Below are 57,671 nucleotides of genomic sequence, written 5' to 3'. Positions count from 1 at the left end.
TCCACAGCGGCGATCTTGGTGTTATGGACGAAGAAGGTTATATTACAATTATTGATCGCAAAAAAGATATGATCAACACAGGCGGTGTTAATGTATCAAGCCGCGAAGTCGAAGAAACTGTTTATCAGATCGACGGTGTAGCTGAAGTGGCAGTCATTGGCATTCCTGATGCTTATTGGATTGAAGCTGTTACTGCCATCATTGTACCGAGAGCAGACACAAAGCTGACTAAAGAAGCGGTCGTGACATTTTGCCGAGAAAGGCTGTCCGCGTTTAAAGTTCCTAAATATGTTGATTTCACGGATGAAATGCCGAAGAATCCAAGCGGCAAAGTACTGAAACGGACTTTGCGTGATAAGTATGAGGGACTCGCTGAGGCATAATGGTTTTGAAGAGCAAAGTGGCTCAGCTAATCCTCATACATAAAACACTTTAAATTCAGAAATACTAACTTCTGGAGGTGTTTTTATGTCTGAGAAAAAAGATAACTGGAGTAGGAAACGAGTTAAGTCAAGCGTTAACAAACAGGGTTTGAGTGAAGACACGGCAGACCAGCAACCGGATAGTCAGCTTGAACAGCGTGCCAAAAAGAAAAACACAGAAATTTGACGTTGTATATATGAAATGATCAGGGTGAGAATAATCGATAACACGTTGTACTATCTGCGTGAGGCACAGGCAAACCACCATGATCATGTTATGGTGAAGCAAATTACGGGCGAGCTTGAACTGCCTTTTTGACGATTAGCTGATACCTGCATCAACATTCAGGTGAAATTTGCCATTGATTTTAACCGTTCTAAGGGTTAATATATAAATACAGGCTGCAATGTTCGTATTTAAATAAGTTTTAACCTCTAACAGATGAATAGGGAGTTTTATATCGGGACTCAAATGTCGTGCCTCCATTGCGTGGAAGACAGGAAGGTTCCTGCAAACACCCACTTGGTGAAGTGGTGGTTTTAAAACTTTTTATTTAAAAAAATACGGCAATTGTGGCTGCAAACCATTAACGTAACAAGTCGGTTTCCAATAGGAATCCGGCTTTTTTTGTAACGTCAACACCAAAATCTATGGTTGAATTGAATGAATATAGTAGTAAAACTAGCTAGCGGAGGAAAAACACGCAGACTCCTGTGGGAATGCGCAGTGTGAAGACCCCGCAGAAAAAGCGACCTTCTTTTTCGAGGAGGCTGAAGACAAGCCCACGGAAAGCGACGAGCCAACACTCCACCGAATTTGCTGCGAGTTGCGAGGAGTGCCACACCACTGAATCACTTGCAACACGACGAGCACCTAAGTGTTTTTCCAAAGCGACTGCTTACGTCAAAATGATATCTGATTTGTCAACCATAGATTTTGGTGAACAGCCTTTTTGTAATGTCAGAAAGTATTCATTTTGGATGACCTTATAGGAAGCCTCGGTATTCACTTTAAACCAAATAAATTCCCAAGACAAGATTAATCTGTGTGTGATGTGTTATACAATATACAACGTTTTACGGGGAAAAAACAGATTATTAGCCACTGCTTTATTTACCACGATGTTATGGAATTTTTTCGCAATATCATCTATAATTTGTATATCAAGGAGGTGGCGCTGCGCTATGAAAACAAGCCGGTTTATGAGATTTATTGGCGGGCGGGATTTGCTTTTCGGTCTTATCCTGTTAATTTTGGTTGGAATCACCATTCTTATCTATACAAAGGTATCGTTCATTTTTGACCCGATTGTGATCATACTATCAACGGTATTGCCACCGATTATCCTGGCTTTCATTGCTTATTATTTATTGAACCCGATTGTTGACCTGTTGGAACGTGTACATATTAATCGTATATGGGGCATTATTATCATTATCCTTGGCATCAGTGGTTTGCTGACCGGTTTGATTTTGCTTATGGCGCCCGCCATTGAGACGCAGGTAAAGGATTTGGCATCCCAATTTCCGACTTACCTGCAGCAAATGGGCGAAGGGATTGATACCTGGATTCAAAATTCTTTCCTGGCGCCATATTATGAACAAGGTTATATCTGGTTCACATCCAATTTAAGTGATGTAACGAGCAGGATCACTGAGCACCTCGGCGGGGCGGTTCAAGGGGTGCAAAACGTTGCCAGCACTATCACCAGTATCGTGGTAGCGATTATTACTTTTCCATTTATATTATTCTTTTTGCTTAAAGATGGCGACCGTTTTAAACGATTTTGCCTGAAATTACTGCCACCAAAATTCAGAGATGAAGCTAATCAGATTTTGCACAATATGGATGTTCAGGTAGGCTCTTATATTCAGGGGCAGATTATTGTTGCTACCTGTATAGGTATTCTATTATACATCGGATATTTGATTATTGGACTTGACTATGCAATCACACTTGCCATTATCGCTGCTGTTACTAGCGTTGTGCCATATCTGGGACCGATCATTGCGATAACACCGGCTATTATTATCGCCATTGTTCATTCACCGATCATGCTGTTGAAATTGGGGATTGTCTGGGCCGCCGTACAGTTTTTGGAAGGGAATTTTGTCTCGCCGAATGTCATGGGAAAGACAATGCAGGTGCATCCGCTTACCATTATTATCGTATTATTGGTCGCCGGAAATCTATTCGGTGTTGTTGGTGTTATTCTCGGTATCCCGGGCTATGCGATTATGAAAGTCATTGTGGTTTTCTTGTTTCAAAAGTACAAGGCACGCTATAATCGGTATTATGGAGATGACTATGGTCCCTATGAAAAGTAATAGCAGAGCGCCCGCCAAATTATGGGCGCAAGAGCTGGATTACGGACGGGTGCATAATGGAGGATTCGTTTGTTGCAAATTGACGTTAAACATTCATTAATTGATACGGAAACGATTATACAGCTTTCAGGAGCTGATGATAGGGCAGAAGGTGTTCAATGTGATTTGCTGTCCCGTGGAAAAAATGATACATACTTCATAATGAACCAGAATGGCGAAAAATACGTTTTCAGACTTTACCGGGCCGGGTACCGTCATAAAAACGCAATTTTGTTTGAAATGGATGCACTCAATCATTTACATGAGCAGGGTTTTCGCGCATCATATCCGATAAAAAAATCCAATGGAGATTATTTGACTGAAGTGATCGCTCCGGAGGGGTTACGATATGGTGTGCTATTCACTTACTCAGAAGGGGAACGGCCGGAAATCAATGTGGAAAATTCAGAGGTCATTGGTAAAACACTTGGTCGTATGCACGCCCTGACATCCGGGTTCTCTTCAAGTCATAAACGCGGTTTTGAATTGGATACAAACCGTCTGCTCGATGAACCGGAGGCGGTTATTTCGCCGATAGTCGAGAAATATCTCGGCAGCCAAGCTATGACGATTTTACAGACCGTGGTGGAAAATACAAAAGCTGACTTGGCAGAATATAATCTGGAAACAGGATTATGTCACGGAAATTTCTATAGCCATAATATGCATGTCTATAATGGTGAAATTGATGTGTTTGATTTTGATGATTGTGCTATCGGATATCGTGCTTATGATATTGCCGTTTCATGGTGGGATTTGAAAAACAATTATAAAAATCTGGAACAAGAATGCTGGGAAGCCTTCCTTAAAGGATATTTGAGCGAACGGAATTTGTCAGAAGACGACATTCGCAGTCTTCCGCTTTTTATTACGGCAAGGCGGATATGGCTGATGGGGATGATGATAACCCATGATGATGTGTGGGGAACGAATTGGATAAACAAAAGGATAATGGCATTGTTTATCGGCCAATTAAGGACAGATCGGTTGGGAGATGAGGATTTGCGTGAACTGGATGAACATGAGCCTAAATGATAAGGAAGCCCTCCCATATAGCACTTGCTCTTCATAAGATACTTCATATATTTTCCACTTTACATTTTGGTAACATTTAACATGAATCAGGTTGAAATTGGTTTTAAACGGTAATATAGAAAGTGGGGAATTGGTTATGACAGAGCAGTTAATTTCATTTGAACCCATTCTACCGGAAACACCAAGAGTGCTTATTCTCGGATCAATGCCCAGTGGCGTTTCATTGGATAAACATGAATATTACGGGAATCCGCGCAATCATTTTTGGCGCATAATTTATGGTTTATTCAGTGAAGACCCCAATTCGCAATATGAAGACAAAATAGCCTTTATTAAAGTGCGTGTTCAAAAAGGAGGATAAAAAGGACCAAGAAGTTCGAGGCGGCGCAGTTTCGAGCAGCGGAATGTATGCTTTTAAATACATGAGCATAAGTAATGCTTCCATGAATCTGCATCGCACGTAGGAAAAGTGGTGTTCTTTTCCAAGGAGCGGAGAAACAAGCCAACGAAGAAATTCGAAGTGTCATGTTTACCGGACTTTTTGAACAACCTCTTTAATGGATTTTAGGGGTTGAACATGATACAATATGATTAAGACTAAAGTATGATTTGAGTCTATGTTAACGAATTAAAGTGCCAAAAAGTGGCTAATGTAAGAGATTATAACGGATGAAAGTATTCTTACTTGATTATTTACGAGTAGAGGCTTGATTAGCATTTCAGTGGGAGAATGAGATTCTATATTATAATGAATAACTGTTGTTAATTGTAAATAGAATAGAATTGGCTGTTTTATCAAGACCGTAAACGAGCCGCAAGCTGCAACTTGCGACTCGCGACAGTTATCTGTTGAGAATTGCGGCCTTGATCAGAGTTCTTTAAAAGTAATGCCCCCGAAATTACGAAAAAATCGGCGGTGTATTACTTTTTTTCATTTGAACCGGCAATTAACAATACGAGCGTCCCAAACATCAACATCAACTCGAGAGTCTTGTCAATTGGGATCACTTAATTCAGCCCCTTTCGCATAAGGGATATGAAGCCGCCAGTTAAAGAAACCCTTTTCTTCACTGCTCTCTTTCAAAAGCATTCTCTCAATAAGCTGTCCTCTCCATTATACTATAAACAATATGGAAAAGCTTGCCATTTTCAAAAAATAGTAAAATATTCTCATCATTTTGGCTGAGGCTTACAAAAAAGTGATATGTCAGTTTTTGTCCTGTTCAGACTTACGTTAAAATTGCACTATTAGTTGAATGGTGCCTAAGTAATGAGGACGGGTCAAAGTTATATTAGATGTTATAGTTGCTTTAAGTATGTTTAGTGCTAAAATGTTTAAATATGGATTCATAATCCCACACTTTCAGACTAATAACTATAGACACAAAGAGGTTTTTGACATGAAGAACGGCTGGAAAATTTACTCGAATGACATGAGGAATATAACACGTAATTGGGTCGCAGCTATTTTGATCGGAGGTCTGATTATACTGCCATCATTATATGCCTGGTTCAATATAAAGGCGTCATGGGATCCTTATGGTCAGACTGATCAAATTCCAATCGGTGTTGTGAATGAGGATACGGGGGCTGAGATCAGAGACGAAAAAATCAATGTTGGTAATGACCTTGTTGAAACGCTTAAAGACAATGGTTCAATGGAGTGGCATTTCACCAACCATGAAAAGGCTATGAAGAAATTGAAATATGGCGATTATTTTGCTGTGATTGTGATCCCGGACGATTTCTCTGCTAATTTGTCTACGGTTATGACAGATAATCCGACAAAAAGTAACATGGAATACTATGTTAATGAAAAGATCAATGCTATAGCACCGAAAATAACCGATAAGGGCGCCAGTACAATTGTAGAGCAGATCAGCAGCAATTTCATATCTGCAGTGAACGGCGTTATATTTGATATGTTCGATAAAATTGGTGTGGAACTTAATAAAAATCTGCCTGATATTAAAAAGTTTGAGGACTATATTTTTACGATGGAGGAAAAACTGCCAGAGGTTCATGATTTGGTTTCAAATGGCTTGCAGGATACAAAAGATGCACAGTCAATCATCAATAAAGCGCAAAACATGCTTCCAAAAGCTGAGCAGACAACCAATAACGGCCTTCAAACGATTAATGAAACAGCTGATTTAATGTCAAAAGCTGAAGATCGTTTAAATGAAATGGCCCCAAAAATTGAGGAAGATTTGAAAAAGGCACAGGGCACTGCCCAGGACATAAATCAATTGCTTAAAGATGCTCAGAATGTAAATATTGATTTCAGCAAGGGTAAAGAACTGCAGCAAAGCATTGACAGCTCACTGAATGATGCTACCAGCCGTATCAGTGAAATAGAGACGAAACTAAAACAGCTGCAAGAGATGAGCCAAGAACAGAATACCGGTGGAAGCGATCAAGGGAGTAATCAAGGGAATGAAGATGGTTCGTCCGCACAGGAAAACAATGATCAGAATAACAGCGGTAATCAAGATAAGATAATTGATGATGCCATAGAGCGATTAAACACGTTGCGTGGAGCTCTTGAGGAAGCGCAGCAGAATGGCCAAAATATCACAACGTTCATTGAGGACAAAAAGCAGGAAGTCGATTCTGTCATCACTGATTTGGAAGAGTTATCCGGCAATACAGCTAACCGAATAGGCGATTTCCTGAAAGATTATAAAGAAAATATTGAACCAACAGTCAAACAGAAAATCAACAATACTCAGCAGACTTTATCTGATGCCAAAGGGATTTTATCAGAAATTAAGTCGACCATCCCAGAGGTGAAACAGGTCTTATCAAGTACTGAAGGTGATATCGGCGAGGGACAGGATACACTGAATACAATACTTAGTGAATATCCTTACGTAAATGATAAAGTCAATGAACTCGCTGATAAGATCCGCAAAATCCAGGGTGAAACAGACATCAATGAAATCATTGAATTATTAAGGAACGATCCGGAGTCAGAAAGGAGCTTTTTTCAAGAACCGGTTAAGCTGAGTAAAAATGAAATTTTTCCAATTCCGAACTATGGTTCCGGCATGACTCCATTCTATACTGTACTGGCGATATGGGTCGGCGGTCTGTTGCTGATTTCCCTATTGGCCGCGGATGTGCATTATGGGGAAGAATTAACCGGCCGGGAGCGTTATTTAGGCAAGTTGTTTACGTTCATGACGATTGGACTACTCCAGACACTCATTGTGACGCTAGGTGATAAATTTATTGTTGGTTCTTATATGGCACATCCTGGATGGTTCGTGACATTCGGCTTGTTGATCAGTTTAATATTTATGCTAATTATTTTTACACTTGTTTCATTATTTGGCGATGTCGGAAAAGCAGCGGTTATTGTTTTGCTTGTGCTGCAAATTGCCGGTTCAGGGGGGACTTATCCGACCGTTTTGCTTCCTGAATTTTTCCAGGCAATCAACCCGTTTCTTCCATTCACATATGCTATTGATTTAATGCGTGAGGCAGTCGGGGGCATCATATGGAAATCAGCAATACACGATATGGCCATTCTGGGCTTATTTGGTTTCGGCTTTCTGTTGTTCGGTGTCCTATTTAAGAATGCAGTGAACAAACATACAGATAAGCTTATGAAAAAATCTAAGGAGGCTGGTCTGTTCCACTAATGGTTTAGGTTAATAATAGAAGTGGTGAAGTTAAGTGGGCAGCTTTTGCTGTCCGCTTTCTGTTTATAATGCCGAGATGTTCGTAAATTTCTAAGAGTTACCATTCAATAAAAGGCCCGTTTGTTCATGATTTTTTGTATAATGAAACTAGAGAAATAAGTTTGGAGAGGGGACATTACGTGAAACGCAAGACATGGCTGAAAATCGGTGTTGGGATTCTAAGTGTCCTGTTAATCATAGATATTATCGCAGCTTTTTATTTCTACAATTTAGCGATTGACCGCGGTGAAAAGGACTTTCTTCAGGGGAATGAAGACTTGGAAGTGTCTGCGGAAACGAAAGAAGTGCTGCTTGATGGTGATTGGCGTAGATGGGTTGACGAGCAGGATTTTGACGAATGGTCAATGACCTCGGAAGATGGATTGGAATTGAAGGGTTATTTTCTTGAAGCAAAAGAGTCATCCGACAAGGTCGTTGTGATGGCCCATGGCTACCTCGGCAATGCTATGGATATGGGATTGTTCGGGCAATATTATTATGAACAGAGAGGTTATAACATATTTACGGCTGATGCACGTGGTCATGGTGCTAGCGGTGGCGATTATATCGGTTTTGGCTGGCCTGACCGCAAGGATTATGTGGAGTGGATAGATCGGATTATTGAAAAATACGGCGATGATACGGAAATCATTTTACATGGTGTATCAATGGGAGCCGCAACAGTTCTGATGACAGCAGGTGAAGAGTTGCCTGATAATGTAAAGGCCGTTATAGCTGACAGCCCATACACAAGTGTGTATGATTTATTTTCATACCAGATGAATCGGATGTTCCGTTTGCCATCATTTCCGATTCTGCCAACGACCAGTGCCGTGACGAATATCCGGGCGGGTTATTCGTTGAAAGAAGCATCAGCACTTGATCAAGTTAAAAAAGCGGAAATTCCCATTTTGTACATTCGCGGTAATGCCGATACGTTTGTACCGGCTAGAATGTCACAAACATTATATGAAAATACGAAAAGTGAAGCTGAAATGATGACAGTCGATGACGCCGGTCATGGTGAACCTTATATCGTGGCGAAGGAAAAATATATTACTCAAGTTAATGCGTTTTTGGATAAACACACAGACTGGTAATGATTATAAAAAAACGGACGTCCTTATTGAAGGAAGCGTCCGTTTTTTTCAGTTGCGCAGGGATATTTGCGCATATGTTTCGGCTCATATGCTTGGGTTAGCACCCCTAAAAAACTTTTTATGCGTGTGACGATCGTTAGACACGCTGTTTAACAAGACCTGCATCCACTTCATAAGCCGTTTGCAGTTTTTGAGTTATTTTTCCCGGAAGACCATCAGCAACTTCTTTGCCGTCTACCTCAATGATTGGCATGACTTCTGATGTACTGCTTGACAGGAATAGTTCATCAGCGTCTGCAATATCTGCAGCTGAAAAAGGCTGTTCGATAAATGCGATATCCAAATCCGAAGCGAATTGTTCAATACGCATACGCACGCAACCGTGCAGAATACTGTTTGTTGCTGGGTGCGTGTATATTTTGCCGCCTTTGACAAGAAAAACATTCGATGAACTGCCTTCCGTTACCTTGCCCTCGTGCTCCAGAATAGCCTCATAGGCCTCGTTTTCCTGTGCTTCCTGTTTCGCAAGCACGTTAGGAAGCAAATTTAAACTTTTAATATAACAATTCATCCAGCGCGTATCAGGCAGTGTTATGGTAGACGCACCGTTTGCGAGATATTCCGTTTTACGCGGCATATCGCGAATATAGGCGTAAACATTTGCTGGGGTATCTGCCGGGAATGCATGCGAGCGTGGTGCGGACCCCCGTGTCGCCTGCAGGTACACAATCCCGTCAGACGTCATTTCATTCTGTATTAGCAGATCGTGCAGCAGGTTGGTTATTTCTTGTTTTGAAAATGGCAGCTCGATCCTGATTGCTTCTGCAGACCGGAATAATCGATTGACATGTTCAGAAATCAGATAGTAAGAGCCCTGGTATATACGTATCACTTCATACACACCATCGCCGAATTGCAGTCCTCTTTCTTCAAATGGGTATGTCAGACTGTCACGATTGGCGAGAGCTGATTGAGATAGTATAATAGGATAAACAGACAATTCATTCGCCTCCTTAAAATAATTTCATTTTATAATCTTGCACTCATTCTGTAAAGTGTGACAAAAATCACAGAACAATGCTTTGAATTTCCTTATACTATGGTAAGTAAATATAATTAGCAAAGGAGAAACGATAAATGGAGCCAATTTTGGAACGGTTGAGCGCACAGGATTGTGATATGCTGATAGCCGCTTCAAATGAGTTACATATACCAAAAAACTCGTTTGTCTTTAAAGAAGGGACTCCTGCTGATCATATATATTTTCTGAGCCAAGGAAAAGTCCATGTTTATAAAAAGATTCAATCTAATAAAGAACTGACCATATTCACACGTGGTGTGCATGATGGGATTGGTGAAATAGGCGTTTTTGGCGGTGTTAACTACTCGAATTCTGCAAAAGCGCTGCAGGATAGTGTCATTTATGCAATTGAACGTAAAACAATAGAAGACATTTTATCACAGAATGGCCGGTTAAGCCTTCAATTTACACGCTGGATGGCTGAGTCACTGGAATCAAGCAAAGCAAAAATCCGTGATTACATTGCGTTCGGTTCAGAGGGAGCAGTCGCTTCTGTATTTGTCAGGTACTCCAATATGCACGGTGTCGTGACCCCCAATGGCGTTCGGATTACCGAACCGGTCATGATCCAGGATATCAGCAAGCACATCGCCATTTCCAGAGAAACTGTAAGCCGAATCGTGAATAAATGGAAATCGCAGGGTATCATTGACAATGAGAATAAGTTTTTTTTGATTAAAGATATGAATTATTTTAAGAAATTGCTTGCGTGTGACCAATGCAGTGTTGAAAATTGCAGTTTGTAGCAGACTTGTATAAAAAAGGGTATAAGACATTTTTGATCAAATAGCGTCGCCCGTTCACTTAAAACCATCATTATTTTATGAAAAATGGTTGATTCGATTCAATAAGATTGCTATAATAAACAATGTTCGACAAAAACGTTACTATTTCTGCAGGGATAAGATGTGCGGGTGTAGTTTAGTGGTAAAACCTCAGCCTTCCAAGCTGATGTCGTGGGTTCGATTCCCATCACCCGCTCCATACATATGTAAGTCACAACGCAGTGTTTCGCTATCCAACGAGGCATTGCGTTTTTTCATAGTTTCCTGGCTTTCCGCTTTACTTGAATGTTGTTATGTTCACCATGTATTCTATTCATAAAAACTGAGCGGCTTATTCATGGTTGAATGTAAGTTTACCGATAAGTCTGGATAAATTCAAAATAAATTGAGGGATACGTTATGAAACAACTTTTGCAAACATTGAAACAGATTGATGGAAAAGGCTACAAGGCATATAAAAGTGTGCAAGGTCACTATCGGTTCTCCGATTTTGATTTATATATCGATTATGTTCAGGGTGATCCTTTTGCGACCCCTTCCAAAATCCGGGCGGTTATCCCGGCAAATAAACGTGCATTGGAAGCCAGCTGGCTTGAGTCGTATAGACGAAGAGTTGCTACCGAAGATGTCATTGCACGCAAGGTTGGCAATGCTATTGGGAAAGGTGATTTTTCCATTAAAGGATCCGGAAAAAGCGGCAGCATCCAATTTGACCGCCCGGGTCAGGAAGTGCTTGAACGCAGTGCTGTGCAAGCAGACTCCAAATCCATCACGATTTGTATTTCAGTCGGCTTGCCGGCGAACGGACGGAAAATTAATGGCAGGGAGGCAGAAAAGTTGTTTGCTGATGCCATACCTACCATCTTAAGAAACTCGGTGTTTTCAATAAGCGACGAAGAAATTGAAGGGACGATAAAGCTGGCTGATCAGCAGGAAGCGATCAGAGCGGAAATGCACAAAAATAATTGGATTTCGTTCGTTGCCAACGGATCTGTTCTCCCCCGTGGGAGCGGTGTCAGCAACAGGCCGCTGAAAGGCGCAGTTCCGTTTCAAAGCCCGATAGAAAATGAAGTATCTATCGAGATTCCACATCAGACTGAGCCGATTAAAGGCATGGTCATCGAAAAAGGCATAACCTTGATTGTCGGCGGAGGTTACCATGGTAAAAGCACCATACTTGAAGCGATTGAACGCGGGATTTATTGTCATACTAAAGGCGATGGACGTGAATATGTCCTCACAGATCCCGATGCTGTAAAAATCCGTGCTGAAGATGGCCGGCAAGTTACAGGCGTGAACATTTCACCGTTCATCAATAATTTGCCGCATAAACAGGATACGACATTTTTCTCTACAGAAAATGCTAGTGGCAGTACGTCACAGGCAGCCAATGTAATGGAGGCACTGGAAGCCGGAGCAGATACTCTGCTGATTGATGAGGACACAAGTGCCACTAATTTTATGATTCGTGACCAGCGTATGCAGCAGCTGGTTCATAAGGATAAAGAACCGATCACACCGTTTATAGACAAAATTAGGCAGATGCGTGATCAGCTGGACGTATCAACGTTATTGGTGATGGGCGGTTCCGGTGATTATTTTGACGTTGCCGACTCGGTCATTATGATGGAAGCTTATGTGCCCTACAATGTCACAGGTGAGGCAAGAGCAATTATATCGGAAAATCCGGTTGGCCGATTATCAGAACAAGAAAATGGGTTTGGTAGTATTAGTGCGCGGTATTTTCAACAACAATCACTGCAAACGCATAAAGGTAAAAAATCAAAAACGCAGGCGAAAGGATTAACAAAAATTTTAATGGGGCAAACGGATATTACGTTTGCAGCGACTGAGCAGCTTGTCGATCCGTCTCAGACACGGATGATTGCCGAAATTATACAATATTTGGACCGTACCAATGCACTTGGGAACAGAACACTGAATGAACTGCTCAACGACATTGAACAGCAAATGAATCAAAAAGGTCTCGCTTCGTTTACAACATTTAAAGACCAGCACCCGGGTGATATTGCGCGTCCGAGACGTTATGAGATTGCTGCTGTATTAAATAGGATGCGTACAGCAAAGGTTAAGTAAGACGAAAGGAAAAAGGGGGCAGCCCGAATGAAGGCAGAGCAGCTCAAACAGGAAATCATTGCATACAGCAAGGAAATCGACATCGATAAAATCGGGTTTGCTTCTGCTGATGTATTTGAAGGACTGAAAGAACGGCTGAAGCGCCAACAGGAACTCGGTTACCAGTCAGGTTTTGAAAAAGGATCGATTGAGGAGCGCACTGAACCTGACAGGCTTCTCCCGGAAGCTCAATCGATTATATCAATCGCTTTGGCGTACCCATCCCGTATCAAAGATGGACCGAAAAGCACGAAAGAGGAACGGCGGGGTGTCTTTTGCAGGGCTTCGTGGGGCGTGGATTACCACGATGTTTTACGGGAAAAGCTCAGTAAACTTTCGGCCTTTATCCGGGAAAGAGCACCTGAGGCGTCGACGAAAGAAATGGTTGATACAGGGGAACTGTCCGACCGAGCGGTTGCTGAACGGGCAGGAATCGGCTTCAGCGGCAAAAACACCGCGATGATTACACCTGAATTCGGGTCGTACGTTTATCTGGGGGAGATGATCACAAATCTTCCATTTATTCCGGACACCCCGCTGGAGGATGGCTGCGGGTCATGTACAAAATGTCTTGATGCCTGCCCAACCGGTGCGCTTGTTCAGGGTGGGCAGCTCAATGCTCAGCGATGCCTGGCATTTTTAACCCAAACGAAAGACTTCATGCCTGATGAATTCCGTTCGAAAATCGGTAATTTCATTTATGGATTTGATACATGTCAGGTTGTCTGTCCGTATAACAAAAAAATTGACTTTCATAATCATCCGGAATTTGAACCGGAACCTGATGTCGCCAAGCCAAAACTGAAACCACTTCTCAAGGTCTCAAACCGCGAATTCAGAAATACGTTCGGACATATTGCAGGTTCGTGGCGCGGGAAGAAACCACTACAGCGCAATGCCTTGATCGCTCTGGGTCACTATAAGGATAAAACGGCGGTTGAAGACATCATTGATGTTATGAATCATGACCCGCGGCCGGTTATTCGGGGTACGGCAGCGTGGTCGCTAGGTAAGATCAGTTCACCTGAAGCATTTTCGGCGATTGAAACAGCAATGGGAAAAGAAAGCGACGAACAAGTTTTGGCTGAAATGGAAAAAGGACTGGCGTTTAAATCGGAAGTATCCGGAACCTGAATGAAAACCACTTGAAAAGAGGCGTTGATGATGGGGTTGTATTATGGTGAAATGGAGTCTCCTTTAGGAACAATGACGATTGTCAGCGATGGCTTAAAAATTGTCAGAATTGATTTTGGATCGTTTGTTGAAATTGAAGCCAAACTGCAAAGATGGAGCAAGCGCTATTTTGAAGAGGCCGTATTCATTCAAAAACCTGAAAAAGTTTCTCAAGCTACAGAAGAATTATGTGACTATTTTCAGGAGGGACGACAGAACTTCACATTTGATTACGCATTTTATGGTACCCCTTTTCAGCAGAAGGTTTGGCAGGCGTTGAATGACATTCCATACGGTGATACAAAGACCTATAAAGATATTGCACAAGCTATCCATAACCCGAAAGCTGTTCGTGCAGTCGGCGGAGCAGTCAATAAGAATCCATTCTCAATTGTAGTTCCCTGTCACCGTGTCCTGGGGGCCAATGGCAAATTGGTAGGTTACGGAGGTGGATTGGACAAAAAAGAATTCCTTCTGATACATGAGTCTGAATAAGGTGGTTTGGACAAACATTCTCTCCATATATTGATGATGGAGGGGATTTTTTAATGAAAAAATTACAAGACAGCTGGTTTGATTTTTTTAGGTCCGGTCAACTGGAGAATAATTGGTGGCAGCGGAAGAAGGATTTATATTATGAGCGTGAGGCTGAAATCGTCAAGATAAGCGGCCAGGGAGATATCTATGAGGAGCTCAGGCATTCCGGTCAAGTGATGTATCGTTATTTGCTGCACTTATCATTCCTGGTTAAACAACATAGTCATTTTTTTAGGGAAGAACAAGTGATTCCGTTCCAATTCAGGTGGGAAAATGGGGAAATTATGGAACACCAATCAGTGACACCCCCATTTGAAATGGAGAATGAAATCTCCATCGAATCAGAGTCATTCAGGGAACTTTCAGGCGAACGATTTTCTTATGACCGACGTGCGGCCGTTCAATATGCTGAAAGATGGTGGAACAGTTACAACCCGGCATATCGACGGTTTAATGTCGATTGCACGAATTATGTTTCGCAATGTATGTATGCCGGCGGCGCCCCAATGCGGGGAGCGCCTGACAGGGCAAGCGGCTGGTGGTATCAAAATGACAACTGGAGTTTCAGTTGGGCGGTCGCCCATTCATTACGCTGGTATTTAAGCGGATCAATGTCGGGATTAAAGGGGAAGGAGATGGAACTAGCCCGGGATCTGATTCCAGGTGACATTATTTGTTATGATTTTGAAGGGGACGGTAACTGGAATCATAACACAATCGTCGTGGCAAAAGATGCCAATGATATGCCGCTGGTTAATGCTCATACTGATAACAGCCGTAATCGCTATTGGTCATATGAGGATTCCACCGCATGGACACCGGATATTCAATATAAGTTTTTCCGGATTGGCGAGTAGTGATATAATAGTGGAATTGTAAACAGCAAAAGTTAATTTAGATGAGGAGAATGGAACAGTGAGTTTGCATGTCGTCTTATATCAGCCGGAAATTCCTGCCAATACAGGTAATATTGCAAGAACGTGTCTGTCAGCGAACGCAACATTGCACTTAATTCGCCCGCTTGGGTTTTCCACTGATGATAAAATGGTTCGCCGTGCAGGGCTGGATTACTGGCCATATGTCGATGTTCGGGAATATGATGCTATTGAAGATTTATATGAGGCTTATCCGGATGGGAATTATTATTACATTGAAAATGTTGGGTCTAACTATTACAATGACTGCGATTTAGCCGATACCGATCGGGACTTGTTTTTTGTGTTTGGGCGGGAAGGCAGTGGTTTTCCGGAGGCATTTTTGAAAGGGAAGGAGGACCGGTGCTTGAGAGTTCAAATGGGAGATAGCGTTCGTTCACTTAATTTGGCAAATACGGCGGCGATTATTGTGTATGAAGCTTTAAGACAGCAAGGATTTCCGGGAATGGCATAATGTTTATAATCAATAAAAGCATCGGTTGGCTGCCGATGCTTTATTATACTTCTTAGAAAAACTCGGCATTCGCCTCGCCTTATAGCGAATGCCGAAGCTTTTCTTATAAGGTCATCCATCATTTATACTTTCTGACGTTACAAGAAACAGAAAACCAAGTCAGATTTTTCCTGGCTGACGTTTAGTGGGAAAAGCTTTTCACTTGAAAAGGATTTATTCTATTGGTCGTTCTTGGGCACTCCGGGTTTGGCGTCATAGCCCGCTGTAAAACAGGAAACCAAAAAGGTTACAGTCACAGCCAATATCAGTGCTAGCTTCATGATAATGCCTCCTTGTATCTCATATGTACTCCACCCATTTAATTATAACATGTCCTTATTATATAGGATAATACCTCTGATGTGAACCGTGAGCTCATTCTGCCGCCATCGAACATCCTTTATTCATTTCCGTTGTTTAATTAAATTGGGTACAGGGAATCAATTGAAATGATGTTGTTCAGTTCATTTCATTTCATTTTATGGTATAAATACCGGTATGGCAATGGTTCAGTATGTTCGAATCATTTCATTATTTGGATGCCGGATTCTTTGTTGTTTCGTTGTCGAAAATAGGGTATATTAGTTGATGAAACTGACGCTAAAGTTCTATAATAGCAACAGAGTGTAAAAAGCCGTTTAGCTACGGGATAAAGTTAACTTCTAATGGGGGTATGGATGTGGCACAGAATGAAGAAACCCATGAGGGATTCTGGGATAGTTTTCATGGGCCAAACATGGGTTATATTGAGGAGCAATATGAGTTATACAAAGAAGACCGGAACGCAGTTGATCCATCTTTAATAGAACTTTTTGATAAGCATGGTGCCCCTGAGTGGACAAAATCTGCAAAAAGCTCGAGTCCGGGAACAGTATCTGATCCGGTATCGTCCACTACCGATATTAAAAAACTGACCTCAGCAATGAGACTTGTTGAGGCTATTCGTCGTTTTGGACACCTCGAGGCGGATATTTACCCAGTTGGGCGCGATAAGCGCAGTACAGATATGGCCGATCCGGACACATATGGATTATCTGAGGAAGATTTGCGGAATATACCGGCCACCTTATTGTGGGAAAATGCTCCTGACAGTGTGAATGACGGATTCGAAGTGATCAGGGAACTGAAGAAATTGTATTCCGGGTCGATTACATTTGAATATGATCATGTAAATAGTGATGATGAGCGTGCTTGGTTGCTTAATTATATCGAGTCGGGTAAATACCATACAACCGGAACAGTGGAAACCAAAAAACATCTGCTAGAGCGGCTGGCTCAAGTGGAAGGATTTGAAGAATTCCTGCAAAAGACATTTGTCGGACAAAAACGATTTTCCATTGAAGGTCTTGAGTCGATGATCCCGATGCTTGATCGTGTGGTTAATAATTCAATCGAAGACAAGATTGAACACATTATGATGGGAATGGCGCACCGTGGTCGGCTGAGTGTATTGGCACATGTTCTTGGGAAGCCGTTTGACAAAATCTTTTCCGAGTTTCACCATTCGCCTGATAAAGAATTGATACCTTCCGAAGGTTCATCCGGTATTAATTCCGGATGGACAGGTGATGTTAAATATCATTTTGGCGCAACAAAGGATGTTCAAGAAGACGATGGTACCTCGACACGCATTACGCTTGCCAATAACCCATCACATCTGGAGTTTGTAAATCCGGTTGCTGAGGGTTTCGCACGTGCCGGTCAGGACAGCCGTTTCCAAAAAGGTTATCCAGAGCAGAATTTCAATAAAGCATTGCCTTTATTGATTCATGGTGATGCATCGTTCATTGGTGAAGGTGTCGTAGCAGAAACGCTTAATTTTAAGGGATTGGCGGGCTATCAGACAGGTGGAACCCTCCATATTATTGCAAATAATCTTCTTGGCTATACAACAAACCAGAAGGATGGCCGATCAACACACTATGCAAGTGATTTGGCCAAAGGATTTGAAATCCCGATTGTTCATGTGAATGCTGATGATCCGGTTGCGTGTGTTGCAGCTATGAAAATGGCGTATGAGTATCGTCAAAAATTCCATAAAGATTTCCTAATTGATTTAGTCGGTTATCGCCGTTATGGTCATAATGAAATGGATGAACCACGATCCACCCAGCCGTCTTTGTATCATGATATTGACAATCATCCTACATCAGCAGCTGTTTTTGCTGAAAGATTGCAAAACGAGGGGCTTGCTGAAGAAGATGTGTTAAAAAACATGAAAAGCCGAATCGAGACGAATTTGCGAGAAATTTATGAAAATATGAAGGAAGATGACACAGCTGAAGCGGAAATTAAAAGTATGCCGCATGCTTTAACAAATGGTCTTGACCGTTTTGATACGACTGTTCCGCTGGAAACCTTGAAAAAATTGAACAAAAACCTGCAATCCCGTCCGGAAGGGTTCACTGTTTTCCGTAAATTAAAGCGGATCCTAAGCCGGCGAGATCATGTTTTGGAAGAAGGAAATAAAGCAGATTGGGGTGCAGGCGAAGCATTGACCTATGCGTCAATTTTGAACGATGGCATTCCAATCCGATTAACCGGGCAAGATACCGAACGCGGAACATTCGCCCACAGGCATTTGGTTTTGCATGATGCTGAAACTGGTGAAACTTACTGCCCAATGCATGGACTTGAAGGTGTGGATGTATCATTTGACATTCGCAACAGTCCATTATCAGAAGTCGGTGTTTTAGGGTTTGAATATGGTTACAGTGTTCAGGCACCGAACACACTGGTTATTTGGGAAGCACAGTTTGGTGATTTCTCCAATGCTGCTCAAGTCATTTTTGACCAGTTTATTTCAGCGGCGCGGGCAAAATGGGGCGATAAGTCCAATATGGTTATGTTGCTGCCGCATGGATATGAAGGGCAAGGACCTGAACATTCCAGTGCACGGCTGGAACGTTTTCTGCAGCTGGCAGCTGAAAATAACTGGATTGTTGCCAATGTCACGTCATCGGCACAATATTTTCATCTTATTCGCCGGCAGGCAGCAATGCGCGGTAAGGAAGAAGCACGTCCGTTAATTTTGATGTCGCCTAAAAGTCTGTTGCGCAATCAACGGGTTGCCTCAAGTCCTGAGGAATTTTCAGAAGGCAGATTCGAGCCATTAAAGCAACAGCCGAACCTGAAAGTAAGCAAGAAAAACGCAAGCAGACTCCTGATTGGCAGCGGCAAAGTCATGGTAGATATTGAAGATGCCATTGAAAATTCGGGCGAAACATTTGAATGGCTGCGTGCACTCAGACTCGAACAAATCTATCCTTTTCCTAAAAAACAGCTGGAGAAGGAATTAAAAGAACTGCCAAATTTGAAGGAAATCGTTTGGGTGCAAGAAGAACCCCAGAACATGGGCAGCTGGGATTTTGTTGATGATTATTTGAGAGAATTACTAACCGGGGATCAGACACTAAGATATATCGGCCGGCCGCACCGTGCATCACCTGCAGTAGGTGAACCAAACGTCGATAAGGCAGAGCAGCGGCAAATCATTGAACAAGCAATTAACCTGTCAGAAGGAGGAGATTCCAGTGAGTGAAATTAAAGTTCCGGAACTTGCCGAGTCGATTACAGAAGGAACGATATCCGAATGGCTCGTTAAAAAAGGTGACAAAGTTGAAAAAGGCGATGCGGTTGTAGAACTGGAAACGGATAAAGTCAACGTTGAAGTCAACACCGATTATGCAGGTGTTATAACTGAAATTGTTGCCCAGGAAGGCGATGATGTGGAAGTCGGTGATGTAATCGCCACATTGGATGAGAATGGTAAGGCCGGCGGAAGTGATTCAGATGGAGGGGAAAAACAGGCACCTGCTGAATCCGAAAAATCTGAGGATGACGTACAGACATCGCCAGAGCCGGTTAAAGCAGAAAAAGAGGACAAACAGGATGATTCCTCCGATAGCAGCCAGGATGTCATTGCGTCACCTGCTGCGAGAAAACGTGCCCGTGAACTTGGTATTGACTTAAATGATGTAGACGCTCGTGATCCATTAGGTCGTATCCGCCCGGAAGATGTTGATTCTGCGGCAAAAGGTGGAAACGATCAAAAGGGCTCCAAGCCAGCTAAGAAAGAGGAGCCAAAAACATCAGAGAAGGCGGAGTTTGATAAGCCAGTTGAAAGGGTTAAGATGTCCCGCCGCCGTCAGACCATTGCCAACCGTCTTGTTGAGGTGCAGCAGGAAGCGGCTATGCTGACAACATTTAATGAAGTTGATATGTCAGCTATCATGAAGCTGCGTAATGAGCGGAAAGAGGTCTTCAAAGAAAAGCATGGTGTAAAACTAGGCTTCATGTCCTTCTTTACTAAAGCGGTTATCGGTGCGCTAAAAGAATTTCCGCTGCTGAATGCGGAAATTCAGGGTAAAGAAATTGTTAAGAAAAAGTTCTATGATATCGGTATTGCTGTTTCCACGGAGGATGGACTTGTTGTACCGGTTGTACGTGATGCAGATAAAATGGACTTTGCCGGTGTTGAAAAAGAGATTGGTAATTTAGGTGAAAAAGCAATTAATAAGGAATTGTCTCTGGACGAACTACAAGGCGGAACCTTTACCATTACAAATGGCGGAACCTTTGGTTCGATGCTGTCAACGCCTATTTTAAATTCACCACAGGTTGGTATACTTGGTATGCATAATATCCAAAAACGCCCTGTGGTTATGCCGGACGATTCAATTGAAGTCCGCCCGATGATGTATCTTGCGGTATCATATGATCATCGGATTGTTGATGGGAAGGAAGCAGTACAATTTCTTGTACGTATAAAAGAATTACTGGAAGATCCTTATGATTTACTGCTGGAAGGCTAATTGAGATAAGTAAAACCCTCGCTTTGATGGGCAGTCATGGCGGGGGTTTTTAATATGGATAGTTATTGAGAATTGCTTAATTGGTGTGATTTTGGGAGGTAGTCCAGCTTGTCACTGCTTTCTTACAACGTCAAAAAGTATAAATTATGGATGACCTTATCAGGGAAAATGTTCATACGGCCCCAAGAAAGGGTGGGACACAGCCATGTTAAAGTCCGGCTTTTCCGGGAATAACTAATATAGCTGTATGTTTAAATTTTATATTGCCAGACGTCTGACAACCTGATAAAATCAAGGTTGAAAAAAGCGCTGTTATAAGCAGTTTCAATATTTGCACATGTTCGTTTTAAATAATCACAGGGAGGTTCAACAGTGGATATACTGTTCGGTATTATAGCAATTGCTGTTGTTTTGGGGCTTGCTTATTTGATGTCCAATGATAAGAAAAATATAAACTACCGAGGGATTATAGTCATGCTGCTTGCCCAGCTTGTCATTACCTGGTTCATGTTTAATACACAAATAGGCAGTGCCGTTATCAAAGGAATTTCGGCCGGGTTTAATAAATTAATTGAATTTGGCAAGGAAGGAATCAATTTTGTTGTCGGCGGTATTCAGATTGCAGAAGGTGGGAGTGTCTTTTTCTTTAATGTTCTTCTTCTGATTATCTTTTTTGCCACACTACTCTCTGTTCTGACATACCTGCGAATTCTGCCGCCGATTATTAAATACTTGGGTGGATTATTATCTAAGGTTACCGGCTTGCCACGAGTAGAGTCGTTTAATGCGGTTAACAGTATTTTCTTCGGCCAATCCGAGGCATTGCTGGCGATTAAGACTCAATTCCATCATTTAGATAACAATCGACTGTATATCGTGAGTGCATCGGCGATGGGATCTGTATCGGCGTCAATAGTCGGAGCCTATCTGCAAATCCTTCCCCCTGAGTATGTGCTCGCAGCATTGCCGCTTAATATGTTCAGTGCGTTAATACTTGCTTCGATTATTGCACCTGTAAATATTCCGAAAGAAGAAGACCAGGTGGATGTGCAGGAGGTATCGCATGATAAGAGTATTTTTGAAGCGATGAGCAATGGGGCACTTGATGGCGGAAAAATTGCTTTGATTGTGGCCGCGATGCTGATTGCATTCATCGCCTCATTGGAATTGGTCAATTGGCTGATTCAATTGGTCTTTGCAGGTTTAACATTGCAGGATATTCTCGGGTATATCATCGCTCCGATCGGCATTTTAATGGGTATTTCACCGGGCGAAGTCATCGAAGCAGGCGGTGTTATGGGGACGAAAATCGTAACAAACGAATTTGTTGCCATGCTTGAATTTGAACAAAAGATGGGTGGATTGTCGGAAAAGACAATTGGTATTGTATCGGTGTTCCTGACAAGCTTTGCTAATTTTTCATCGATTGGAATAATCGCTGGAACTGTACAAGGGATTGACAGTAAAAAAGCTGTACAAGTATCCGGATTTGGCATGAAATTGCTTATTGGCGCCACATTTGCGTCTATCCTGTCCGCTACTATTGCAGGTTTGTTTCTATAGCCCTTTATAAAACGCCTGCATTTAGCGTTAAAGGGGAATGCTCCATACACATTGGTCTTCCTTTTTAAGTTTTTTTCCCTTAGTATGGAAGAAGTTATCAAATGCAAGAAAGATGAAAACTCTTGCTTCGTATTGAGAAGGGGTGCTTCGTTTATGAGTGCAGAGAGAATTTTATTTACAGGCGGCGGCACTGCCGGTCATGTAATTGTGAATCTGGCCCTTATACCTGTTTTTCAGAAAGCGGACTGGAAAATTGATTATATTGGTTCAAAAGATGGAATTGAAGGCAGACTGATTGAATCACTCGAGAATGTCACATATCATCCGGTTTCAACCGGTAAGCTGCGCCGGTACATATCAAAAGAAAATATTAAAGACCCATTTAAAGTGTTAAAAGGAATTATGCAGGCATGGCGTATTATTGGCAAACAAAAACCTGCGGTTGTATTCTCCAAGGGCGGTTTCGTTTCAGTTCCGGTTATAATGGCGGCAAAACTGCGCGGTGTACCGGCAGTCATTCATGAGTCCGATTTCACACCGGGACTTGCCAACAAAATTGCGATGCCGTTTGCCAAAAAAGTATTGGCAACCTTTCCTGAAACCATTGACTATCTCCCTGCAAAAAAATCTGAATATGTTGGAGCAGTCATTCGTGATGAACTGTTCGAGGGCGATAAGGAAAAAGGATTGGAATTATGTGGGTTTACCAGAGAAAAACCGGTTTTGCTCATTATGGGCGGAAGCGGTGGGGCTGAGAAAATCAACCGAGCGGTGCGCTCGAGTCTTGACCAGCTTTTATCGGAATTTCAGGTTGCCCACATATGCGGTCAGGGTAAAACGGATCCCTCGGCCGACCGTGATGGGTATGCACAGTTTGAATATGTTCATGACGCGTTAAAGGACCTGTTTGCTGCGGCCGATTTTGTGCTCTCACGGGCCGGGGCAAATGCTATTTTTGAATTTCTGGCACTTAATAAACCAATGTTGCTGGTTCCATTATCAAGGTCGGCGAGTAGGGGTGATCAGATCATAAATGCTCATTCTTTCAAAGAAAAAGGTTATGCACGTGTAATGGAAGAAGAGGACCTGACGGAGGAGTCATTGATTGAGGAACTGTTTAAACTGAAAAAGCAGGCACCTGTCATGATTGACCATATGAAAAACTATAAGAGTGACAAGGCGCGCGACCGGGTGATTGAAATAATTAAGACCACCGGCGGAAAAGCAGCTGAATAAATGGAATGAACTTTAAGGAGAAAACTGCCACCAGTTGAGGTAGTTTTCTTTTTTAATGGCTGTTCACCAAAATCTATGGTTGACAAATCAGAAGTCATTTTGACGTAAGCAGTCGCTTCGGAAAAACACGACGCTTTCCGTGGGCTTGTCCTCAGCTTTCTCGAAAAAGAAGGTCGCTTTTCTGCGGGGGCTTCACACTGCGCATTCCCACAGGAGTCTCCGTGTTTTTTCTCCGCTAGCTAGTTTTACTACCATATTCACTCATTCATTTCATAGTACTTAATGATGTCGATAAAGATCGTATTCTGGCATATATGTTCACTAACAGCACATTATCATTGGATATTTATGTTATATGGGTTTTTATCCGTTTATATGCCATTTGATAAAAAGACGCATATTCATTATGATAAAAAGGTGTTTGCAATCGAAAAAAGCCGCACGATTGCTTCTTTTGTTACCATTCCGGTCAACCCTTCAGTTTATCTTTTTCTTTGCAATATTCAAGTATGAACATCATTTAAAAGTCTTTAAAACAACATGAAAAAGGAGAAATCAAATGAAAAAACTATTAATCTTAGTATCTGTATTGCTTTTATCAGTGATTGCAGCCTGCGGAGAATCCGGTTCAGATGCCAATGAAACAGATGCAGAGGCGTCGGTTGATAAATTAGTTTTTGCTGATGCCGGGTGGAACAGTATACGGGTCCACAATTCTATTGCCAGGAAAATTATAGAAGAAGGATATGGCATTAGTACGGAAGTGACACCGGGATCGACAGCTGCAACTGTACAAGGTTTGCGGGAAGGCGATATTGATATCTATATGGAACTTTGGACGGATAATATCAAAGACGTCTATGATGAAGCAATTGAAGTGGGAGATTTTGAGAAAGTTTCAACCAACTTCGATGACAATGAACAAGGTATTTATGTTCCCACATATGTGATTGAAGGTGATGAAGAGCGCGGAATTGAGCCAATGGCTCCCGATTTAAAGACGGTTGAGGACTTGAAAAACTATCCGGAACTGTTTGAGGATCCGGCTGAACCAGGGAAAGGCCGATTGATTAACGCTCCAAGTGGGTGGTCTGTAGAAAAAGCTATCACACAGAAAATGGAAACATATGGGTTGAATGATACATTTATCAATTTCAAGCCGGGATCAGATGCTGCCATTGTGGCGTCTTTAGCTGACGCGTATGATGCAGGAGAGGCTTGGGTCGGTTACTACTGGTCACCGACTGCAGTGACGGCTAAATATGATTTAACACTGTTGGAGGAGCCGAAATATGATCCGGAAGTCTATGAAGAAACCAAAGGCACCGCATTTCCTCCAAATGATGTCGTGGTAGGTGTTCATAAGGATATACCTGATGCTGCACCGAAAGTTGTGGATTTTCTGAGCAATTATGAAACGACCAGTGCTTTAACAGAACAAGCATTGAACTATATGAACGAAAATGAGGATGCATCTGCTGAAGAGGCAGCTGAATGGTGGATGAACGAAAATGAGGATGTATGGACCAGTTGGGTTCCTGAAAAAGTGGCCAAGAAAGTCAAAAACTCAATGGAATAATCGATGAAAAGCAGCCGGCCCTCCTGGTTGGCTGCTTTGCTATTTTAAAAGAGAGGTGTTTTGCCTATGGACGTATTTCCGGATATAACATTTGAACTCGGTGATTATGTTGAAACGTTTATAAATTTCCTGGATCGAACACTGGAAGGTTTTTTTAACTTCATCTATTTATTTTCTTCTGAGATTATCAATGGAATAGAAGGACTTTTGCTGTTTCTGCCGTGGTGGCTCTTTATTTTGATTATTGTCCTGCTGGGGTGGTATTTTAAATCCATAACAGCAGGTATACTTTATGGTATTTTCATATTTCTGGTCGGAACTTTTGGTCTGTGGGAAGATTTGATGACAACTATTGCCATTGTGATGACGGCTGTCATTATTTCGCTTGCACTTGGCATACCCCTCGGTGTTTGGATGGCCTTCAGCAGAGGCTTTTCAGCAGTTATGCGGCCAATACTTGATGCAATGCAGACCATGCCGAGTTTCGTATATCTAATACCGGCTATTTTCTTCTTTGGTCTAGGTAACGTTTCGGCCATTTTTGCAACGCTCATTTATGCAATTCCTCCGGTTATCAGGCTTACAGAACTGGCTATACGCGGCGTGGATAACGAAGTGATTGAATCGGCTCAGTCCTTTGGCTCATCCAATATGCAAATGCTTTTCAAAATCCAATTACCGCAAGCACTTCCAACCATTATGGCTGGTGTAAACCAGACAACCATGATGGCGCTGGCAATGGTTGTTATTGCATCGATGGTTGGTGCTCAAGGTCTTGGAGAGCAAGTGCTTGTATCAATTAACCAAATTGACGTTGCTTTAGGGTTTGAAGCAGGGATCAGTATCGTATTCCTTGCCATAATTATTGATCGCATAACTGGCGGTGTGGCGGACAAATTCCAGAAGCATAGGAGGATAAGCTAATGGATACAAAAATAAAAATTGATCATGTCTCGAAAATTTTCGGACCCAAACCCAAGTCAGTTATCCCCAAAATAAAAAGTGGCATGAGTAAGGACGAAATATTGGCGGAAACAGGCCATACAGTTGGTGTGTATGACGCATCGATGGAGATAAAACAAGGTGAGACATTTGTGATCATGGGGCTTTCCGGCAGTGGGAAGTCCACCTTGATTCGTTGCTTTAATTTGTTGAATAAACCTACCGATGGTGCTATTTTCATAGATGGTGAAGATATCGTTCATTATAATAAGACGCAGCTTAAAAAAGTTCGTCAGGAAAAAGTGGCCATGGTATTTCAGCATTTTGGGCTATTCAACCACCGGACCATCATGGCGAACGTTGAATATGGACTGGAAGTGCGGAATGTATCTAAGGAAGAGCGCAGGGAAATTGCGCAAAAAAACATCGATATTGTCGGATTAAAAGGGTATGAGGATAAGTATCCGGATGAACTTTCCGGTGGCATGCAGCAGCGTGTCGGTCTTGCGCGGGCACTTGCCAATGACCCGGATGTCTTGTTGATGGACGAACCGTTTAGTGCCCTTGATCCGCTTATACGCCGTGAAATGCAGCTTGAACTGCTGGATATCCAGGAACGCCTGCAGAAAACGATTATTTTCATTACCCATGATGTCAATGAAGCGTTTAAGCTGGGGGACCGGGTTGCTGTTATGAAGGATGGAAAAGTCAACCAAATCGGTACTCCCGAGGAAATTATTGAAAGCCCGGCCAATGATTATATTTCTGATTTCATCAAAGATATTGACCGATCAAAAGTGTTTCAGGCTGAAAATATTATGATTAGGCCAAACGCACTTGTTTCTGTGAAAGATGGCTTAAATGTTGCTCGGAAGGAAATGGAAGAAAACGGTATTTCTAGTGTGTTTGTGGTTGATCGTAGCCGGCATGTCAAAGGGATTGTCACGATTGATGATGTTGTAGAAGGCCTAAAGGACAAACAATCGCTCGAAGACATGATGCGTACAGATATTACCATTGTAGGCCGTGATGAATTTGTCAGTGATTTGATTCCCAAAACGCTTGAATCAAGTTTTCCGTTGGCCGTAGTCAATGAAGAGAGTAAATTAATCGGATTCATACTGCGAGTTCACGTACTGTCCGGATTGGCAGCAAAAGATGTTGAAGAAAGTGTAGAATACCATATGTGATATTAGAAAAACTCGGCATTCGCCTTGCCTTATAGCGTGTGCCGAAGTTTTTTTATAGGCTTATCTATAATTCATACTTTCTGATATTATAAGAAAAAGCCAGTGATGTCCACCGGCTTTTTCTAACGATAAAAAATATATAATGAAGCTTTGCCAATGCCTGATCGAGACGATTTTCAGCGCGAGCGCCTATCTCCTTAGGCTTTTGTTTTATCCTTTCGTAACTAAATCAAGTTTGCCTGTCGCAGGATCAATGACCAGACCGTGAACATTCACATATGACGGCAATAAAGGATGGCTGCGGATAACAGAAGCACTCTCTTTGACAGAATCCTCAACGGAATTAAACCCCTTAAATTCACTTTCCAAATCAATACCACTATGATTTAATGTATTGAGTGTTTCTTCAGTGATACCATTTTCAAGCAGACTTTGCCTAAGTGCCGCCGGATCTGCATGAGACATACCACAATCATGATGGCCGATTACCATAACCCGTTCTGCTTTTAATTCGTATATGGCAACAAGAATTCCTTTCATAATGCTGTCAAAAGGGTTACGAAGAATCGCACCGGCATTTTTAACCATTTTAACATCGCCATTTTTGATATTTAACGCTTTTGGAAGCAGTTCAACTAATCGTGTATCCATACACGTGAAGATGACGGTTCGTTTATTGGGTATATTATCAGTCTTTAGTGGTTCATATTTCTTTTGGTTCACGAATTCCAGATTGTATTCAAGCATTTCATCGAGAAGCAATTACGGTCATCCTTTCTTTTGAGGTGTGTTATTTGAGAATTAGCTTTTCATTGTATAATTGTATCACTCTGGCCTTGATAAATATAGCAATTTCCCAAATTATTGCCAAAAGCACTACCCATGCCCAATAGTCCATAAATGTCCGCTGAAAATGATAAAGTGGTTCAGAAACCGGATAAAATGTATTTTGTTGCATAACTAATGTGAAAGTGTAAAACATGCCAAATGTAAAATTTCGGGACCACTGAGTAACATGATATGTAAAAATAGCCTTATTCCAGCCATATTGTTTGACCCGTTTTACGCCGCGCATCACTTCTACTATTTCAACCATAACCAGTAAGGCAAATACCAAATACCAAAAATAAGTGACAAATCCAGGTGTGAATGTGCTTGTTGTGACAATGGCCAGTCCGGTAATGGACAGGGCGCCATGGATAATGCAATTCGTGTTGGCCCAATCATCTGCGAGCGTCCAGTTATGGTGTCTGATATATCTATTGAATAGCAGTAAAATGCCGGACAGATAAAAAACAATGCCAAGTATGATGATGGCCTCAGAAAAGTAAACGGGAAACTGGAAAAAGACATTATTCAATAAAATAATGATTGATTGTGTACCGACTGTTGAGAGCAGTATAGCACCGTGAACCGGAAAATCCCTGTAATCAAATAATAATTGCTTAAAATTATAAAAGCAATTAACTAAGAAGAAAAGCCATAACAATGTATTGAAAATAGCCATGGTCTGCGTTAATAATAAAATTTCCGGAAAATATCTCAGGAATACGTTGCATAGAACGGATACACCCGCAATCCATGTTCCGATGACAAATGAGTTTACCGGATTTTGAATGAACGGAATAAGAAAGTCTCGGTGAAAGAACTGTATTGATAAATCTTTATAAATGATTACCCATGCGACAAGCAGAAAAAAGGCAAGATACCTTCCGTATTCACTATCAAGGGTTGGGAATGCTTCCACAGCCCCAATCAGAAAAATGCCGCATGCCATGATGATAGCTCCTGAAGCGGGTTCAATTTTATTGTAATGACCTTTTAGAAACATAAACACACACGCCCATATTAAAATTTCTTTAAAAATTATATCATTTTTATATGTTTTTTCATTACAATAATTTAAAAATGTGATGAATATCACATATAAATGTGACGAATTAATGGACAAATGGCTTCGCTGTCCGCTAGTTAAAGATTCAAACTTGACGTTTGAGAATGGTACAATAGATGGGTAGAAAAATTTCTTGACTTATTCATTCAATTCAACCATAGATTTTGGTGTTAACTTAAAATAATTCGTGTGTTAATCAAGGTTTCTGGGTGGTGTTATATGGATAACAATAAACGAAACCGTGACGTTGTTGATGATGATCTGTATGAAGAGCTTGACGAAGACGAATTGTACGATCTTGTAGAGCAGGAACGGGAAAAGGCATTGGCACGTACACGAGAAAATAAAAAACACGCATCGCGGCATCGTTTTCCAAAGTGGGTGTTCTGGCTGATCGCTGCGGTCATGGTGTTGAATGTTGTCTCGCTTATCCCGCGGACATTTTCGATTCCGGCAATCAACTTTTTGGTCTCATCAGCTCAATTGTCTGCACAGGAGGATATTCAAACATATAAAGAGTCGGTGGTTGTTATCGAAGCAGATGGTTCACGCGGGACCGGCTTTTCAATTTCGTCTGATGGGACGATTATAACGAATCATCATGTGATTGAAGACGAAGAATCGGTAACAGTGGCTTACCCCGCGGAAGGACTGTTTTCCGGAAAGGTCGTGGCTTCATACCCTTCAGTGGATTTGGCTGTGTTGGATGTTAGCGGAGAAAAGTTGCCTTATCTTGAACTGGCGGATGCAGCCATGTTTGACCCGGGGGATGAGCAGGTTTTTTTCATTGGGAATCCGATCAGGTTCAGCGGTATAGCCAATAAAGGGAGAGTCCTCGACACCATTGAATTAAGCGGCTGGGATAAACCGGTCGTCATGATGGAAGCTCCGGTTTACCGAGGGAACAGTGGCAGTCCGGTGATTAACCAGGATGGAAAGGTGATCGGTGTTGTATTTGCCACACTGCATCACGAAACACACGGTCGTGTCGGTTTATTTATACCGATTGAGTATTACCATAACCGGCAGGACTGAGATCACTGTTTAAGCCATACTATCTAGGGGAAAAGTATCATAAGAAATATTTATCCGCCATTAAAATAGGAGGTGGCTTCGTGCAGTATTATTTCACAACAGATTTTAACACCTATCATATTGAAGCATCTGATGGAACAATGGGAAAAATTCAGGATTTGTATTTTGATGACAAAAAATGGGTCGTTCGTTATGCGGTATTGGATGCAAGAAAGTGGCTGCCGTCAAGGCGCATTTTACTGTCACCGGCAGCTTTCAGGGCAGTAGATAATGAAAACGAACGTGTCGATGTTCACCATGATAAAGAGACTGTTCGGGACAGTCCGTCGATTCCGGCAGACGCAACACTGTCCAAGGAAATGGAGATGGCGCTGACAGGTTATTATGGTTGGAGCAGGTATTGGCTTGGTGGTATGCTATGGGGAATTGAAGATACACCGCTTGCCCATTTTGAGGATCGTACAGCAAGTGAGGCACAATCACCGAACGAATGGGAGCATAACCTGCGCAGCGTTCAGGAAGCAGCTGGTTACAGAGTTCATGCGAATGACGGAAAGGTTGGGGAGTTGGCTGACCTTATCATAGATGATGCGTATTGGAAGATTCATTATCTTGCTGTTAAGAGTGAAGATATCACTGAGGATAATCCTTTTTATCTGATTAAGCCTGACGATATCCAATCCGCTGATTGGATTGAGGGTGATATATACATTGACATGGATCTCGATGTGGTTAAAAGTCAAGCAAGCTACGGATCAAAAGAAGCGATTATGCGTGAATTATCTTAAACTGAGGAAAATGCAGGATGTCTTATACAAGGCATCTTTTTCATTTTGATGGAATCCAGTAATCGCTCTTACGACATGATCTGCTGGCATGAAAGGGCTAGTAGTTATTGCCATAATGGCGAGTAACCGATTTTTAAAATAAATGTAAAACACCTGTTGTCGAATCAGTATATCTGGTGCGTTATGATAAAAGTTGACTGGAAATATTTTAAAAGATGGTGTAATAATCATGAACGTTAGTGATATACATGACAGCGTGATAATTGAACATGATTCACTGAAAATCACACCCAAAAAGTATCCTTTTATAACGAATATTATAATGCGTGAGGGGGCTGCACGTTGTTAGGCAACCAATCATTAAAAGAAACCCCCCTTGAAGATATGATCATTCTGGCACAGCAAGGGGATCATATGATACAGAATTATCTCTTGAAAAATTACCAGCCATTTATTGCCAGATGTGTTTCTGAAGTATGCAAACGCTATATTGATCCACAGATAGATGATGAATTTAGTATTGGGTTAAATGCCTTTAATGAGGCCATTATGTCTTACTCAGAGGAAAAAGGCAGTTCGTTTCTAACATTCTCCAGACTGGTGGTGAAGCGGAAAGTTATTGATTATATTCGTTACGTGCAAAAGACACCCATGGCCATGTCGCTGGACGAAAGTCATGATGAGGAACAAATGGAGAATCCGATAGAGATTCTTGCAGTTAAAGAATCGTACCGAAAAGAGCAGAGTGCCAGGTTTCTCAGGGAAGAAATTAACGACTTCAAAGAAAAGCTCAAAACTTACAAATTGTCGTTGGTTCAGCTGACAGACGTCTCGCCAAAACATAAGGATGCCCGGGAAACAGCAATTGCTGTGGCGCGGACATTATTTAATAACCCCGATTTAAGAAACTATGTTCGAAAAAAGAAGAAACTTCCGCTTAAGGATTTGGCGAAAATGGTAAATGTCAGTAAGAAAACCTTGGAGCGGAACCGTAAGTTCATCCTGGCCATCTTCATTATTATAGAAGGGGATTACACATATCTTAAGGAGTATCTGAAGGGGGTGGGGTAATGCAGAAAGGTATTGTAATGGAAATGCACCGTGATTACCTGATTGTCATGTGCAAAGATGGAGCCTTCCAGAAGGCGCGGCTGCAGAAAAATGCTGTTGTCGGTATGGAAGTCAGTTACCAGCCGTTTGCCGGCAAACGCCATCCGGTGCTTCATTACAAATCCAATCCGTTTCAATTAATGGCCATTGCGTTTATAGTTCTGTTCATAATACCCGGTTATTTTGTGATGGGTAACGACAAAACATACGCTTGGGTTAATATTTCCATAAATCCGAACATAGAACTGAAAATAGATGATCATTTGAAGGTAACATCCATTAATTTTTTGAATAAGGATGCCGTGTTGTTTGAACAGCAGCTTCAAACATATAAAGGCAGGCATCTGACAGACGTTATCCAGGCAATTATGTCTGAAAGTGAAAAGGCGGACTTGCTGCAGAATGGAAAAAAGATGTTGGCCGGTGTAAGTTATATGACTGATAAACATCAGGTATCGGTTATTAACGAGATTGAAGACTATTTTATGGTACATGACCAGGAATGGGAAATAGTGACAATGAAAATTCCAAAAGAGATTCGTGAACAAGCTCAGAAAAGAGAAGAATCCATGAATCAATTAATGGCAGTCAGTCTTGTAGAACCGCATTTATCCCATAAATCCGACAAGAACAATGAAACTGAAAAGCCTTCCGTGAAAGATACTGAAAGAGAAATTTTACATACACTTTATAATCATATGAATAATCATTCCGGAACTGCTGATAAGCAATAATCGGATAATGCTTTAAGTTAAGATAAACAAAAATCTAGAAAAACACAGTATTCGCCTCGTCTTATAGCGAGTGCCGAAGTTTTTCCGATAAGGTCATCCATTATTTAACTTTCTGGTGTTATTTACAAAAAATACACCGGGCACAGTTGTGTCCGGTGTATTTTTTGATAAAGCGTACTCTCATTTTACTTTATACTTCCATAGCTATAGGAGGCGTGTATTTCATGGCGTGATCAATATAATAAAGCAACTCATCATGTGAATCGATGATTTTAGCCTGCTCAGGTGAGTAATGGTAAGCATGCAGGAAGAGCTGGATCTTTTTGGACAGCATATCATCATTCGTGCGAACCATAAGCACAAGCAATTCGTCCCACTGTCCCCATAGCGTGTAATACAACGCTTTGTCGTAATCCGGAATTTCCATTTTTTGCCCTCCTTCATGTTGGAAAGGATCAGTTATAGTGTCCCCAAATATTATATATATTGTCGCAAACAAAAATGGTGTGCCTGCCATTTTTTGTAACGTCAAATTTTTGACTGATGTTATATGAACAGCTTCGCCCCATTTATAGAACGAAATCCCCGAGTTTTTCTAAGTGAATGCATAACTTTCTTTTACTGTTACATACTAAATTCAAAACAATAAGGAGGGTTTTGAATACAATGAAATGGAAACTTTTAAGCATCATGCTGGCAGTAATATTTGTACTCGCTGCATGTAATGGAAACAATGATAACGGTGGAAATAACGGAGCTGATGATGGTCAGAAGAATAATGACAATGTCGAACAGACGCGTTTCGAAGGTGACAACGATGCGGATAATATGAACAATAATGGCAATCGGACACGAAATAACGATGGCAATAACGGAAATAATGAAAATCAGTATGAATTGGCAGATGAAGCTGCCGAGCGAATAGCCGACAAGGTCGATAGTATCGATAATGCTTACGTTATTAAAACAGACAATAATGCCTATGTGGCTGCAGAATTGGATAGGGATAACAATAATGGCAACAACAACATGAATAACAATATGAACAATAATAACGGAAATAACAAGGCAAATAATAACGGTGCAACCAACAACAATAATAATAACAAAGGCGATGAGATTACAGATGCCGTAAAAGAAGAGATATCCGGTATCGTCAGAACAGTTGACCCGGATGTTGACAATGTTTATGTATCAACAAATCCTGACTTCTTTGATTTGGCCGGTAATTACGCCGATGATGCCGACAATGGTGACCCTGTTGAAGGGCTATTCGATCAGATGGGTAATATGATCGAACGGGTTTTCCCACAGCAGAAGAATGACTAAATATACAGTGGAGATAAATGGGCGGTACAGATGATGTGTCCGCCCATTTTCTTTCTCTGCTATGAACAACCGCTCTGTGTACAGATCTTTTTACAGTTGATGGTTTTAATGTTACGTTAAAAGTTGAAAATGACAAAGGAGCGATAGTCATGGCAGAGAAAATGAATGTGGAAAGTTTCAACCTGGATCATACCAAAGTTGCAGCACCTTATGTTCGTTTGACCGGTGTCACAACAGGCATTAATGGTGATAAAGTATATAAATATGATATTCGGTTTAAACAGCCGAACAAGGAGCATATGGATATGCCGGGGCTGCACTCAATTGAGCATCTAATGGCAGAAAATATCCGCAATCATATGGAAAATGTTTTGGATATTGGGCCAATGGGGTGTCAGACAGGTTTTTATTTGCAAATCCTGAATAATGATAATTATGAGGATGTCGTTGAGGCACTTGAAAAAACCTTCAAAGACGTTCTCGCAGCTGATAAGGTACCAGCGTGCAATGAAGTCCAATGCGGCTGGGCAGCCAACCATAGTCTTGAAGGTGCAAAGACGATCGCTGAAGATATGCTGGCAAAAAAGGATGAATGGGATCAGGTTTTTGCGCAGTAAGAAATGATGAAATAGTTTAACGATCTTTGCAGGGCAGTCTTTTGAAGGGCTGTCTTTTTTTGTAACGTCAGAAAGTATAAATGATGGATGACCTTATAAGCTTCGGCATTCGCCATAAGACGAGGCGAATGCCGAGTTTTTCTAATTGGAGAAATTATGAAAAAGAGCGGAAACATCGGCAGAAAGCAAGAATGCTCGGCAGGTGATGTACTGTGCTGAATGTCTGAATCGTTTTTTTGTTGCAATATATGATAAAATGAAGCAAAACGATTGGAGGAATGAGTGCAATGAGTAAGCAGGCATTGCAATATTTATCTGAAAACCGGGAGCATCTGTTGGATAGGTTACACACATTTTTATCAATTCCGAGTGTCAGCACGGATAGTGTACATAAAAAAGATATTAAAGCAGCTGCTGATTACCTTGAATCTTATTTGAATGAAATTGGCTTCGACCGGTCAGAACAGCAGGATACTGGCGGCCATCCGTTGGTCTATGCTGAATATAACCAGGCGGGACCTGATGCGCCGACTGTTTTGTTTTACGGGCATTACGATGTACAGCCGGTTGATCCGATTGAACAATGGAAGAGCGATCCATTTAAACCCGAGAACAGGAATGGACGTTTATATGCGCGCGGTTCGAGTGATGACAAAGGACAGGTATTCATGCACTTGGCTGTTTTTGAAGCGTATATGAAAACGGAAGGGAAATTGCCGATAAATGTTAAAGTGTGCATTGAAGGCGAAGAGGAAATCGGAAGCGAAAACCTTTATAAAGTGTTGCATGACAAAAAAGAACAATTTGATGCTGATTTTGCTGTTATTTCAGACTCGGGAATGGTTGCTGAAAATCAACCGACCATTTTATATGGCCTGAAAGGATTCACGGGCATCGAAATCAATGTAACTGGCCCTGATCATGACCTCCATTCAGGGATGTACGGTGGAGCAGTCCGGAACCCGATTATGGCGTTAAATCATATACTGGCATCCATGAAAAATGAGGACGAAGTTGTAACGGTGCAAGGGTTCTATGACAGTGTTGAGCCACTCTCCGAAAACGAGAGGGAATTAATTAAAAATGTGCAAGGTGAAAATTACGAAGAATCTACAGGTGTTAGACAAACGGTATCTGAGAAAGGATATAGCGCTAAGGAACATACCATGGCACGGCCAACATTTGAAATAAACGGCATGTACGGAGGGTATCAAGGTGAAGGGACAAAAACAATCATTCCATCAACGGCGACAGCCAAAATTACATGCCGTCTTGTACCCGGTCAGGAGCCACAACACATTCAGGAACTATTGGAAGATCATGTTTATCAAGCAGCACCATCCGGCGTAACGGTTGATGTGAAGAAAGAGAAGCTGTCGGCTAAAGCTTACAAGGTTGAACCTAATCATTCGCTTATTAAAAAAGCTGCTGAAAGTTACACAAAAGCCTTTGGCAAAGAAACAGTTTATGTTCGGATGGGCGGTTCAATCCCGGTTGTTGAGTGGATTGAGGATATTTATAATATGCCAATCATATTGCTTGGGTTTGGCACACCGGATGATCGCCTGCATTCACCAAATGAAAGCTTCCCATTGGACAGTTTCGATAAAGGAATGGAAACATTGGTTCATTACTGGGAAAACGTTAAATAAAAAAACAGGCGTGTTTTGACGAGTAACCGAAATGATGATTTCAATTGACCAGAACTTACAGGGAGAGAAATGAAATAAATGTTAAAACAGAAAAATGTCATCTGGTTAGTTATTTTGTTGGTTATATTGGTGGCGTGCGGAGAGGAAACATCGCACTCCAATGCGCATGGTAGTAAACAGATGGACTTGAGGGGGAAAGAAATGCCAAAGTTCGCAAAGTCAAACCCGCTGCTGATGGCAGATACGTCCTCGCTGCAGCCATTTGCTGATAACACACCGACACAGCAAAAGCCGCTGGATGTTCCGCTAATTAATCAAATGGATCACCCAAGGCTGTACAATGGTTGTGAGGTTTCCAGCTTAGCTATGATGCTGAACTATCATGGATATGACACAACAAAGCATGAAGTGGGTGACAAATTGCCTAGAGTCCCGCTAACTTATGACAATGGTCAAAAAGGGAATCCGAATAAAGGATTTGTCGGAGATATGGAAAATGGACCGGGACTTAGTGTTTATCATGGGCCTTTGCATGAAGTTGCCAAGGAATATGCCGGGGATAATGCTATTGATTTAACCGGAAAGCCTATTGACACATTATATCAGTTTGTTGCACAGGGACTACCGGTATGGGTGATTACGACGGTTAATTTTGTTCCAGTGAATGATTTCAAAACGTGGGACACCCCATCGGGAAAATTGGATGTGACATACAGTGTACACAGTGTTGTTGTCACTGGTTTTGACAAGAACTATGTTTATCTTAATAATCCTTATGGGCAGAAGAATCAGAAAGTGGAAAAGGAAGATTTTGAAGCAGCCTGGGAACAAATGGGTAGCCAGGCGATTGTCATCACAGAATAAAATAGTTTCCGATTGTCCAAATGCGGGTAATATAACAGCATATAAAAATGAAATGAGGGGGGATTTTATGCGGCATGCAGTCGTTACAGGTGTATCAAAAGGATTGGGAGAGTCAATTGTCAAGTTATTATTGGAATCAGGCATTCATGTGACAGGCGTATCCCGGAGCGGGAATGATAAACTTAATGAGGTAGCGTCAGAAAACAGGGTGACTTATCAGCATTTCACATGTGATTTAGGTGACATGAATTCAACAGAAACAACTTTTCGGCAAATCAGTGAAGATATTTTTTCCCAGGAGCCTGATACAGTTTATTTAATCAATAATGCAGGTGTGCTGGAGCCGATTGACCAATCCATGAATACAAAAGGTGCTGATGTTTCCCATCACATCCAGGTGAATACAATCGTTCCAATAGTATTGACAAACTTATTCCTGAAAAGGGCTCGTGAGCGGGATGTTCGATTTATCAGCACTACCATTACCTCAGGAGCTGCCGAACGACCGGTTTATGGTTGGAGTGCTTACTGCTCTTCGAAAGCAAGTATTAATATGTTTACACGAACAGCTGCACTGGAACAGGATCAATTAAAAACGCAAAATAAAGTGATTGCATTTAGTCCGGGAATCATGGATACAGATATGCAAGAGAAAATTCGGCAGAGTGATAAAGACGCATTTATTGAAGTTGACGAATTTCGCAGATATAAACAGACTAATCAATTGAAAGATACAGATACAGTTGGCGGCATTCTGGTTGATATTTTGACGGATGAAACCAGCATTGTGAACGGAAAAATATATTCTGTAACCGACTACCTCTAATACAGCAATATGAAGTGCGAAACCGGGAGATGAAATCACAGTAAATTCAGAATGCAGGGATCACTATTTCCCTGCATTTTCTGATGCTTTAGATGTTTTAAATTGATGCAATTTATCCAGCTGAGAAGTACAGTTTATGATACAATTATTAAAGTGATAGGATGAGTGCGTGCAATATTGCATATTCATGTTACAGAAGATTTTGCAGGAAAGGACGAACGATAGTGATAACTCGTAAAAGCAAACGCGAAATTGAAAAAATGCAGGCAGCAGGTGATGTACTTGTTAAATGCCACAAAGAGATTGCGAAAATGATTGAACCGGGCATTACAACAATGGAGATCGATGCATTTACAGAAAAGTTCCTGGCTAAACATGGAGCAACGCCTGAACAAAAGGGATTCAGCGGTTACCCCTATGCGACGTGTGCCTCGGTTAACGATGAAATATGCCATGGCTTCCCACGTGATGAACAGCTCATCGAGGGGGATATTGTCACGATTGATATGGTCGTTAACTTAAATGGCGGCCTGGCAGATTCCGCGTGGACTTATCAAGTTGGCACATTGGATGACAAAGGTCAAAAACTTCTGGACGTTACGAAAACGTCACTTTACAAAGGAATTGAACAGGCGCGTCCTGGCAACAGGATCGGTGATATCGGACATGCGATTCAAACGTATGCTGAAGGAGAAGGGTTTTCGGTTGTGCGTGACTTTACCGGTCACGGTATTGGTCCGACTTTGCATGAAGAGCCCCATATCCCACATTTTGGTCTGCCGAATAAAGGAACACGATTGAAAGAAGGCATGGTCATTACGATTGAACCAATGATCAATGAAGGCAGCTGGCAAAGTAAAATGGATTCCAATAATTGGACGGCGCGCACAGTGGACCAGGGACGTTCGGCACAGTTCGAACACACGGTTGTTATTACAAAGGATGGCCCGATGCTGATAACTGATCAGGATACGTAATATTTTAGATGTTGCTGTTCATGTTACGTGCATATTGCAAAGGGGTGCAAGCTAATGCGGATTGTTTCGATTTGTCCCAGTAATACGGAAATTGTGGCCTATCTCGGCAGGACTGACTTGCTTGCTGGTGTTGATAACTATTCCGATTGGCCGCCGGAAGTGACTCAGTTGCCGCGTGTCGGTCCGGACCTGTCGGTTGATATGGATAAAGTGGAAGCATTGAACCCTGATTTAGTGCTGGCTTCGCTGAGTGTTCCCGGTATGGAAAAAAATATTGAGGCGCTTGATAAACGAAAGCTGCCTTATATTATTTTGAATCCAAACTCATTGGAAGAAATTGCAGACGATATCGAGACGGTCGGTGAGGCTTTAGGTGAAAAACAGCTTGGTGCCGACAAAGCGGCTGTCTTCCGTGCAGAGATTGAGCAATTCCGTGATCAGGCCGCAAAAAAGACATACCGCCCCACCTTATACTGGGAATGGTGGCCAAAGCCTGTCTTCACACCTGGAAGTGTCAACTGGCTGACGGAACTCAGCTATCTGGCAGGAGCCCAAAATATTTTTGACAGCCATGAAAAGGCGAGTGTTCAGACAGACTGGGATGATGTGAAAGAACGCGATCCTGACCACATTTGCATGGTGTGGGTAGGCATTAAGGAGTCCAAAATGCGTCCTGAACTTGTTCGTAGACGACCTGGCTGGGTTCAGATGAAAGCTATACGCGAAAATAACATTCACGTTTTAGAAGAATCCCTTTTTTGCCGGCCCTCTCCAAGACTCCTCGAAGGACTGCGCAAGTTAACAGCTGTGCTGGAATGAAGGGAGTCATCATCCGAATCCATACCACCGTTATTTCCTCTTTTTTCGCTATAGTTTTGCTCAAATAGCGGAAGGAGGATTTGTTCTGTCCGGAAAATCCAACCTGGGCGGTTCCTCATTCCGCTATTTGCGTCAATTAAGGCTTTTCCAGCGCGCTAGCGGATACTCATTCCGTTATTTCCTCTTTTTTCCTTAGTTTTCCCCTTTGTTTACTTAAATAACGGAATGAGGATTCATGATACCACTAAAATGGGGTGAATTTTGCCCAATTAACGGAAGGAGGATCCGTTAGGTATGGATACCCCAGTATAGGCGGACGCTCTATCGGATTTTCTCTGACGAAAAGAAGGAAAAGGACCGGGTCGTACTTTGCCCGGTTTCTCTAATAACGTCAGAAAGTATAAATTATGTATGACCTTATAAGAAAAGCTTCGGCATTCGCTATAAGACGAGGCGAATGCCGAGTTTTTCTAATAGATCCTTTAATCCCAGAAGATCAGGTGTATCTTTTCAATGTGCGGCCGCTAAAAATGATGGTTATGACCGGACTCAGTAAACAGAAGAAGGCAAATGGCAAATAAGTCAGTACAGGTACACCGAGAACATCAGCGATGAAAACACCACAGACACTCCAGGGTACGAGTGGATTAACGACGGTGCCGGCGTCTTCCAGAGTTCGGGAAAGAACTTTGTTGGGAAGCCCTGCCTGCTGATAGACACCTTTGAACGTTTCGCCTGTTAACATAACAGACAGGTACTGTTCACCAATCAGCACATTCACACCAAGTGCTGTCGCGGCCGTTGACGCGATAATGACACGCACTTTTCGCAGTTTTTCCTGAAATGATGATAAAATGGCCGGAATGATTCCAGTGACAAATAGCAACCCGCCGAATCCGAGTGCCAGGATAACAAGCGAAATGGTAAATAACATGCTGTTAATGCCGCCTTTTGTTAACAAATTATCAACAGGATCAAAACCGGTCGATGCTGTGTAACCATTGAACCAAATTCCCCATATGTCGGACCATGACAGGCCGCTTGTTATCCGGGCAAGCAGTGTCGCAACCACACTGCTTACAGCCAGTGAAATGAAAGCCGGAATCCTAAAGAGTGTTGCCAATACAAGAATAATGAGTGGTATCCACGAGGTCCAGAACATCAGACCAGTATCTTCAAGGCTTGTTAAGTATGATTCAAGGTTCCCGACGCTAACGGCTTCGTTAGGTGACAGGATCGCAAATAGTATGAATGAGGTCAGAAATGCCGGGATTGTCGTCAGACTCATATGTTTGATATGGTCAAATAAATCCACTTTTACAATGGTGGAAGCCAGATTGGTTGTATCTGACAGCGGCGACATTTTATCACCGAAAAACGCCCCGGAAACGATTGCTCCTGCCGTAATTGCCATCGATGCGTCCATGGCACTCCCCATACCAATAAAAGCCACCCCGATTGTTGCCGTGGTTGTCAATGAACTCCCAAGCGATACACCAATAATAGCGGTAACAGCAAAAACTATCGCATAGAACCATACTCCACCAATAAATGTAAAGCCGGTACTGATTAGGATGGGGATTGTCCCGCTGATCATCCAGCTGCTGATTAACACCCCTATTAATAAGAACAGGAAAATGGCTGCCATACCTGATTTGGCACCGTCAATCATTCCCGCTTCAATATCTTTGAACGATATCTTGCGAATAAGACCATACATCACGGTAAGAAGTACCGCAATCAGAATAGGAATATGTGGGTCCGTACCAAGTCCAATCAGAAAATAGCTGATGAGGGCAATGGTTAATATGAAAAATAAAATCGATTCACTAAGTGACGGATAGTACTTTGGCTGCACTGTAAACATCTCGAACGCCTCCTTTTTTAATCAACATTAGAAAAACTCGGCATTCGCCTCGTCTTATAGCGAATGCCGAAGCTTATAAGGTCATCCATAATTTATACTTTCTGACGTTATAAAAAAGCCTCATCCTCAAATAGGGACGAAGCTTATTCTCCGCGTTACCACCCTGATTGATGAATCGTGGTATGAAAATAACTGTCGGCAACTTTTACAATTCGGTACAGTTGTCTTCATTCCGGAAACTCATCCACTCAAAGAAATATCCGTTAAGTCTGAATGTGTAATTTGAATTTTTCCTGCCGGGGATTTCACCGGACTCCCCGTCTCTGGTTGCTGCCCAGAAAGATTCTGCTTCGCATTCACGGATTTATTTATACAATTAAAATATTACTATTGACTATACAAGGTATGCTGATCATTTGTCAATGTGAAATGAATTACTTTTTCTTTGTAATGTTATGCGTTATAATATGTCTAATTTTCATTGTAACGTCAGAAAGTATAAAATGGTTGACCTTATAAGAAAAGCTTCGGCATTCGCTATAAGACGAGGCGAATGCCAAGTTTTTCTAACTAGGGGGGACGAGTGTGGATACAGACGTGTTAAATAAACAAAAAGGATCCCCGGCAATATATATGATCCGGAAAGGTATAACAGTAGGTTTCCCGATCATGATCGGTTATTTGCCGATAGCCATTACGTATGGTGTGCTGGCAAAACAGGCCGGGATGACTTTGACTGAATTAACCTTAATGAGTGTTATGGTTTTTGCAGGCGCCAGCCAGTTTATGGGGGCGAATATGATTGTGGTCGGTTCCGGGGCGTTGGAAATTATCGTTGCAACGTTTGTTCTTAATTTCCGTCAGTTTGTGATGAGTCTATCATTCATGAACCGTCTGAGAAATCTTAGCTTGAAGTGGAAAGCGCCTTTATCACTTGGGTTGACGGATGAGACATTTGCTATGTCGTCTTTACATATAAACGAAGCGAAAAAAGAAAAAGGCGCTTATTTTTATGCTGCCCTGATTTTAACAGCATATTTATCATGGATTATGGGATCTTTTTTAGGAGGCATTTTAGGCGAAATTATTCCTGAACAGCTGAGCCAGAGCATGGGTATTGCTTTATATGCTATGTTTATCGGGTTGCTTATCCCTTCAGTGAAAAAGGAATGGCGCGCGGGATTTATAGCAGTTATCGCCATGCTGATTAACGTTATTTGCAGTCAATTTATGAGTGAAGGCTGGGCAATCGTTTTTGGGACAGTTCTGGGAGGATTAAGCGGCGTGTTTTTGTTGAAGGAGGATGCGTCATGATTTTAATTATTATTATAGGTATGGCGCTTGTAACCATGATTCCTAGGGTTGTGCCGGCATTCATCGTGGATAAGCTGCAATTCCGTGACTGGATAAACCGCTGGCTGAATGCTATTCCGTTTGCAGCGCTTGGGGCGCTTATTTTTCCCGGCATTCTAAGTATCATACCTGATCAGCCGCTGGTTGGAGTCATTGGCGGAATCGTTGCTGTGGCTTTGGCGTATCTCGGATTGAATGTCATTTTAGTTGTCATAGGAGCGATTTTGACAGTGTTCTTAATGACAATGTGATACGGAAGATACTCGATGAACGATTCCATTAACAAAAAATCATTTGAATAAGAACCAAAAAGGGGAATTATTACGCAATTTATGTTCAGTAAACTAACCGGATGGCGTCCTTACCCGGCGGTGCTACGACAAAGCGCCTCCAGCATTCTTATGGTGTATTGCACCGTCTGAGGACTGGCTAGCATATAATTCAGCATAAAAACCGCCTCTTTCCAGCAGGGTTTCATGACTTCCCTGTTCAACCACTTCACCCTGATCCATGACGAGAATCGTGTCGGCATTACGGATCGTTGACAGCCTGTGGGCAATGATGAAGCTTGTCCTGCCCCTCATCAGCCTCTTTAAGGCATGCTGGATAGAATGTTCCGTCCGCACATCGACATTGCTCGTTGCTTCATCCAGAACAAGGATTGAGGGATTGCAAATAATGGCGCGGGCAATGGTTAGAAGCTGTTTCTGTCCCTGTGAAATGTTGGATACTGATTCGTTTAACATGGTGTCATAGCCATCCGATAAAGTTCGGATGAAGTGATCGCAATTAGCAGCTTTGGCAGCGTATACGATTTCCTCTTCTGTTACGTGTTCCCTTCCGTAAGCAATGTTTTCCCGAATGGTGCCATGAAAGAGCCATGTGTCCTGAAGTACCAGACCAAACATACGGCGCAGTTCATTACGGTTAAAATCATCAACAGGCAGCCCGTCAATCGTAATCCGGCCGCTGTTCGCTTCATAAAAACGTAGCAATAAATGCAGCAATGTTGTTTTGCCTGCACCGGTAGAACCTACAATGGCAGCAGTCTGCCCTGGTTTGATATCAAAACTGACGTCTTCCATAATAGGGTGCCCTTGATCATAACCGAACATAACATGTTCAAAGCTGACATGGCCATCAGGGTTCTGTAATTCCTGATTGATTATCGATGGTGTTTCCTCTTGCTCATCCAGGATCTCAAATACGCGCGCGGCTGCTGCAGCAGTTGATTGAATAATATTTGATATGTTCGCTGCTCGCGTGATCGGCTGCGAAAACAGTCTGATATACATCACAAAAGCCTGCACCTCACCAATGTTCAATATGCGCTGAATAACGAAGATACTCCCCAGCACAGATATAAGTACATAGACGATATTGTTGATGAACCTGATGACAGGCATAATAATACTTGAGATAAATTGCGCACGCCAGCCGTGTCTATACAGTTTGTTGTTTAACTTTTCAAAGTGGCTGATGGTTTGCTGTTCCTGTCCAAACGCTTTTACGATTTCATGGCCGTCATACATTTCTTCTACATAGCCGTTTAATTCCCCAAGTGATTTTTGCTGCCCTTTAAAGTAGATTTGTGATTTGGCAATAACCATCTTGCTAATCAGGATACTGAGCGGCAGTATAACGAAGGCAGCGATTGTCAGCAATGGACTGATTGCGATCATCATGATTGAAACGCCGATCATTGTAATAGAAGAGGTGATGAATTGTGTAAGGCTCTGGCGGAGTGTATTACTCACCTTTTCAAGATCATTGACAGCCCTGCTGAGTATATCACCATGGTTCATGTCATCAAAATAGCAAATCGGCAGCCGCGCCAATTTGTCGTTGATTGCCTTGCGCAGCACATAAACAACTTTCTGTGAAATCCCTGTCATAATATACTCCTGTATGTAAGTGAAAAAACCGCTTAACAGATATAATACACCAAGCAGGATAAGGATTTTCAATATCTTGGAAAAGTCAATCGTTTCCCCATTGACACCCTGGAACAATTCTGTGATGGCACGCCCAAGGATTGCCGGGGCAAGAATAGCAAACAGTGTACTGGCAGCAGCCGTAACCACTACAATAACCAAACCTGTTTTATAGGGACCCAGATAGCCTGCCAGTCGTTTTAACGTCTGCCCGAAAGCTTGTGAACCCATCGTTGAATGACTGCGGGTGCTGTTTTCTTTTTGGTATTTGGCAAGAAGCTTTTTGGTGACTTTGAGGCTCATGATATGTCCTCCTCTGCATACTGTGCAGACACAATTTCCTGGTAAATGTTACATGTTCTCATTAATTTTCGGTGTTTACCGATTCCGGCAATTTGCCCTTTATCCAGAACAATGATCTGATCGGCCTCTTCTGCAATTTCCGCTCGTTGAGTGACCATAAATACTGTCGAACCGGCCGTTTCCGATTGGAGAGCAGAGCGCAGACTGGAAGCCGTTTTTAAATCAATTGCGGAAAAACTGTCATCAAAGATATAAATAGCTGGCTTTCGGACACATGCACGGGCTATAGCAATCCGCTGCTGCTGTCCCCCGGAAAAATTGGCACCGTGTTTAGCAACTGCTGCTTCAAAACCACCCTCCAAACCAGAAATAAACCCGGCTTGAGCCGTATCGGCGGCATGTTTTACCTCTTCGTCTGTTGCTGTGCTGCTTCCATAGCGAATATTATCCGCTATCGTTCCCTTGAACAAATGGGGCTGCTGTGGGATATATCCAATATTCTGGCGCAGCTTCGTATGGGAAATATCCCTGATATCTGTACCATGCACCAGAATACGGCCTTCGCGAACGTCATGAAAACGCGGGAGCAGACCGACCAGTGTTGATTTTCCCGATCCGGTTCCGCCGATTATGGCTGTAAGCTCCCCGGGTTTCGCTTTAAAGGAAATATTGGACAGCACTGGTATCTCAGATTCTTGATAGCTGAATGTGACATTTCTGAACTCGATTTCACCCTTTATTCCGCCTGTTTCAACAGATTGTTCAGCCTTTTCCACAGCAGGTACGGAATCTATGATTTCATTGATTCGTCGTGCAGAAACGGAAGCCCTTGGAATGGCAACAAACATCACAGAGGCCAGTATGAAAGAAAACATGATTTGCATCGCATATTGAATGAATGCCATTAAATCACCGACCTGCAGGGATCCTGTTTCAATCCGGAAAGCGCCGAGCCAAACCAGGGCAATGATTGAGAAGTTAAGGACAACCATCATGAGCGGCGTCAAGATAACCATCAGCCTATTAACCTTGATTGCCGTTTCAGAATAATCATGATTTGCTTTTTCAAACCGATTCTTCTCATGCTCTGACCGGTTAAATGACCGAATGACGCGGATACCTGTCAGCCCTTCACGCAATACAAGATTCATGCGGTCGGTTTTTTTCCTTAATGATTCAAAAAGCGGCATGCCTCTTTGGGCTATAAGCAGAATGGCAGCAGCAATAATTGGGAGCGGCGCGAAAATAACCATAGAGAGGCCGGGGTTTATCCACAATGCAATGATAAAGGCACCAATGAACAACATCGGCGCCATGATCAGAGTCCGGAATATCATGGTCAACACCTGTTGGACATGCATGACATCATTAGTCGTTCGCGTAATGAGGGAAGAAGTGCCAAGACTGTCAAATTCCTGAAGCGAAAAATGTGCAGCACGGGAAAAAACTCTTTGACGCACATCCCTGCCAAAACCCGATGCAATTTTTGCGGCATAATAACTACCCCAAATTGAAAAAACCACGCCCATTGCCGCAACGAAAAGCATAACAGCACCAACACGTACAATATAGGAAATATCAGAGTTAACCACTCCGGTATCCACAAGGTTTGCCATCAGTACCGGGAGTAATAATTGGGATAAGGACTGGAACAATAGAAGCACCATCATGGCAGCAATCGTTTTGCGATAGGATTTTAAAATCCGGAACAGTCTGAACATAAAACATCACCCTTACCTGTGAATCGTCTGATATGTATGCTGATTGCAACCTGAGCAACCTCTGAAACAAGAAACAGCCGGGGTTGAATACATCACCCCGGCAGCTTGTCCGATTATGGAAACGGTTATTGATAGAAAATGTTTACAGCAGGTCGCTGATATCAAGATCGACATTACCTGACCCGTTTCCACTTTCATTCAGAATGTCGCTTAGAATTTGTGTGATATCCATATTTTTCGCCTCCTAATTTGATGTTACGTTATGCAAACTCGTTTTCTTTTTTTACAATAAGTCATTTATGTCAAAGTCAACGTTGCCAGTCTGATTACCTGTATCGTTAAGGACGTCGCTTAGAATTTGGGTTACGTCTACCATTATGTTACCCTCCTTCTTCATTTAATTGATTGTTAACAAATGTGTTGTTTTCAGATTAGCGTTTTACAGCAAGTCGCTGACATCCACATCGAGGTTGGCAGAATCGTTGGCACTGCCATTAAGGATATCGCTCAGGATTTGAGTTACATCAGTCATCGTAATCACCTCGCTTTCTATAAAGCTAACGTGATAAATGAGCTTTTGGATCACAATTTCCTTAATTTTTTTGAAGATATTTTTGTGCCAGCTTTTTAATCCCGTCAGATTGGTGATTATAAAATGTCTGGGTACAGGCTTAAAATATTTGCAGGTCATTGAATCACCGGTCATGTTAAGGCAGTTTATGACAGCCCGGCAAGATGTGCAGTTCCCGGGTTTTACTCGTAGGGTTCTATATGAATGTGGGTATACGTTATATTATGTTTTTCCTGGAGAAATGTCTCAATCTTTTCTGTTATATCATGGCTTTCTTTTACATTTAAATCAGGGTTAACAAGAATGGTAACCTCGATAAATGTCTGGTTGCCATGAATCCTTCCTTTCACATCCACCACTTTTTTAACTTCAGGAACCTTTGCAATGCTCATCTTTATTTTCTTGATTTGTTTTTCATCAAATCCGTCCGTGAGTGTATGTGTTGCATCGCTGAAAATGTCCCATGCTGTTTTACAGATGATGGCTCCTACGACTAGACCAGCCAACGGATCGAGCCAATAAAGGCCGAATTGTGAACCAACAATGCCCACAAAAGCTCCTATACTGACAAAAGCATCTGAACGATTATCCAGAGCGGCGGCATTAAGAGAACGGCTGCCTATTTTTTTTGCTAAAGATATATTGTAACCATATACGATAAACATAACGACCGCTCCTCCAAGGGCAGTCCACGCTGTGAGCATGCCGGGCCGGTCCGTTTCACCTGCGAACAGCTGGCCAAATGTATCAATCATAACTTGGATGCCAACTGTTACAATGACAAAAGCGGCAAACATTGAAGCAACAGTTTCTGCCCTGTAATGACCATAGTGATGGTCTGCATCAGGTGGTTTCCTTGAAATTTTGAGCCCAATCAAAACAGCAAATGAAGCAACAACGTCTGTCGTATTGTTTAATCCATCTGCATGCAACGCTTCGGAATTCCAAATGGATGCAACGGTCAATTTGGCTACCGCTAAGATTACATATGCAAAAATGCTGATCCAGGCCCCTTTTTCGCCTTTCTTCAAATTATCCGCCTCATCCATGGAAATACCTCCATTATCGTCTGAACTAACTGTCGTATCTCTTTATAGCTATAATAGTCTAACAAAGTTCTAATTGGTAAGTCCAGAGAAACTTTAGAGGCGGGGACTATATGTTTTGCTGTTGTGGAAGTATGTTTCAACGGGTCAAAGTATCATAAAGAATAAATCCTGTCTGCATGTAAATAGTAAATTTAGTGTGATTATAAATAAGAAGGAGAAATAGTATGAAGCAGCAACTTACAGAACAGGAAAAACGCTGGGCAGTTATATCGTTGGCATCGATTCCTCTGATTATGACACTGGGCAATTCAATGCTCATTCCAATCTTGCCGGTTATGGAGCAGGAGTTGGGTATTTCAAAACTGCAATCGAGTTATATCATTACGTCATATTCGGTTGTGGCCATTTTTCTAATCCCTGTTGCCGGGTTTTTATCAGATCGGTTCGGGAGAAAAAAAGTTATTATTCCGGCATTGATCATTACCGGCGCCGGCGGGTTAGTTGCCGGAATAGCATCACAGATGATGGATGATCCTTTTTTAATTATTTTGGCCGGGAGAATATTGCAGGGGATTGGTTCTTCCGGGGCATTTCCTATTGTGCTGCCACTTGTTGGGGACATGTTTAAGGATGATAAGGAGGCAAGCACCACACTGGGCATCATTGAAACGTCCAATACGGTTGGGAAAGTGTTGAGCCCGATATTGGGAGCGTTGCTTGCTGCTTTCATCTGGTACATTCCTTTTTATTCAATTCCTTTGTTCTGTGCTGCATCGGTTTTGATGGTTGCCTTTATGATCAAGAATAAAGGCGGAGACGAAAATAAACAGACAACGTTTAAAGAATATCTCGGATTTGCAAAAGATATTCTGCGGGAACACGGCAGATGGCTGTTTGCCGTATTTGTGATTGGTGCTATATTAATGTTCATTTTATTTGGCTTCCTGTTTTATTTGTCCAGTATCCTTGAAGAAAAGTATGGGTACGAAGGCGTATGGAAAGGGATACTGCTCGCTGTGCCGTTATTGGCATTATCAGTCGCTTCGTTTATAACCGGGCGAAAAATAAAAGATAATTTAAACGTCATGAAATGGGTTACTTTCATTGGAATCGTTCTCACCGGTGCTTCGGTTGCTGTAATTCCATTTACGGACCGGCCTTTTTACCTCCTGTCGATTTTCCTTGTTTGCGGTACCGGGATTGGCATGGCGCTCCCATGTCTGGATGCTTTGATTACGGAAAGTTTGGAAAAAAGTGTGCGCGGGGTGATCACCTCGATATATACTGCCATGCGTTTTGTTGGTGTTGCAGCAGGACCACCGGTGATTGCACTCATGATGAAGGGGGATATCAGCTGGATTGCGAGTCTTTTGGCTGTTTTTGCTTTAATTGCAGGGTTTTTGGGATATCGGAATATCAAGCCTTAAAGAGACCTTCCATCAAAAATTTTAACTATTCGAAACTTTTGCTTGCAAATATGCTTATTATTTAGGATAATGGAAAAAAGGAACAAGGGGGTATGTTCCATGAAGAAGCAAAAAATGACTTATCAACTTTATCGTTATGCTGGAAAAGCAATGAAGGCGAAACGGGATGTTCCGTTTGAATTGAAGCTATCCGCGCAATTAGTGCTGGATGAGGTGTGCTTTAGCTGGAATAAACAGAAACTGGAGTCGGCTATCAACCATGCCATTGATACAGGCGATAGAAGAAAATTTATTCAGTTATCAAAAGAATACAGACATTATATTTGGGAATAAACCGAGCAAAAACCATGCCTTGCCTGTGTCGGGCGGGGCTTTTTTAATAACGTCAGAAAGTATAAATGATGGATGACCTTATAAGAAAAAGCTTCGGCATTCGCTATAAGACGAGGCGAATGCCGAGTTTTTCTAATCTTAATGGCGGGAACTACCCGCTACAGAGAAGGCTGCCGCCTTATAAGCTCCCGATTTTTTTATTCTGTCGTCGGGCTAATCTGATATGCTGAGAGGGGAGGGGGATGTCATGAAACGCAAAACAACGATAAGCTGGATGTTATATGACTTCGGGAATTCTGCGTTTGCTACAACCATAATGGCAGCAGTTCTGCCGGTTTTTTATTATGATGTCGCTGCTGTTGGGCTGGAAGAAAATTTGGCTGAAAGTTATTGGGGTTACTCCCAGTCCATTGCGGTTTTAATCGTAGCTGTTTTAGCGCCGATACTGGGGGCTATCAGTGACTATTCTGCAGCCAAAAAGAAATTTTTGCGCTTCTTCGCTTATATGGGTATGGTTGCCAGTATTCTGCTTGCATTTGTCGGCGAGGGAGAGTATATATTTGCATCTGTTTTATTGATCATCGGAAATATTGGCTTTTCAGGTGCGAACGTGTTTTATGATGCCTTTTTGCCGGATATTGCCAAAAACGAGGATGAAATGGATAAATTATCAGCAGGTGGTTTTGCATTTGGCTACATAGGTGGCGGTATATTGCTTGCCATCAACATTGTCATGATAACCAATTATACAGTAATGGGTATACCGGATGCTACAACTGCCAGCCAGCTCGCATTTGCTTCTGTTGGGATATGGTGGTTCATCTTTTCCATACCGCTGTTTAAAAATATTCAGGAGGAGAAACAAGCACTGTTAAGACGAGATAAGTCATATGTGGCGATCGGATTTTTACGGGTGGTTCACACCTTTAAAGAAATCAGACAATTTAAGTACCTGCTGATTTTTCTTATCGCTTTTTGGATGTATAATGATGGCATCTCAACGATTATCAGGATGGCAACGATCTATGGCCGGGGGATTGGGATTGGTTCAAATTCATTGATTATTGCACTGCTGATAACACAATTTGTCGGTATTCCCTTCACATTTCTATTTGGCTGGTTGGCAACCAAAATAACGGCAAAACGGGCGCTTTATATGACGCTATATACTTATGTCGGCATTGTCATTCTGGGCTATTTTATGGCATCAGCTCTGCATTTTTACTTGCTGGCCATATGTGTCGGTATGGTCCAGGGCGGAGCGCAGTCTTTGAGCAGGTCTATTTATGGACGGATGGTCCCTGCTGATAAACAAGCGGAATTCTTTGGATTTTATGGCATTTCCTCAAAATTTGCAGCTATTTTTGGGCCGTTATTATTTGGCTTTGTTGGCCAGATAACAGGATCCAGCAGACTTGGGATTATCTCACTGCTCATATTTTTTATAATTGGTATTATTCTATTAAAATTTGTTCATATCGAAAAAGGTGTTGAGCAGGCGAGGCGCTATACCGGATGACGGATTTTTTAAACATCAAGTCTAACAGCTGGAATATGCGAGACCCCAACATGGTGTTGATTGGAGCGGAGGGCAGGAGACTCTTGCGGGAAAAGTAACAGCTGAAGACCCCGCAGGAAGCGGTTTTCTTCCGAGGAGGGTGAAGCGTTGCCCGCGGAAAGCGACTGCCCGAAGCAGAAATCAACCCTGTCACTACGTCGCAGTTTATGGATTATGTGTCAAAAAGCAGTAAACTATCAAACAGATACTTTAAACAATTGGCTCACTGTATTTATTGCTCAGATTTAATGCTATAGGTTTTCCGGTGTCATACGAGATGTTCCCAATCAGTTTCCGGAGACGCGTCTGACTAGTGTTATCCCGTGTGTTCCAGTATGTGATCACTTCGGACATGATTTCGATCCCCTCCGTCCAGGCTTGATTGTAAAGGTCGACAAAGCTTTTGGTAGAAGGCTCATTTGTCGCTGGGTGGTACCAGGTTCTATTCTCCAAATTTAAATAATCAACACTATCTTTAATTGGCTGGTGTGAATAGGGTGAAACAAGTGGCTTCATTAATGCATGTTTCCAGCCATATGGATCAGCCAGCAATTTCAATGCTAATTTCATGTCCCGGTATGCTTTTTGAATATAATCATCAGACGTCACATTCCATTCAGGATAATGGACGTTAATGGCTTTGTGCAGTCCCCCCACTATACGATTATCAAGTTTGGATCCTACATTGATTTCATTCGAAACATTAGCTTTCCAGGTTTTTAAATGATGATACTTCTTCATCATCAGCGTGTCAATCAGCACTTCCAGTTTTTGATGTTTATTCCCTTCATAACCCGAACGATAGTGTATATATGGATGTGCGTTGCGATCCAGTATATGATGTGTCACAAATCCGAATACATATGCCTGCGTCTGACCATTTGAATTTTTCGCCTGATCAATCAAGTCGTACAAGAATTCGCCGCACTTCTCCTGATGCATTCTCAACCCTAATTTATTGACGGGATTCTTTTTAGACCATGACCAAAAATTATGATAGAAAAGAGGATCCGGTCCCTGCGCACCTAATTTCATATATGCTTCATTATGCAAAAATGAATTTGGATTTTCTATCGAGTCCAATACATTTTCGCAAAACAGCATGTGTGTCCAAATATTAGGCATCATGAAACGCCTCCTGCCTACATTTTCTTTCATATAGTATAAAAGAAAACTGTTTTAATAAATACGCCAATACTAAATATTTTGTGACAAAAAATATTCTCTTTTCAATGTTATAATCATACTGGAATGTTGTAAGAAATGAGGGTTGAACGTGGGAAGAATTATGATTGTGGAAGATGATCCCAAAATAGCCGATTACTTACACGCATTTATAGAAAAATATGGGTATGAGGTATTGGCTGTTGATGACTTTGAAAACCTGATGGAGTCGTTTCGGTGGTTTCGGCCACATCTAGTGTTGTTGGATATTAATTTACCGCGTTTTGATGGGTTCTATTGGTGCCGGCAAATTCGTCTGGAATCAATTTGCCCTGTCCTATTCATATCCGCCCGTACTGGGGAAATGGATTTGGTGATGGCTCTGGAAAACGGCGGCGATGATTTTATCACCAAACCATTTCATCCTGATGTAGTCATGGCCAAAATCCGCAGTCAATTACGTCGTGCCTATGGTGAGTATGCGGCAGAACATCAAGAAAGGATTCTGCAGACGGAAGGAATGAAACTATTGCCGGAGCGGTTTGAACTGAGGTTTGGCCCCAATGTGGCAGACCTCACCAAAAAAGAAGCTGATATTATCGAATGTTTGATGGACAGGTATCCCCGTGTTGCCGGCCGGGAAGATTTGCTGGAAAAACTGTGGGATGATCAAGAGTACGTGGATGAAAACACGTTAAACGTCAATATGACACGGGTCCGAAAAAAGTTCCGGGAAATTGGCATTAAAGGAGCAGTTGAAACTGTTCGAGGCGCGGGGTACCGGCTGCAGGTAACTTGGAATGGGGCAGAGGAGTTATGAAGCTGTTCATTAAGGAACATCAATTATTGATCGTATTTCAGATTGTACAGTTTGGTCTGGTTTGTCTTATTTTTTGGCTGGATGGTTATCGGGACGCACGGACACTGCTCTATGCAACTTTTCTGGCATTCTTTTTATTCACCTGCTACCTCGTATATTGTTATGTGACGCGACGAACGTATTACAAACGGCTTGAGAAACCCATGGAATCACTTGATGAATCATTGCAGAGAACGGATCCGGTACCGATTGCCGAGGCACTTGATGAATTGCTTAAATCGCAATACAGATTGTATGAATATCGGATTGAAGCGGCGGAGCAACAAAAAGAGGAACATATGACGTTCATTGATCGCTGGGTTCATCAAATGAAAACGCCGCTATCGGTGATCGATTTGATGGCTCAGGATCTGGACGAGCCGGAATCGTCAAACATTCGTGAAGAAACCGAGCGAATTAAAACAGGGCTGAACACCGTGTTATACATGGCGCGCCTTCGAACTATCGAGGAGGATTTCAGAATTAAGCCGGTCGTATTGGAAGATCTTGTTCAGGAGGTCAATCGGGAAAACAGGCGTTTCTTCATTCGTAACGAAGTCTATCCCAAATTTGAAAATGAACGGACCGGAATGACCGTTGAATCTGATGAGAAATGGCTAATATTCATCATGACCCAACTTATCCAGAATGCAGTGAAATATTCGACCGGGATAAGTGGCAGGGTAATCATTTCATTGTATGAGCATAATGGTTCAGCCATTTTTGAAGTGACGGATTATGGTGTCGGCATTCCTAAAGAAGATCGCGATCGGATTTTCAATGCCTTTTATACCGGGAAAAATGGACGTACATACAGGGAGTCAACTGGTATGGGGCTTTATCTCGTGAAAGAAGTGACCGGCTATTTGGGGCATAGAATTGAAATGGAAAGCACCGTGGATATGGGAACAACATTCCGTATTCTGTTTTCATCTGCCCAAAACATTACACAAATGTAAGGAAACTGAAAGACTAATCGATCGTTTGTCAGGCCAAGGGGCGGTATACTACGAGAAGAATTTCTTTTTGTCATTTGAAAGGAGTAGAGACATGCTAAAAGCAAAAAATGTAAGTAAAGTGTATGAAGGTAAAGTGGCTTATCGTGCCTTATCAAACATCGATTTAAACATTGCAAAGGGAGAATTTGTGGCCATTATGGGGCCGTCGGGCAGCGGAAAAACGACGCTTTTGAATATGGTCGCCACCATCGACGAGCCGACAACCGGTGAAGTGTTGATTGAAGAAAAAAATCCGCATGTCTTGGGCAGGAATGATCTGGCTAAATTCCGCCGCCGGGAGTTGGGGTTTGTTTTTCAGGAATTTAATTTGCTGCATACGTTGACGGTGGAAGAAAATATGGTTTTACCGCTGACTTTGGACGGTAAACGTGTGAATGAGATGAAACAAAAAGCAGATGCTATCGCTGAAAAATTAGGTATTTCAGATATTATGAGCAAGCGAGTCCATGAGATTTCCGGCGGACAGGCGCAGCGGGCAGCGATTGCCAGAGCAATGATCCATCAACCAAAATTGCTTCTGGCTGACGAACCGACGGGAAACCTCGATTCTAAATCATCCAAAGATGTCATGGCCATGCTTGAATCGCTTAATCAAAACGAAAGCACAACGATGATGCTTGTTACGCATGATCCACAAGCAGCAAGCTATTCTGACCGAGTGATTTTTATTCGCGACGGTAAGTTTTATTCCGAAATCCATCGCGGCACAAGCCGACAGACATTTTTTCAAAGCATCATTGATACGCTTTCCTTGATGGGAGGGGATGACAGTGACTTTTCGTCAGTTCGCGATTAATAATGTCATCCGTAACAAGCGTTTATATGCTGCTTATTTTTTGAGCAGTATGTTTACGGTAATGGTGTTTTTCACGTTTGCCATCTTTGCTTTTCATCCTGCCTTCTTTGACGGCGGTATAAAAGTTGAAGTGTTGTACGGTATGGCTGTTGCCGGGGGAATTATATATGTATTTTCTTTTTTCTTTGTGCTGTATTCGATGAGTTCGTTTTTGCAATCACGCAAGAAGGAATTTGGTCTTCTAATGATGCAAGGGATGTCCACCAGGCAAATCCGGCTGATGGTTTTTATGGAAAATATGTTTATCGGTTTTTTTGCAACTCTGAGTGGAATTATGCTGGGTCTTGTGTTTGCCAAAGCGATTCTCCTGCTTGCGGAAAATGTTCTGGTAATTGATGAAGCACTTCATTTTTACTTTCCGTTGTGGGCTATTCTCGTAACGTTTGTGTCGTTTGTTGTACTGTTTTTGATTATATCATTGTTCGTGTCGTTTATTCTCCGGACCCGAAAGCTCGTTGATTTAATTAAGGGTGATAAACAGTCTAAAGGCGAGCCCAAAGCTTCAATTATGTTGTCAGTTATCGCGGCGTTGCTTTTGGCTGCGGGCTATGGGACAGCGCTGTATGTAAAAGGTCAACAAGTAGTCATGGCCATGCTGCCAGTCATCATTGTTGTAACAATCGGGACATATTTGCTGTTCACTCAGTTGAGTGTCTATGTGATCCGTCGTCTCAAGCGCAATAGGGGTATTTTTTGGCACAAAACGAATATGGTGCTTTTTTCGGATTTATCATTTCGGATGAAGGACAATGCACGAACTTTTTTTATGGTAGCGATCATTTCCACCGTGGCATTTAGTGCGATTGGTTCGTTATATGGATTTCAATCTTATTTGACCAAAAACATGAAAGAAATGAATCCCTATACGTATATCTACTCATCCTTTGAAGGAGAGAAACCTTTGACGCAGAAACAAAATAAGATGGTTGATGAAACGTTGGACAAATATGATATTCAAGCTGAAAAGGCGTCAGTGGATTTGGATTATTTTGACGTGGAAAACAGCGAACAGTCAGAGGTCTTGATTGCTAAAGAATCAGAATATAACCGGTTTGCTGCACTTATTGGCAAGGAAAAAGTAGATGTGGATAAACAGGAAGCGATTGTGGTTACAGATAGTTCGAGGGTTATAATAGACGATTCAAAAAAGGATCGGTTGATGGACGTGCCTATTGAATTGGAGAATGGCGGAAATATAACACCGAACCGTTTGTTATCAACTGTTGTGATGCCGGAAATGTATTCTTACTATATTGTTGATGATGCTACATTTAAAGCGTTGCCGAACGCTGTCAATTCAAGGTCTTATACAATTTGGCAGGCAGCACAAGGTTCGCAGGAATCCATCATCGATGCTGGGGGCATATTGCAGAAAAAATTTCAGCCAGGTCGATTCCAGGCGATTGATTATACCTTATATACCACCAATAAAAGTTATGGACCTGTTCTCTTCATTGGGCTCTTTATCGGGATTGTGTTTTTTGTTTCGGCCGGCAGTTTTCTGTATTTCCGGTTGTACTCAGACCTTGACCATGATAAAGATAAGTTCAAGTCGATTGCCAAGATGGTTTTGACTGATAAAGAGCTGAAAAAGGTAATTAACCGTCAGACAGCCCTGTTGTTTTTCGCACCGATTGTTGTTGCCTTGGTTCACGGTGCTGTTGCCCTGACTGCTTTGTCACATTTATTTGACTATAACCTTACGGGTGAAGCAGCTTCGGTCCTTGGTATATTTGCATTGATTCAAATTATTTATTTTGGAATTGTCAGGTATTATTATACGAAACAGATTAGGCGCACCGTTTTTTAAAGGATCAGAAAGTATATAATTTTTAGCCCTATTGATACTTCGTCGAATATTGCCACGTCCGGCTCTAGCACTAATGCTGTAGCGTGACTCCTCGATAAGTCAATAGCGATTCGCTTGCGCTCCTAAAG

Annotated in this window: 49 protein-coding genes, 1 tRNA gene and 1 other RNA gene (1 of these 51 running past the window's edge); 42 read left to right on the top strand and 9 right to left on the bottom strand. The window is 42.1% G+C overall.

The features are described 5' to 3' along the window. The 8 genes from IEW67_RS04290 to IEW67_RS04255 form a co-directional block, all read left to right on the top strand. Nucleotides 1-383, top strand: the final stretch of a protein-coding gene (locus IEW67_RS04290; RefSeq protein ID WP_373288483.1) for a fatty acyl-CoA synthetase. The gene continues 1,222 nt to the left of window position 1, outside the view; only the last 383 of its 1,605 coding nucleotides appear in the window; its start codon lies beyond the left edge, outside the window; its stop codon occupies nt 381-383. An 85-nt stretch (nt 384-468) separates the two neighbouring features. Next, complete coding sequence (gene sspL, locus IEW67_RS04285; protein ID WP_188631824.1) at nt 469-609, top strand: small, acid-soluble spore protein L; 141 nt, start codon at nt 469-471, stop codon at nt 607-609. A gap of 209 nt (nt 610-818) precedes the next feature. Then, a non-coding RNA gene (gene ssrS / locus IEW67_RS04280) (6S RNA) lies at nt 819-1,006 on the top strand. Between the two features lie 601 nt (nt 1,007-1,607). Then, complete coding sequence (locus IEW67_RS04275) at nt 1,608-2,750, top strand: AI-2E family transporter (RefSeq protein WP_188631823.1); 1,143 nt, start codon at nt 1,608-1,610, stop codon at nt 2,748-2,750. Between the two features lie 69 nt (nt 2,751-2,819). Next, nucleotides 2,820-3,824 carry a phosphotransferase enzyme family protein gene (locus tag IEW67_RS04270; RefSeq protein ID WP_188631822.1) on the top strand — a complete coding sequence of 335 codons (1,005 nt, stop codon included), beginning with the start codon at nt 2,820-2,822 and terminating at the stop codon, nt 3,822-3,824. Between the two features lie 136 nt (nt 3,825-3,960). Continuing rightward, nucleotides 3,961-4,185, top strand: a complete 225-nt coding sequence (locus IEW67_RS04265; RefSeq protein ID WP_188631821.1) for a uracil-DNA glycosylase family protein — start codon at nt 3,961-3,963, stop codon at nt 4,183-4,185. A gap of 1,039 nt (nt 4,186-5,224) precedes the next feature. After that, entirely contained in the window at nt 5,225-7,471 is a 2,247-nt protein-coding gene (locus IEW67_RS04260; RefSeq protein ID WP_188631820.1) for a YhgE/Pip domain-containing protein, read from the top strand. Nucleotides 7,472-7,650: 179 nt separating this feature from the next. Beyond that, complete coding sequence (locus tag IEW67_RS04255) at nt 7,651-8,610, top strand: alpha/beta hydrolase (protein WP_188631819.1); 960 nt, start codon at nt 7,651-7,653, stop codon at nt 8,608-8,610. Between the two features lie 136 nt (nt 8,611-8,746). Here IEW67_RS04255 and dat read toward each other — a convergent pair whose 3' ends face one another. Continuing rightward, nucleotides 8,747-9,610, bottom strand: a complete 864-nt coding sequence (dat, locus tag IEW67_RS04250) for a D-amino-acid transaminase (RefSeq protein ID WP_188631818.1) — start codon at nt 9,608-9,610, stop codon at nt 8,747-8,749. A 137-nt stretch (nt 9,611-9,747) separates the two neighbouring features. Here dat and IEW67_RS04245 point away from each other — a divergent pair, with 137 nt between their 5' ends. From IEW67_RS04245 to IEW67_RS04180, 14 genes are all read left to right on the top strand, one after another. Beyond that, entirely contained in the window at nt 9,748-10,437 is a 690-nt protein-coding gene (locus IEW67_RS04245; RefSeq protein WP_188631817.1) for a Crp/Fnr family transcriptional regulator, read from the top strand. Between the two features lie 164 nt (nt 10,438-10,601). Beyond that, a tRNA-Gly gene (locus IEW67_RS04240) sits at nt 10,602-10,675 on the top strand. A 200-nt stretch (nt 10,676-10,875) separates the two neighbouring features. After that, nucleotides 10,876-12,573: an ABC-ATPase domain-containing protein gene (locus tag IEW67_RS04235; protein WP_188631816.1), complete on the top strand. Its 1,698-nt coding sequence runs from the start codon at nt 10,876-10,878 to the stop codon at nt 12,571-12,573. Nucleotides 12,574-12,600: 27 nt separating this feature from the next. Then, the gene (gene queG / locus IEW67_RS04230; protein WP_188631815.1) at nt 12,601-13,746 is read left to right on the top strand and encodes a tRNA epoxyqueuosine(34) reductase QueG; all 1,146 of its coding nucleotides are present in this window, start codon (nt 12,601-12,603) and stop codon (nt 13,744-13,746) included. A 27-nt stretch (nt 13,747-13,773) separates the two neighbouring features. Continuing rightward, a complete protein-coding gene (locus tag IEW67_RS04225; protein ID WP_229671673.1) occupies nt 13,774-14,280 on the top strand; it encodes a methylated-DNA--[protein]-cysteine S-methyltransferase in 507 nt (168 codons plus the stop codon). 53 nt (nt 14,281-14,333) lie between these two features. Then, complete coding sequence (locus tag IEW67_RS04220) at nt 14,334-15,179, top strand: amidase domain-containing protein (RefSeq protein ID WP_188631814.1); 846 nt, start codon at nt 14,334-14,336, stop codon at nt 15,177-15,179. A gap of 58 nt (nt 15,180-15,237) precedes the next feature. Further along, nucleotides 15,238-15,711: a tRNA (cytidine(34)-2'-O)-methyltransferase gene (locus IEW67_RS04215; RefSeq protein ID WP_188631813.1), complete on the top strand. Its 474-nt coding sequence runs from the start codon at nt 15,238-15,240 to the stop codon at nt 15,709-15,711. 718 nt (nt 15,712-16,429) lie between these two features. Further along, nucleotides 16,430-19,291 (top strand): 2-oxoglutarate dehydrogenase E1 component, encoded by a 2,862-nt coding sequence (locus IEW67_RS04210; protein ID WP_188631812.1) that lies wholly within the window; start codon nt 16,430-16,432, stop codon nt 19,289-19,291. Next, nucleotides 19,284-20,564 carry a 2-oxoglutarate dehydrogenase complex dihydrolipoyllysine-residue succinyltransferase gene (gene odhB / locus IEW67_RS04205; RefSeq protein WP_188631811.1) on the top strand — a complete coding sequence of 427 codons (1,281 nt, stop codon included), beginning with the start codon at nt 19,284-19,286 and terminating at the stop codon, nt 20,562-20,564. Before IEW67_RS04210 ends, odhB begins: the two co-directional genes overlap by 8 nt. A gap of 372 nt (nt 20,565-20,936) precedes the next feature. Beyond that, a complete protein-coding gene (locus IEW67_RS04200; RefSeq protein ID WP_188631810.1) occupies nt 20,937-22,127 on the top strand; it encodes a NupC/NupG family nucleoside CNT transporter in 1,191 nt (396 codons plus the stop codon). A 153-nt stretch (nt 22,128-22,280) separates the two neighbouring features. Then, nucleotides 22,281-23,363 (top strand): undecaprenyldiphospho-muramoylpentapeptide beta-N-acetylglucosaminyltransferase, encoded by a 1,083-nt coding sequence (gene murG, locus IEW67_RS04195; protein WP_188631809.1) that lies wholly within the window; start codon nt 22,281-22,283, stop codon nt 23,361-23,363. 559 nt (nt 23,364-23,922) lie between these two features. Continuing rightward, nucleotides 23,923-24,942 carry an ABC transporter substrate-binding protein gene (locus IEW67_RS04190; protein WP_188631808.1) on the top strand — a complete coding sequence of 340 codons (1,020 nt, stop codon included), beginning with the start codon at nt 23,923-23,925 and terminating at the stop codon, nt 24,940-24,942. Between the two features lie 66 nt (nt 24,943-25,008). Further along, complete coding sequence (locus IEW67_RS04185) at nt 25,009-25,866, top strand: ABC transporter permease (RefSeq protein WP_188631807.1); 858 nt, start codon at nt 25,009-25,011, stop codon at nt 25,864-25,866. After that, on the top strand, nt 25,866-27,074 hold the full coding sequence (locus IEW67_RS04180; protein ID WP_188631806.1) for a quaternary amine ABC transporter ATP-binding protein: 1,209 nt from the start codon (nt 25,866-25,868) through the stop codon (nt 27,072-27,074). The genes IEW67_RS04185 and IEW67_RS04180 overlap by 1 nt, the downstream gene beginning before the upstream one ends. A gap of 210 nt (nt 27,075-27,284) precedes the next feature. Here the strand turns inward: IEW67_RS04180 and IEW67_RS04175 are convergent, their stop codons facing one another. Next, entirely contained in the window at nt 27,285-27,821 is a 537-nt protein-coding gene (locus IEW67_RS04175; protein ID WP_188631866.1) for a beta-class carbonic anhydrase, read from the bottom strand. Between the two features lie 43 nt (nt 27,822-27,864). Continuing rightward, entirely contained in the window at nt 27,865-28,851 is a 987-nt protein-coding gene (locus tag IEW67_RS04170) for a TDT family transporter (RefSeq protein WP_188631805.1), read from the bottom strand. A 336-nt stretch (nt 28,852-29,187) separates the two neighbouring features. Here IEW67_RS04170 and IEW67_RS04165 point away from each other — a divergent pair, with 336 nt between their 5' ends. The 4 genes from IEW67_RS04165 to IEW67_RS04150 all read left to right on the top strand — a co-directional run bounded on the left by IEW67_RS04165 (nt 29,188) and on the right by IEW67_RS04150 (nt 32,635). Beyond that, on the top strand, nt 29,188-30,003 hold the full coding sequence (locus tag IEW67_RS04165; RefSeq protein ID WP_188631804.1) for a S1C family serine protease: 816 nt from the start codon (nt 29,188-29,190) through the stop codon (nt 30,001-30,003). A gap of 80 nt (nt 30,004-30,083) precedes the next feature. Beyond that, nucleotides 30,084-30,791 carry a PRC-barrel domain-containing protein gene (locus tag IEW67_RS04160; RefSeq protein ID WP_188631803.1) on the top strand — a complete coding sequence of 236 codons (708 nt, stop codon included), beginning with the start codon at nt 30,084-30,086 and terminating at the stop codon, nt 30,789-30,791. A 342-nt stretch (nt 30,792-31,133) separates the two neighbouring features. Then, nucleotides 31,134-31,862: an RNA polymerase sigma-I factor gene (sigI, locus tag IEW67_RS04155; protein ID WP_188631802.1), complete on the top strand. Its 729-nt coding sequence runs from the start codon at nt 31,134-31,136 to the stop codon at nt 31,860-31,862. Further along, entirely contained in the window at nt 31,862-32,635 is a 774-nt protein-coding gene (locus IEW67_RS04150; protein WP_188631801.1) for an anti-sigma factor domain-containing protein, read from the top strand. The genes sigI and IEW67_RS04150 overlap by 1 nt, the downstream gene beginning before the upstream one ends. Before the next feature lie 190 nt (nt 32,636-32,825). Here IEW67_RS04150 and IEW67_RS04145 read toward each other — a convergent pair whose 3' ends face one another. After that, on the bottom strand, nt 32,826-33,062 hold the full coding sequence (locus IEW67_RS04145; protein ID WP_188631800.1) for a YhdB family protein: 237 nt from the start codon (nt 33,060-33,062) through the stop codon (nt 32,826-32,828). Nucleotides 33,063-33,301: 239 nt separating this feature from the next. Here IEW67_RS04145 and IEW67_RS04140 point away from each other — a divergent pair, with 239 nt between their 5' ends. The 7 genes from IEW67_RS04140 to IEW67_RS04110 all read left to right on the top strand — a co-directional run bounded on the left by IEW67_RS04140 (nt 33,302) and on the right by IEW67_RS04110 (nt 39,719). Further along, complete coding sequence (locus tag IEW67_RS04140) at nt 33,302-33,964, top strand: YhcN/YlaJ family sporulation lipoprotein (RefSeq protein WP_188631799.1); 663 nt, start codon at nt 33,302-33,304, stop codon at nt 33,962-33,964. Between the two features lie 149 nt (nt 33,965-34,113). After that, entirely contained in the window at nt 34,114-34,581 is a 468-nt protein-coding gene (locus IEW67_RS04135) for an S-ribosylhomocysteine lyase (RefSeq protein WP_188631798.1), read from the top strand. A gap of 287 nt (nt 34,582-34,868) precedes the next feature. Then, nucleotides 34,869-36,233, top strand: coding sequence for a dipeptidase (locus tag IEW67_RS04130; RefSeq protein ID WP_188631797.1), 1,365 nt, complete (start codon nt 34,869-34,871; stop codon nt 36,231-36,233). A gap of 234 nt (nt 36,234-36,467) precedes the next feature. Then, the gene (locus IEW67_RS04125; RefSeq protein ID WP_229671677.1) at nt 36,468-37,097 is read left to right on the top strand and encodes a C39 family peptidase; all 630 of its coding nucleotides are present in this window, start codon (nt 36,468-36,470) and stop codon (nt 37,095-37,097) included. Between the two features lie 67 nt (nt 37,098-37,164). Continuing rightward, nucleotides 37,165-37,923: a (S)-benzoin forming benzil reductase gene (locus IEW67_RS04120; protein WP_188631796.1), complete on the top strand. Its 759-nt coding sequence runs from the start codon at nt 37,165-37,167 to the stop codon at nt 37,921-37,923. 224 nt (nt 37,924-38,147) lie between these two features. Next, a complete protein-coding gene (map, locus tag IEW67_RS04115; protein ID WP_188631795.1) occupies nt 38,148-38,900 on the top strand; it encodes a type I methionyl aminopeptidase in 753 nt (250 codons plus the stop codon). Between the two features lie 54 nt (nt 38,901-38,954). Then, on the top strand, nt 38,955-39,719 hold the full coding sequence (locus IEW67_RS04110) for a cobalamin-binding protein (RefSeq protein WP_188631794.1): 765 nt from the start codon (nt 38,955-38,957) through the stop codon (nt 39,717-39,719). A 496-nt stretch (nt 39,720-40,215) separates the two neighbouring features. Here IEW67_RS04110 and nhaC read toward each other — a convergent pair whose 3' ends face one another. Beyond that, nucleotides 40,216-41,586: a Na+/H+ antiporter NhaC gene (gene nhaC / locus IEW67_RS04105; protein ID WP_188631793.1), complete on the bottom strand. Its 1,371-nt coding sequence runs from the start codon at nt 41,584-41,586 to the stop codon at nt 40,216-40,218. A 633-nt stretch (nt 41,587-42,219) separates the two neighbouring features. On the opposite strand from nhaC, the gene IEW67_RS04100 reads away from it, so the two are divergent. Together IEW67_RS04100 and IEW67_RS04095 are read left to right on the top strand one after the other, a co-directional pair. Continuing rightward, nucleotides 42,220-42,900, top strand: coding sequence for an AzlC family ABC transporter permease (locus IEW67_RS04100; RefSeq protein WP_188631864.1), 681 nt, complete (start codon nt 42,220-42,222; stop codon nt 42,898-42,900). Beyond that, complete coding sequence (locus tag IEW67_RS04095) at nt 42,897-43,190, top strand: AzlD domain-containing protein (RefSeq protein WP_188631792.1); 294 nt, start codon at nt 42,897-42,899, stop codon at nt 43,188-43,190. The genes IEW67_RS04100 and IEW67_RS04095 overlap by 4 nt, the downstream gene beginning before the upstream one ends. A 123-nt stretch (nt 43,191-43,313) precedes the next feature. Here the strand turns inward: IEW67_RS04095 and IEW67_RS04090 are convergent, their stop codons facing one another. From IEW67_RS04090 to IEW67_RS04080, 3 genes are all read right to left on the bottom strand, one after another. Next, nucleotides 43,314-45,176 (bottom strand): ABC transporter ATP-binding protein, encoded by a 1,863-nt coding sequence (locus IEW67_RS04090; RefSeq protein WP_188631791.1) that lies wholly within the window; start codon nt 45,174-45,176, stop codon nt 43,314-43,316. Beyond that, the gene (locus IEW67_RS04085) at nt 45,173-46,897 is read right to left on the bottom strand and encodes an ABC transporter ATP-binding protein (RefSeq protein ID WP_188631790.1); all 1,725 of its coding nucleotides are present in this window, start codon (nt 46,895-46,897) and stop codon (nt 45,173-45,175) included. Before IEW67_RS04085 ends, IEW67_RS04090 begins: the two co-directional genes overlap by 4 nt. A 753-nt stretch (nt 46,898-47,650) precedes the next feature. Continuing rightward, on the bottom strand, nt 47,651-48,517 hold the full coding sequence (locus IEW67_RS04080) for a cation diffusion facilitator family transporter (protein WP_188631789.1): 867 nt from the start codon (nt 48,515-48,517) through the stop codon (nt 47,651-47,653). A 224-nt stretch (nt 48,518-48,741) separates the two neighbouring features. Here IEW67_RS04080 and IEW67_RS04075 point away from each other — a divergent pair, with 224 nt between their 5' ends. The 3 genes from IEW67_RS04075 (at nt 48,742) to IEW67_RS04065 (ending at nt 51,796) form a co-directional block, all read left to right on the top strand. Further along, nucleotides 48,742-49,944, top strand: coding sequence for an MFS transporter (locus IEW67_RS04075; protein WP_188631788.1), 1,203 nt, complete (start codon nt 48,742-48,744; stop codon nt 49,942-49,944). 99 nt (nt 49,945-50,043) lie between these two features. Further along, the gene (locus IEW67_RS04070; RefSeq protein ID WP_188631787.1) at nt 50,044-50,277 is read left to right on the top strand and encodes an IDEAL domain-containing protein; all 234 of its coding nucleotides are present in this window, start codon (nt 50,044-50,046) and stop codon (nt 50,275-50,277) included. Between the two features lie 247 nt (nt 50,278-50,524). Then, entirely contained in the window at nt 50,525-51,796 is a 1,272-nt protein-coding gene (locus IEW67_RS04065) for an MFS transporter (RefSeq protein ID WP_188631786.1), read from the top strand. A 249-nt stretch (nt 51,797-52,045) separates the two neighbouring features. On the opposite strand, the gene IEW67_RS04060 is transcribed toward IEW67_RS04065, so the two are convergent. Continuing rightward, nucleotides 52,046-52,963, bottom strand: a complete 918-nt coding sequence (locus tag IEW67_RS04060; protein WP_308430707.1) for a zinc dependent phospholipase C family protein — start codon at nt 52,961-52,963, stop codon at nt 52,046-52,048. A gap of 160 nt (nt 52,964-53,123) precedes the next feature. Between IEW67_RS04060 and IEW67_RS04055 the strand changes: the two genes are divergently transcribed. The 4 genes from IEW67_RS04055 to IEW67_RS04040 all read left to right on the top strand — a co-directional run bounded on the left by IEW67_RS04055 (nt 53,124) and on the right by IEW67_RS04040 (nt 57,543). Then, nucleotides 53,124-53,819: a response regulator transcription factor gene (locus tag IEW67_RS04055; protein WP_373288484.1), complete on the top strand. Its 696-nt coding sequence runs from the start codon at nt 53,124-53,126 to the stop codon at nt 53,817-53,819. After that, complete coding sequence (locus tag IEW67_RS04050; RefSeq protein ID WP_188631784.1) at nt 53,816-54,817, top strand: sensor histidine kinase; 1,002 nt, start codon at nt 53,816-53,818, stop codon at nt 54,815-54,817. The genes IEW67_RS04055 and IEW67_RS04050 overlap by 4 nt, the downstream gene beginning before the upstream one ends. Nucleotides 54,818-54,908: 91 nt before the next feature. Continuing rightward, entirely contained in the window at nt 54,909-55,673 is a 765-nt protein-coding gene (locus tag IEW67_RS04045) for an ABC transporter ATP-binding protein (RefSeq protein ID WP_188631783.1), read from the top strand. Continuing rightward, on the top strand, nt 55,648-57,543 hold the full coding sequence (locus IEW67_RS04040; RefSeq protein WP_188631782.1) for an ABC transporter permease: 1,896 nt from the start codon (nt 55,648-55,650) through the stop codon (nt 57,541-57,543). Before IEW67_RS04045 ends, IEW67_RS04040 begins: the two co-directional genes overlap by 26 nt. Nucleotides 57,544-57,671 lie beyond the last annotated feature (128 nt).

Origin of the sequence: Lentibacillus kapialis (assembly GCF_014646635.1) — a bacterium.
In the GTDB taxonomy this organism is placed as follows: Bacteria; Bacillota; Bacilli; order Bacillales; family Amphibacillaceae; genus Lentibacillus; species Lentibacillus kapialis.
This window is presented reverse-complemented; position numbering and strand designations above follow the sequence as displayed.

Excerpts from the sequence above, each read along its gene's own strand:
- nhaC (WP_188631793.1), bottom strand. The coding sequence starts at position 41,586 with ATGTTTACAGTGCAGCCAAAGTACTATCCGTCACTTAGTGAATCGATT.
- IEW67_RS04065 (WP_188631786.1), top strand. The coding sequence starts at position 50,525 with ATGAAACGCAAAACAACGATAAGCTGGATGTTATATGACTTCGGGAAT.
- IEW67_RS04165 (WP_188631804.1), top strand. The coding sequence starts at position 29,188 with ATGGATAACAATAAACGAAACCGTGACGTTGTTGATGATGATCTGTAT.
- IEW67_RS04080 (WP_188631789.1), bottom strand. The coding sequence starts at position 48,517 with ATGGATGAGGCGGATAATTTGAAGAAAGGCGAAAAAGGGGCCTGGATC.
- IEW67_RS04075 (WP_188631788.1), top strand. The coding sequence starts at position 48,742 with ATGAAGCAGCAACTTACAGAACAGGAAAAACGCTGGGCAGTTATATCG.
- IEW67_RS04120 (WP_188631796.1), top strand. The coding sequence starts at position 37,165 with ATGCGGCATGCAGTCGTTACAGGTGTATCAAAAGGATTGGGAGAGTCA.
- IEW67_RS04110 (WP_188631794.1), top strand. The coding sequence starts at position 38,955 with ATGCGGATTGTTTCGATTTGTCCCAGTAATACGGAAATTGTGGCCTAT.
- queG (WP_188631815.1), top strand. The coding sequence starts at position 12,601 with ATGAAGGCAGAGCAGCTCAAACAGGAAATCATTGCATACAGCAAGGAA.
- IEW67_RS04045 (WP_188631783.1), top strand. The coding sequence starts at position 54,909 with ATGCTAAAAGCAAAAAATGTAAGTAAAGTGTATGAAGGTAAAGTGGCT.
- IEW67_RS04070 (WP_188631787.1), top strand. The coding sequence starts at position 50,044 with ATGAAGAAGCAAAAAATGACTTATCAACTTTATCGTTATGCTGGAAAA.
- IEW67_RS04190 (WP_188631808.1), top strand. The coding sequence starts at position 23,923 with ATGAAAAAACTATTAATCTTAGTATCTGTATTGCTTTTATCAGTGATT.
- IEW67_RS04220 (WP_188631814.1), top strand. The coding sequence starts at position 14,334 with ATGAAAAAATTACAAGACAGCTGGTTTGATTTTTTTAGGTCCGGTCAA.
- IEW67_RS04225 (WP_229671673.1), top strand. The coding sequence starts at position 13,774 with ATGATGGGGTTGTATTATGGTGAAATGGAGTCTCCTTTAGGAACAATG.
- IEW67_RS04275 (WP_188631823.1), top strand. The coding sequence starts at position 1,608 with ATGAAAACAAGCCGGTTTATGAGATTTATTGGCGGGCGGGATTTGCTT.
- IEW67_RS04095 (WP_188631792.1), top strand. The coding sequence starts at position 42,897 with ATGATTTTAATTATTATTATAGGTATGGCGCTTGTAACCATGATTCCT.
- IEW67_RS04125 (WP_229671677.1), top strand. The coding sequence starts at position 36,468 with ATGGCAGATACGTCCTCGCTGCAGCCATTTGCTGATAACACACCGACA.
- IEW67_RS04235 (WP_188631816.1), top strand. The coding sequence starts at position 10,876 with ATGAAACAACTTTTGCAAACATTGAAACAGATTGATGGAAAAGGCTAC.
- IEW67_RS04060 (WP_308430707.1), bottom strand. The coding sequence starts at position 52,963 with ATGATGCCTAATATTTGGACACACATGCTGTTTTGCGAAAATGTATTG.
- IEW67_RS04090 (WP_188631791.1), bottom strand. The coding sequence starts at position 45,176 with ATGAGCCTCAAAGTCACCAAAAAGCTTCTTGCCAAATACCAAAAAGAA.
- IEW67_RS04130 (WP_188631797.1), top strand. The coding sequence starts at position 34,869 with ATGAGTAAGCAGGCATTGCAATATTTATCTGAAAACCGGGAGCATCTG.
- IEW67_RS04055 (WP_373288484.1), top strand. The coding sequence starts at position 53,124 with ATGATTGTGGAAGATGATCCCAAAATAGCCGATTACTTACACGCATTT.
- IEW67_RS04260 (WP_188631820.1), top strand. The coding sequence starts at position 5,225 with ATGAAGAACGGCTGGAAAATTTACTCGAATGACATGAGGAATATAACA.
- IEW67_RS04100 (WP_188631864.1), top strand. The coding sequence starts at position 42,220 with ATGATCCGGAAAGGTATAACAGTAGGTTTCCCGATCATGATCGGTTAT.
- IEW67_RS04185 (WP_188631807.1), top strand. The coding sequence starts at position 25,009 with ATGGACGTATTTCCGGATATAACATTTGAACTCGGTGATTATGTTGAA.
- IEW67_RS04085 (WP_188631790.1), bottom strand. The coding sequence starts at position 46,897 with ATGTTCAGACTGTTCCGGATTTTAAAATCCTATCGCAAAACGATTGCT.
- IEW67_RS04170 (WP_188631805.1), bottom strand. The coding sequence starts at position 28,851 with ATGGCATGCGGCATTTTTCTGATTGGGGCTGTGGAAGCATTCCCAACC.
- IEW67_RS04150 (WP_188631801.1), top strand. The coding sequence starts at position 31,862 with ATGCAGAAAGGTATTGTAATGGAAATGCACCGTGATTACCTGATTGTC.
- IEW67_RS04175 (WP_188631866.1), bottom strand. The coding sequence starts at position 27,821 with ATGCTTGAATACAATCTGGAATTCGTGAACCAAAAGAAATATGAACCA.
- IEW67_RS04135 (WP_188631798.1), top strand. The coding sequence starts at position 34,114 with ATGGCAGAGAAAATGAATGTGGAAAGTTTCAACCTGGATCATACCAAA.
- IEW67_RS04050 (WP_188631784.1), top strand. The coding sequence starts at position 53,816 with ATGAAGCTGTTCATTAAGGAACATCAATTATTGATCGTATTTCAGATT.
- IEW67_RS04145 (WP_188631800.1), bottom strand. The coding sequence starts at position 33,062 with ATGGAAATTCCGGATTACGACAAAGCGTTGTATTACACGCTATGGGGA.
- IEW67_RS04265 (WP_188631821.1), top strand. The coding sequence starts at position 3,961 with ATGACAGAGCAGTTAATTTCATTTGAACCCATTCTACCGGAAACACCA.
- sspL (WP_188631824.1), top strand. The coding sequence starts at position 469 with ATGTCTGAGAAAAAAGATAACTGGAGTAGGAAACGAGTTAAGTCAAGC.
- IEW67_RS04180 (WP_188631806.1), top strand. The coding sequence starts at position 25,866 with ATGGATACAAAAATAAAAATTGATCATGTCTCGAAAATTTTCGGACCC.
- IEW67_RS04140 (WP_188631799.1), top strand. The coding sequence starts at position 33,302 with ATGAAATGGAAACTTTTAAGCATCATGCTGGCAGTAATATTTGTACTC.
- IEW67_RS04245 (WP_188631817.1), top strand. The coding sequence starts at position 9,748 with ATGGAGCCAATTTTGGAACGGTTGAGCGCACAGGATTGTGATATGCTG.
- murG (WP_188631809.1), top strand. The coding sequence starts at position 22,281 with ATGAGTGCAGAGAGAATTTTATTTACAGGCGGCGGCACTGCCGGTCAT.